Below are 57,507 nucleotides of genomic sequence, written 5' to 3' on the forward strand. Positions count from 1 at the left end.
GCGGATGTCCTCTCTCGCCGGCAGGGTGCTGAACTCGGAACGCTACGCGAGCCGTGCCGCCGAACCGGCCACGGCGCGCTCTCGGCCGGGTTCTGGGCGGGTCCTGGGCAGGTCCTGGGCAGGGCGGGAGTGCCGGTAGCCTGCCGGGGTGAGTCAGGACGTGCGGGCCGAGGGCCCGCTGGGAGGGAGGGCGGCCATGGCCGTTCGTTACGACTGTTCGATGGCGTCGGGCCGGGCCGACGGGTTGCACGCGGCCGCTCTGGCGGTGGGCCGGGGCGAGTTGGTGGTGCTGCCGACGGACACCGTCTACGGGATCGGCGCGGACGCCTTCGACCGCGATGCGGTGGAACGGCTGCTGGAGGCCAAGGGCCGGGGCCGGGCCATGCCGTCACCGGTGCTGGTCGCCTCCGCGGACGCCCTCCACCAGCTGGTCACCGACTTCTCCGAGCAGGGCTGGGCCCTGGTGGAGGCGTTCTGGCCGGGCGGACTGACCCTGGTGGCCCGCCACCAGCCGTCGCTGACCTGGGACCTCGGGGAGACCCACGGCACCGTCGCGGTGCGGATGCCGTCCGATCCGGTGGCCCTCGAGCTGCTCACCGCGACCGGTCCGATGGCGGTCTCCAGCGCCAACCTGACCGGGCACCCCTCCCCGCAGGACTGCGATGCCGCCCAGGGCATGCTCGGCGACTCGGTCGCCGTCTACCTCGACGGCGGGCCCACCGAAGCCGCCGTCGCCTCCTCCATCGTGGACCTCACGGGCCCGGTACCGGTGCTCAAGCGTGCGGGCGCGATCAGCGCCGATCGGCTGCGCAAGGTCGTACCCGACCTCCTCGTGCCCTGACCCTGAGCTGACCCGGGGGCAGCGCCCGGGCCGTCACCACCCGTCGTACGGGGAGGGCGACCGCGCCCGGGGGGAGGGGCAGGCAGGCCGTTGCCGAGGAAGACCGCCCGGCCGAGGACGGCTGCGGTGCTCCGGCCCCACGCCGTGCCGCCGTGGTGAACAGCTCCGGAACCGCGGACCACGCCGGCCCCCGGTCCTCACCCGATCGGGCGAAACCTGCCGCCGTCGGCACCGTCACCCGCAGTGCCCTCAGTGCCCGCTCCGACCGGGAGAAACGCCGATTCGAGGATGGACCAATCCGCCGGACGGCTGACGCCGAATGGAGGGTGTGGGCACCTTTCGCACGTCTTGCATCCTCGCCGCCGGTCGGCGGCCCGTACATCGGCCACGCCCGCCGGCTCGGCGTACGCCTGGACGACCTGCCGCTGGGCTCGCCCGTCGAGGACCTCATGGATGGACGCGACGCGATGCCCGCCGTGGCCATGAACGGTGAGCCGCTGGCTTTCGAGCTTCGCCCGGCGACCGTCACGATCGCCGGCGTCGCCCGGGCGCAGCACCGTGAAATCCGGCGCGAGGAACGCACCCGGACCATCCCCGGCGGTGCCAGGGACCGGCACAGCCGCTTCGCCACCGCGGGTTGACCCGCGCCCGTACCGGGACCGGCACCCGTCCGGACCGGCCGAGAAGTCGGCTGCCCAGATCTTTCTCCCTGTTCAACCCTTCGAAATTCTTTAGGAGTTACCTCATGTCCAGCACGCTGCGTTTCCGTCGTACCGCTCTCGCCGTGGCCGCTGCGGCCGTCCTGCCCTTCGCGCTGTCCGCCTGCTCCGACTCGGGCAGTGACTCGGCGTCCGGGTCCTCCGCGGACAAGAGCAGCGAGGCTCCCGCGGCCTCGCAGGCCGCGACGCCGGACGCGTCGGCGGCCATGGACAAGCCGTTCGGCCCGGCCTGTGCCGGTGTTCCCGCCGACGGCGCCGGTTCCTTCGACGGGATGGCCAAGGACCCGGTCGCGACCGCCGCCTCCAACAACCCGGCGCTGTCCACCCTGGTGACGGCGGTCAAGAAGGCCGGTCTGGTCGACACCCTCAACAACGCCCAGGGCATCACGGTGTTCGCGCCGACCAACGACGCCTTCGCCAAGATCCCGAAGGCCGACCTCGACAAGGTCCTCGCCGACAAGGCCACCCTGACCAAGATCCTCACCTACCACGTCGTCGGGCAGTCCCTGACCCCCAAGCAGCTGGAGTCGGGCTCCTTCGACACCCTGGAGAAGACCAAGCTCACCACCAGCGGCTCGGGCGAGACCTACAAGGTCAACGACACCTCCAACGTGGTCTGCGGCAACGTCAAGACCGCCAACGCCAACGTCTACATCGTCGACACCGTCCTCATGCCCAAGTAACACCCCGGTGGTGCCGTGGCAGTCACGGGTCGGACCCCTCTTCAAGGGGTCCGGCCCGCGGTCATTCCGGCGGGCCAATCCTGCGGCGGTCCTGCTACGAATCACCTGCGTAGAGAGTTCTGCGAGGTGGACCCCATGACCGACGAAGAGTTCGAAACCCTTTTGGTGCTGGCACGGGCCGAGGCCCGCCAGATCGCCTTCCCGGCTCCGCCGTCGGAAGACGAGGCGGTGTACGGCTTCCACCCGCAGCACGCGGAGTTCGGAGCTTCCGCGCACTGACGTGGACACCGTACCGAGCCCCGGTCGGGCGAACCGCACTGACATCAAAGGTGAGTTCGGGTGCCGGGGCGCGGCGGCGCTGCCGTCGTGGTGTCCCAGTCGATGTGGTGGGCGTAGGTCTGCCGGCTCTGTTCGCCGTTGGCCAGCCTGGGGAGTACCAGCGGCATCAGCAGGTCGCGGATGATCCGCCCGGCCGGGCCCGCGGCCTTGTTGTTGTTGATCCGGGCGGCCTGCTTGACGATCCGTTCGACGCGCGGGCGGCGCAGGGCCTCGTAGGCCGCGAAGGCGCTCTCGATCGTGGGCCGGTCGCGCAGCGCCTTGGCCAGCTCGACGGCGTCCTCGACGGACAGCGAAGCGCCCTGGCCGGAAGTCGGTGAGGGGGCGTGGGCGGCGTCCCCGATGGCGATCATCCGGCCGCGGTGCCAGACGGGGAGGGTCGGCAGGGCGTGCATGGGGCCCGCCGGGGTGATCGCCCGGGCGGCGCGGATCAGTGCGGCGGCGGGGCCCGTGTCCTCGGCGAAGAGCTCGGTGAGTTCGCGGCGCCACTGCTCGGGGCCGATGTTCTCCAGTTCGCCGCGGGCGGGCTCCGCGGGGCGGGGCAGGTTGGCGAACCACCAGACCTCGCCGTCGGGTGCGGGGACGTAGCCGAAGAAGGCGCGCTTGCCGAACATCATCCGGTAGCTGCCCGTCTGCGCGTCCACGGGCACCCCGCGGGTGTAGCCGCCGAGCCCGATGAGCCCGGAATACGAGGGTGCGGGGGCCGCGGGATCGATGATGCCCCGGACCGTGGAGTGGATTCCGTCGCAGCCGATGAGCAGGTCGCCGTACTCCTCGCTGCCGTCGGCGAAGACCGCGCGGACACCGTCTGCGGTGTCCTGCGCCCAGACCAGGCGCTTGCCGTGTGCGATACGGATGCCCCGGTGCGCCGCCTCGCCGCGGATCGCGCGGTAGAGGTCGGCGCGCTTGAGGGTCCTGCTGGTGATGTCTCCGTCCGGGCGGCTCGTGCGGACCCGACCGAGCGACTTGCCGGTGGTGGAGACCATGTCGATCGCCGGGGTCGGGAAGCCGGCCGCGAGGGCAGGGGCGTCGGCGTCGATGGTGCGCAGGGCGTCGATGCCGTTCGAGCCCAGGGTGAGGAAGACGCCGATGGTGTCGGCGCCGCCGGGGTGGGACTCGTAGACGACCGAGTCGATCCCGGCCTTCCGGAGCGCGATGGCGGTGGCGGGGCCGGCTATTCCGCCGCCGATGATCAGTGCCTTCATGGTGAGTGTCCCTCTCGGTGCAGGCATGCATGCGTGTCGGGGTGCGGGAACGGGCGCGGGGCGCCGTTCAGACGGCGTCGTGGTGGGTGGCTCGCCCGGGCATCAGGAAGGTGGCGGCGAGTGCTGCGGCGAAGGCGGCGACGGGCAGCCACAGGGTGTGCTGGAGCGCGGGGTCGTAGGTGGCGGGGCCGGGGACGTGGTGGCCGGTGCGGCTGAAGAAGAAGGCGCCGAGCCCGGCGATGCCGATGGCGCTGCCGACCTGCTGGATCGTGTTGTAGAGGCCGGAGGCGGAGCCCGCGTGGGCCACGGGGACGTCCGCGAGGGTGAAGTCGAGGAGCGGGGCGACCACCAGGCCCATGCCGATGCCGCCGATGAGCAGGGCGGGGACGAGCCTGAGGGTGGTCACCTCCCCGGAACCGACCGTCCACATCAGGATGAGCATCGCGACGATGTCCAGGACCAGGCCGATCTGGAGGACCGGCCGGCCGAGCTTGGGCGCGAGCACGGCGGCGGAGACGCCGGCGAAGACGGGGACCATGAACCCCCAGGGCAGGTTCGTCAGACCCGAGCGCATGACGGAGAAGCCGAGTCCGGTCTGCAGGTAGACGGTGAAGACCAGGAAGTAGCCGACCACGCCGCCCATGAAGAGCAGGTTGACCAGCAGGCCGCCGGAGAAGGACTTGTAGCGGAACAGGCCGAGCTCGATCAGCGGAGAGCCGGTCGTGCGGGTACGGCGCTTCTGGTGGGCGGCGAAGGCCGCGAGCACGAGCAGGGAGCCGGCCATGGAGACGAAGGTCCAGGCGGGCCACCCCAGGTCCTGGCCCTTGATCAGCGGGTAGATCAGCAGGAGCAGCGCGAGGGAGGACAGGAGGACGCCGGGGACGTCGAGGCGGGTTCCGTGCGGGGCCCTGGACTCGGGGAGGTAGAGGGCGGCGAGCACGAGGGCGGCGATGCCGACGGGCACGTTGACCAGGAAGATCGAGCGCCAGCCCAGGCCGGCGATGTCGCCGCTCGTGAGCACCGTGCCGAGGACGGGGCCGCCGACGGTGGCCATGCCGGCGAGTGCGCCGAACATGCCGATCGCCTTGCCGCGGTCCGCGGGCGCGTACATGGTCTGGATGATCGCCAGGACCTGCGGGATCATCAGCGCGGCCATCACGCCCTGTACGACGCGGGCGGCGACCAGCTGCCAGGGCTCCTGGGAGATCCCGCACAGGGCGGAGGCGATCGTGAAGCCGGCTGCTCCGGTGAGGAAGAGGCGCCGCCTGCCGAAGATGTCGCCGAGACGGCTGCCGGTGATCAGCGCGAGGGCGAAGGCAAGGGTGTAGCCGGCGGCCATCCACTGGACGGCGGCGTAGGTGCCGCCCAGATCCTGGTGGATGGAGGGCAGCGCGACGTTGATGATCGTGTTGTCGAGCAGGTCCATGAACATCGCCAGCAGGACGACGAACAGGGCTATCGAGCGGCGGCGGCCGGTGGTGGCCGGTACGAACCCGGACTCGGCATCAGGTGGGGCGGTGGTGACCATGCAGATCTCCGGTGGCGGGGCTCGCGGCCGTGGCGGCGGAGCGGGTGTGGGGCGGGTGCCGTGCGGCTGGGCCCCGGGGGTGTGGCCACGCCGGGTGTGGTCACACCGGGCGCGGGCCGGGCGGAGGGCGGACCCGAACGGTCCGCCACGCCCGGCGGTTGCTGCGTCGGGTGCGAGCCCGGGGTCGGTCCCGCACCGGGGGTGCCGGGTGTCAGGCGGCCGAGTCGAGGGCCGCGGTGATCTTGCGGATCATGGAGGCTTCGGCGGGACCGGCCTCGCCCCGATGGGCGCGGGAGGCGGCGTCCATCACGACGGCGATCGTGTCGCGGAAGGTGTCCACCTCCTGCGGGGCCTTGGCCCTGAGCAGCGCCATCGACGCGGTCAGGGCGGCGAAGACCTGGTCGGCGAGGTCCGCGGTGGACCTGCCGCCCAGCTCCATGCCCTTCGGGCTCTTCGCCAGGACCCGGCCGACGGCCCCGGTCGCGGAGGACAGGGCCTTGCCGCCGGCCATGCCGGAACGGGTGGAGGAGATGACGCCGGGGTCCGCGGCGGCCATCAGACCGACGACGCCGTGGGCGGCGGTCTGCAGGACGAGCTGCTCGTCGGCGGTGAAGGTGATCTCGGGCATGGCGGAGCTCTTCTCTGTTCGATGAGGTGGAATGGGGTGGGACGCCGGGCTGGAGCGGGCGGCTGGAGCGGGCGGACGGAGTCGCCCGGTACGTGGTCCGGCCCCTGCGCTGGCTCGAATCTCGGGTATCTTGAATGTCGAGCAACTGATGTCCACCATGAACGGAGATAGCTTGAATGTCAAGCGAAGAAGAGGGGATCGGCGCGAGGCTCGGTAAAGCCGTCCAGGCCTACCAGTCGGCCGTCGACGACTATGACCGCGAGACGGCCCGCCTCCTGGGCGTCAACGAGACGGATCTGCGGTGTCTGGAGATCCTCATGTCCACGGAGGAGGTCGCACCCAGCGCACTCAGTGCGCGGCTCGGGCTGACCACGGGCAGCGTCACCACCATGCTCGACCGCCTGGAGAAGGCCGGCTACCTCACCCGCAGCCCGCACCCCACCGACCGCCGCCGCACCCTGGTGCGCGTGACCCCCGAAGCCTCGCAGCGGTCCTACGCCCTGATCGCCCCCTTCCTCGAGGACTCCACACGGCAGGTCATAGGGCGCTACACCGCCGAACAGCTCGAACTCGTCGCGGACTTCCTCACCTTCAGCCAGGGCATCCAGCAGGAACACGTTCAGCGACTGCGTGAGACACCGGCCCCCGGCCCCGCCCGCACCGGCGGCCGGCAGAGCTCGGGCCCGCGCCGCAACGGAGCCACCGGGAGCCGGTGACCCGCCGTCCCCGGGTTTGACCTTGGCGCGACGTCAGGGTTTGTACTGAGTGGTATCCGGCCCGGAGCGAACCGAGCTCACGGGACGGCCACCCGAGAGGACGTCCGGATGACCGCGACCACTGCCGTCGAGAAGAACATGGCCCTGCTGCGCACCGCGTACCGGTTGGTGGAGAGCGGTGACCTCGACGCCGCCGGGCAGCTGCTGAGCGAGGACTTCGTCGCCAACGTCCGAAGCCACCGGGCGGCAGGTCGGCTACCGCAGTGTCGAGGTCTACCGCTTCGAGGGTGACCGGATCGCCGAGGAATGGGTCGCCCCGGACCTGATCGGCCTCTTCCGGCAGATCGCCCCCGCCCCCGCCGTCCACTGACGCCGCCCCGCACACCCCGCCACATGCCAGGGATCGGGATGCTGCGGGCGCGGCTTCTGCCGTGTCCGTTCCATCCGCTCCATCCGCTGCTCAGGCGGGGCGGACCGCGCCCGGACCCGGCCGGACGCTGACGTCCTGCGGGGTCAGGGCGGTGCGCTCGGCGGTGCACTGAACGGTGACGCGGACCGGGGCGCCGCAGTCGGTGTGGGTCACGTCCAGGATCGGGCGGGGCACCTCGGGGCCGACGGCGTACGTCTCGCCCCACTGGCCGAGCGCCATCAGGACGGGCCACAGGTCCCAGCCCTTGCGGGTCAGGCGGTACTCGTTGCGGGAGCGCCGTCCCGGCTCCTGGTAGCTGACGGTCTTCAGTACTCCGGCCGCCGTCAGCTTCCGCAGGCGGTCGCTGAGGACGGCCTCCGAGAGGCCGATGTGACGCTGGAAGCCGTCGAAGCGGCGTACCCCGTTGACGGCGTCGCGCAGTATCAGCAGCGTCCACTTCTCCCCGACCACGTCGAGCGCGCGCTGGACGGGGCAGTTCTCCGTGCTGACCTCAAGCCACTCCATTCGGTCATCGTAAGGCCCCCGGCCTCCCTGGCTTCGTCATTGACAGTCAGCCGGTGGCAGGGCTAGCTTCAGCCCGAGAAGCCAGATGATCGACAGGAAGGCACCCGGCCGTGGGGCGAACGCGTACGTACAGCTGGGACGACCCCGCGATCCCGGCACAGGCCGCGCGCGGCATGGCGGGCCTGGACTTCCTGCGCGAGGTGCAGGCGGGGCGGGTCGCGGCTCCGCCGATCGGCCGGACCCTCGACTTCGCCCTGGACGAGGTGGAGCACGGCCGGGCGGTGTTCTCCCTGCTGCCGGGCGAAGAGCACTACAACCCGATCGGCAGTGTGCACGGGGGCGTGTTCGCCACGCTCCTCGACTCGGCGGCGGGCTGCGCCGTGCAGTCCACGCTCCCGCAGGGGATGGCGTACACCTCGCTCGACCTGACCGTGAAGTTCCTGCGTCCCATCAGTGTGGACACGGGCCGGGTGTGGGCCATCGGCACGGTGCTCAACTCCGGCCGCCGCATCGCCCTCGCCCAGGCCGAACTGGTCGACGCCCAGGACCGCCTGCTCGCCCACGCCACGAGCAGTTGCATGCTCTTCCCGGTGCCTGCCTGAAGGCTCTCCGGTCCGCTGCTGCGGCCCGCCGGCGAGCCGTGGCCCCACTGCGACGGCCCGCACGGCCCGCACGTCACGGACGGATGGAACCCGGCGCTGGCCCCCGGCGGGTGTGCGGCTGGAACGACGGATCCAGGCCGCCGGCCGGGCCCGGAGCCTGACCCCGCAGGAACGGGGGACTCTTGAGCGGATCCGCCCTCCTCGGCAGTACCCGCTGAAATGCGCGGCAGCCCAGCCGTAGTGACGGTTCCATGGCGGATGCTGCCGGTCGCGCAGCTGTACGCGCGGGACGTGCCCGATCTGCACACGCCTGCGGACATGGAGCCGCAGACGTACTGCGACTGTGTGCTGTCCGCCGCACCCGGCGGGAACGTCGGCTCGGCCCTCCTGGGGGCCCACCGACCCTGGGCCGCGCCCCTCCCCCGCCTGCGGCAGCGAGATGGATCCCCCTGCTGACCACCGCCACGTTCGAAGAAGGGGCGACGACGCGCGCAGCTGGTTCCCGTACGGGGATTCAGCAGCTGAAGCGGCCCTCGGCTTCGACCCCGGGCGCCCCATCGCAGTCCAGATCGGCCGCGGCGACGGCCGGCAGCTCTGCATCTGCCCGGCAGTGCCGGAGCACCCCCACACCGAGCTGATGCAATAGCCCGCCTGACGGCACTTGGGGCGGCGCCGCTGGGATCCCGGACCTCGTGGCGCGACGGGTCCGTCCGCCAGGATGAGCGCCCCGGGTGTGGACCCGGTGCCGCGCTCCACGGCCGGACCGGACGACGGACTTGGTGACCACGCCGCATCGGCCGTGGACGGCTGACGTCAATTCTCGGACCGTCGTACGGAGTTGTCGGTGGGGTCTTCTAGGCTTCCTTCCATGTCGGTCAACATTGATCTCGCCTTCACCGTTACCGGTGTCACGGATGAGCCGCAGGCCCTGGAGATCGTCCGCGCTCTCGAGGAGCTGCTGCGTGAGGAGTCCCTCATCCTCCAGGTGTCGTTGGGGGTGGCGGTGGACGACGACGGCGCGTTCTTCGTGTCCGGCGAATCCGACTTTCCGCTGGGGATCAGCCGCTTCTACCTGTGGCGGCCGCATTTCGAAGGGCTCTTCGCGGCGACCGTCGCAGAGGTGGCTGTCGGTGCGAGCGGGAAGATCCAGTGGGGCTATCCCGACGAGGAGTACTGATGTCCGGCCGGCACCGGGGGCTCTGCAGCCCTGGTGGAGCTCGGTGAAGCGACCGACGCGTCGGCTGGGGTAGGTCAGACCTGCTCGCCGCGGTCGTTGTGGGGCCGGCGGTCCGTCCCTGCGCACCTGCACCTTTGGCGAGACCTCCACCATCCTCCATACGTCTGACGTGCGCCCGGGCCGGCCCTGTTCAGTCGGTTCGGGTCAGGGCGGTGTGGGCCGAGGTGAGGATTTCCTCGGAGAGCGGCGAGCCCTTGGTGGCCCGGGACAGGAGCAGTGCGCCCAGCAGGGTGCACAGCCGGGCGGTGCCGTCCTGGTCGTCGGTGGCGAGGAAGTCCGCGAACCGGGCGGTTCCTTCCGTGTAGGCGCGCCGGGCCTCGGGCCCCCCGTCCTCCCGCGCCATGTCGGTGGCGAGCGCGGCGACCGGGCAGCCGTCCGCCGGGGCGTCGCGGTGCTCGACCGAGAGATAGGCGTCGATGAGCGCCAGCTGGGCGGCGTCCCGCTGCCCGTCGTGCTCCGCCAGCCCGGCGGTGTGCCGCAGGGCGAGCTCGGCGAAGGCCTGGGCCGTGGCCTCGGCCACGAGCGCCTCCTTCGAGGCGAACTGCTTGTAGAAGGCGCCGTGGGTCAGACCGGCGGCCTTCATCAGGTCGGCGACGCTGACCTGCGTCCCCCGCTCCCTGAGGAGCCGGGAGGCGGTGTCCACCACCCGCCTGCGATTTTCCTGCGCCTGTGCCTGCGACACGCGGCCCATGGCCACCTCCCGTTTGGATGTCGACTGGCATCTATCGTAGAGCAGTGTTTAGATGTCATCCATAATCTAATGACGCGGGCCGCCGGACGGCGCCCGCCAGGGCGAGGAGCAGGCATGGAACTGAAGAACGCGGTCGCGGTCGTCACCGGCGCCAACCGGGGCCTCGGGCGGCACCTGGCCGCCCAGCTCGTGGAGCGCGGCGCGAAGGTCTACGCGGCGGCACGCCGTCCGGAGTCCGTCGACCTTCCCGGGGTCGTCCCGCTGACTCTGGACGTCACGGACCCGGAGTCGGTGCGGGAGGCCGCGCGCATCGCGTCCGACGCGACCCTGCTGATCAACAATGCGGGGATCTCCACCGGTGCGACGCTGATCGGAGGCGATCCGGACGAGGTGCGCCGCGAGATGGAGACCAACTTCTTCGGCCCGCTGACCGTGACCCGGGCCTTCGCCCCCGTCATCGAGGGCAATGGCGGCGGAACCGTGCTGAACGTCCTGTCGGTGCTGTCCTGGCTGCACCCGGCCCACCTCGGCTCCTACGCCGCCACCAAGGCCGCCGCCTGGGCCCTGACCGGGGCGACGCGCGAGGAACTGGCTCCCCGGGGCATCGCGGTATCGGCCCTGCACGTGGGCTACATGGACACCGACATGGCCGCCGCCGTCCCCGCCGACCGGAAGGTCTCCGCCGCCGACGTCGCCACCCTGACCCTGGACGGCATCGAGGCGGGCCTCGCGGAGATCGTCGCCGACGAGCTCAGTCGGCAGGTCAAGCAGGGCCTCGCCGCCGCACCGGAGCCGATCTCGGTCTGAGGCACTTCGGCCGGCCGTCCCCGCACCCCCCCCGCAGCCCCACGTTGCCCCCGTCGTCGCCGGAGCCGTCAGGGGGCGGCGCGTGTCCCTCCGCGCCCTCCGGACCGGCGTGCGCCTATGACGGGGACGGTCGCAGCACGCCCGCACGGGTGGCCGATGCGCGCACCCGGCGCAGCAGGTACCGCAATTGGGCGCGCTCGCCCTTCGTCAGGGAGGCCAGGAGCGTGCTGTGCAGGGACTCCAGGTCGTGCTGCATGGCGGTGAGGGCCGTGGTTCCCGCGGGAGTGAGGGCCACCACTTCGTGCCGGCCGCCCATGGTGACGACCATGGACTGCATGAGGCCCTGCGCGAGGAGGTCGTCGATCGCCTGCGTGACGACGCTCGGCGTCGCCTGCAGGTACTCGGCGAGATCGAGCCGGGCGTGCGGTCCCAGTTCGGCCAGCGTCCTGAGGACCGTCTGGTGGACGGGGTCCAGGAGGCGCAGGCCCGGCCGCTCGGCCATCAGCGCGTCCACGGCCCTGCCGGCCTCTGCCAGCAGGTACGCGATCTCCTCCGGGGGGCTCGAGGATCCGCTACCCCTGTCGTACACGTCGCATCCAATCGCCGGGTCGTGGACGATCCTCCTGCCCGGGACGCGCAGAAGGGCGTCGTCCGGGACGTACGCCGTGCGGGGGAGCCGGGTGCACTAGGCTCGGGGCGAAGGAACGAAGGAGGCCCGTCGGCTCCGGCATGGCGAGGTGAACCTGGGATCACCCTACGTGACCTGGGGCGATAGGTCTACGTCGATGTCGTCGGTCGTGGAGTTCAGCCGGCGAGCAGGGCCCTGGCGGTGAGCTCGACGTATTCGTGCAGTCCGTACGCCAGGGCCAGACCCGACAGGGCCGACGCCGACACCGCCGCGGCTAGTGCCGCGACGGCCGCCCGGGTCCCGTGGCCTCGCGGCCGTACGGGAGCCGGCCGCAGCAGTGCTTCCACCCGCTGCGGAACGGGCCCCGTGCCGACGGCCAGCAGGGGCCCGCCGTTCCTGGACCGCTTCCCGGCGGTCGAGGTGGTCGAGGCAGTCGAGGCGGCCAGGGCCGCGCGGGCGATCGCGGTGGCCGCGAGGCGCCGGTCGCCCACCGAGGCGGCGGCGGACTCGTCCGCCCACCGCTCCAGGTGGAAGTCCAGCGCCGGGCGCAGGGACCGCAGGGCGGGATGGACCGCAGCCGCCAGGTCGGCGGTCAGGGACAGCAGGTGGTGGCGGCCCTTCAGGTGGGCGCGCTCGTGCCCGAGGAGCACGTCGCGCTCGGGCCGGCCGAGGGTGCGGAGCATGCCCGTCGTCACGACGACCCGGCCGGCGCGCCCCCGCCATGCGGGCAGTGCGAAGGCGTGCGGGTCGGTGTCCGCCAGAACCAGCAGGTCGCCGTCGGACACGGCCTCACCGGTGGACGCCCAGGCCCGCGCGAGCACCGAGCGGTGCTCGTACCAGCTGCGGCCCGCCCGTACCGCCTGGAGCGCCAGGACCGCACCGGCCGCCGCGGCGACCGGCACGGTGGCGGGCCACTCGGCGGCCGCCCGCGCCAAGGGGATCTGCTCCAGGGACGTCAGGAACGGTACGTGGAACAGGCCGATCAGCGCCGCCAGCGTGCCGCCGGCCAGGAGCGCGGCCGCCGCGGTCAGGGCCGCGCACGCTTCGCGCGGCGGCAGGAGCGAGGCGAGCCTGCGGGTCGCCGCCGCCGCGCCCCAGGGAAGGACCAGAGCCAGCCCGACCAGGGCGAGGACCAGGGTCATGCGCCTTCCTCTGCCTCCAGGAGCAGGCGCCTGAGCGCCTCCTCGTCGTCTCCCGACAAGGAGGAGACGAAGCGCTTCAGGACGAGGTCGCGCTGCGGCCCCCGTTCGAGTTCGCGGTGCATGCGGCCGGCCGCCAGCCCGGCGGCGTCGTCCGCAGCCGCGTAGGCGAAGCCCCGGCCCTCGCGGGTCCGCACGACCGTGCCCTTCTCGTACAGGCGGCCCAGGATCGTCGTCACCGTCGTCCTGGCCAGGTCCCGGCCGAGCGCGGCGTTGATCTGCTGCGGGGTCATCGGCCCGTCGGCCGCCCACAGGATCGCCAGTACGTCCGCGACGAGCTCGCCGTGCGGACGCCTCGCGTCCTGGCCTTCCTCCACCATCCTGCTACCGCCCCGCTACTGCCGGGCCGTCGCGCCCGGCGTCCATATAGGTTTGCCTTACCTACTGTACGGGGGTGAGCGGCGGGCTCCCGGAGCCGGGCCGCGGGGCCGGGGCCCAGCCGCGGTCCGCAGCCGCGTACGACGCCAACCCGTGGGCTCATCGGGTGCGTTCGGCATTGAACTGGGCCCCGGTGAGCATGGCCAGGTTCGCGAGCCAGAGCCAGACGACGAAGACCACGATGCCGGCCAGCGAACCGTAGAGCCGGCCGTACGTGTTCAGCTCCGTGTACAGGGTGAAGAGCCCCGTGGCCGCGAGCCAGAGCAGGGCCGCCAGGATGCCGCCGGGCAGCCCGCGGCGGGTGCCCCGGCTCTGAGCCGGTCCGCTTCGGAAGAGCATCAGCACCAGCAGGGTGACGACCGCCAGCAGCACGGGCCAGCGCAGGAGGGCGATGCCTTCGGCGCCGGGTACGTCCGCGGTGTGCGCCACCCACCGGGCGGTCGGCCCGGACACCACCAGCACCGCGGCGGCGGCGATCAGCAGGAGGAGCAGCAGCACGGCGTTGACGAGCAGCATGTGGGCGGCGCGCAGCGGAGGCCGGGTGTCCGGCACCTGGTGCATCGCGTGCAGGGCGCGGCGGAACACCGCCAGGTAACTGCACGCCGACCACAGGGCGCTCAGCAGAGCGCTGATCAGCAGGGCCCACATCGAGGAGTGTTCCGTGGCGAGGCCGTCCAGCGCATCGCGCAGCACCTGGGCCGACTGGGGCGGTGCGTACGAGGTGAGCCGGGTGGTCAGCCGGTCCCTCGTCGCCCCGCCCAGGAGCCCCAGGAGGGACACCGCGATGACGAGCGCGGGCAGGAGGGCCAGTACGGCGTAGTAGGTGAGGGCGGCGGCATGGTCGGCCAGGTTGCCCGTCCAGGCGCTGACCGCCGTACGCCGCAGGTCGGCTCCCGTGCGTGCCACGAGGGCGGTGCTCGACCGGCGGCTTCGGCCCGATGCGCTGAGAGGGGTGTCGGTCATCCTCGTGGAAGTCAGCGCCTGCGGCCCCGCCGGCGGGATGCCCACCCGCTCGTGCCGATGCCGGCGACGTGCAGGGCGAGCACGGCGAGGCCGAGGAGCATGAAGTTGGTGGAGCTCAGCACGTGGTTGGTGGCGATGTCGGCCGCGTTGATCAGGAACGCGATGAAGAAAAGCACTGCGGCGGTGATGCCGAGCATGTCCATGCCCCTTTCGGTAGGTGACGGCCGTGTGCCCCGTACCGGCCGGATCATGAGCGGCTGCGTGATATCGCCGAGCCGGGTGTGAGATCCGGGTCTCGGGGCAGCCGACCGGCCGAGGCATCCGCTCCTCCGCCGGACAACGGGGCGCGGGTGCGCAGAGCCGGAGTAGCCGGACCGGAGTACCGGAGAAGAGGAGACATCCGTGAACGTGAACGTGTGGAGTTACCGCGAGACTTCGGGCCGTCTGGAGGCGATCGACCTGAGCGGATTCAAGGTCGAGGCGGCCGACGGGAGCATCGGAAAGGTGAGCAAGCATTCGGACGAGGTCGGCTCCTCGTACATCGTGGTGGACACCGGGCCCTGGATCTTCGGCCGGGAGGTGCTCCTGCCGGCGGGCACGGTCACCCACGTCGACGTGGAGGGCGAGAAGATCCACGTCGACCGCACCAAGGACCAGATCAAGGCCGCTCCCGAGTTCTTCAGCGAGAAGCACATCGGGGACACGGACTACTACAGCCGGATCGGCGGCTACTACGGCGGCTTCATGGGCTGAGGCCTCGCCCGAGGCAGGACGTCGTGCTCCGGTGTGTGTTAAACATGCACTAATCAAAGGGGCATTTTGCAGCAGCTCAAGCTCGGAATCATGTCGCAGTCCCGTAAAGAGAACGAGCACCGCCTGCCGATCCACCCAGCGCACTTCGAAAACATCGATGCCGACCTTCGGTCCACCATTTATTTGCAGACCGGTTATGGCGAGCACTTCGGTGTTTCGGACGGGCAGCTCGCCCCGTGGGTCGCCGGCTTCCGGTCACGCGAAGAGCTGATCGGCGAGTGCGACGTCATCCTCCTGGCCAAACCCCTGCACGAAGACCTGGCCGACCTTCGGGACGGGCAGGTGCTGTGGGGGTGGCCGCACTGCGTCCAGGACGAGAGGGTCACGCAGGCCGCCATCGACCGAAGGCTCACGGTGATCGCTTTCGAGGCGATGAACCACTGGACCCGGGACGGCGGATTTAGTCTGCACGTTTTCCACAAGAACAACGAGCTGGCCGGCTACTCGTCGGTGCTGCACGCCATGCAGCTGACCGGGGCGACCGGAGACTACGGACGCCGGCGGCGTGCGGTGGTCATCGGCTTCGGTGCCACCGCCCGCGGCGCGGTGACCGCGCTCAGTGCGCTGGGCGTTCACGACGTGGACGTGCTGACCGCCCGCGGCATCGCCGCGGTCAGCTCGCCGATCCACTCGGCACGGATCGTGCACTTCGATCACGACGAGGCCGACGACACCCTCGACCCGCGGCGCAGCATCGTGGTCACGGACAACGGTCCGGAGCCGCTGGCCGACTTCCTCGCGGGGCACGACATCATCGTCAACTGCGTGCTCCAGGACACCGCGGCGCCGCTGATGTTCCTGATAGAGGAGGACCTGCCGAAGCTGTCGCCCGGCACCCTGGTCATCGACGTGTCCTGCGACGAGGGCATGGGCTTCGCGTGGGCCCGTCCCACCACCTTCGACGCCCCTATGTTCACCGTCGGCGACCAGGTCCGCTACTACGCGGTGGACCACAGCCCCTCCTACCTGTGGGATGCGGCTACCTGGGAGAACAGCGAGGCGCTGATCCCGTTCCTGCGGCCGGTCCTGGAAGGCCCGGCCGGGTGGGACGGCAACGGCACGATCCAACGAGCGATCGAGATCCGCGGCGGCACCATCCAGAACCCCGCGGTCGTGGCCTTCCAGCACCGCGCGGAACAGTTCCCGCACGCGCTGCTCTGATGCGACCGGGCGGGGAGCTGCTCCCCTGACCGCGGCGTCCCGCCGCGGTCACCGCCGCAGGCGCAGGCGCCGCCGCCGCCGGCCCGTCCGGCGTGCGGGGGAGGCTTCGCCCGGTGTCCGCGGGAGGCTTCGCCCGGTCGGGTCAACGCCCGGCGGGCGGGTGCCGCGAATGGCCCAGGAACGGGACACCGGGCAGGCCGTGCGTCGGATGAGATGCCTAATGTCGCTGCCAGGCACATCGGTGTGCGCGGCTCGTGGAGGTGTCATGTCCCGTCGAGGCAGCTTGCTGGCGGGTGTCTGCGTGACGGTGGTCGCCGTCGGCCTGCTCCTGACCGGGGGCGCCACCCGGGGCGCCCCGACCACGCCGCCGCGGCAGGACTCCGGCAGGCGCGGCGGGAGCGAGATCGCGGTCGGTGCCTACCTGCACTACGGGACGCCCGGCGTCGAGCGGATGCAGGAGCTCTCGCGCTGGCTCGGTGGTACCGAGCTGCGCGCCGGGCACACCTATCTGCCGGGCGACACCTGGGCGAACATCGAGGGCGCGCCCGATTCCCTGCGCAGCTGGGCGCGGTGGCGGGCCGGGAAGCCCGACCGGCTGTTCGTCCTGAACGTGCCCATGCAGGAGCACAACGAGGCCCGCTTGCCCGACGCCCGGGTCGCCGAGCTGATCCGCACCGGCGCGCGGGGCACGTACGACCACCACTTCCGGCGGCTGGCCGAGCGGCTCGTCGGCCTCGGCGTGCCGGACGCGGTGCTCGTGCTCGGCTGGGAGATGAACGGCTTCGACTACACCCACCGCTGCCGGCCCGACCCCGAGAACTGGAAGAAGTACTGGCGGCGCATCGTGGCCGCCATGCGCTCCGTGCCGGGGCAGGACTTCCGTTTCGACTTCGCCCCCAACCGTGGGGGTGACGCGATCGCCTGGACCCGGTGCTACCCGGGTGACGACGTGGTCGACGTCATCGGGATGGACTCCTACGACCAGGAACCGGGCCGGACCTTCGACGAGCAGGTCGCGCAACCCTACGGACTGCAGCACCAGGTCGATTTCGCCCGGGCCCACGGCAAGGACACCTCGTACCCCGAGTGGGGGCTGTTCCGGCACGGCGACAACCCCGAGTACGTGCGGCGCATGCTGCAGTGGTTCGAGCAGCACGGGCCGCTCTACCAGAGCATCACGGACTTCTGTCCGCACGGAGTCTGGCAGTGCGGGCAGAATCCGCGCTCCTCGCGGGTGTTCCGGGACCTCCTCTCCGGTGGGCCCGACCGCCGCTCCTGGAATGCGCCATCGCGCCTGCTCAGGGGAGGGGACGCGGCGCCCTGAGCGGGTGCGAGGCGGCTCCCGCGCCATGTGACTCGTGAGTACTGCACATCCGCCGGTGACAGCGATGACTGTCGGCGCCCCCGCCGGACATGACACGGTCGGTTCAGCAACCGACCGAGGGAGCAGGTGTGAACAAGGGGTACGCCGCCTTCTGCGACGCAGACCGCTGGTTCTACGACGCGCCGTACCGGCGCGCCGGCGAGAGCTACCGGGCCGCCCTCGCCCCCGTCCCGCCGGGATGGCGCTCCCACCGGAGCGGCGACTGGCTGGCGTTCCGCCCCGTCGACGCCGAACTGCCCTCCCAGGGCTGGAAGATCCACGTCTCGGCCACCCTCGGCAACGCCGAGTCGCTCCTGGAGACGGTGTATGCCTACTGCACCGCCCGGCACATCGCCTTCAAGTTCGTCCCCAGCCCGTACCTGCTGCACCTGCGCAACGCCAAGTACGCCGACCGTGCGGCGAGCGGGAAGTTCATCACCGTGTACCCGGCCGACCAGGAACAGTGCCGCCGGATCGCACAGGACCTCGACGCCGCCCTCGACGGCGCGGCCGGCCCGTACATCCTGAGCGACCTGCGCTGGGGCGCCGGACCGGTCCACCTCCGCTACGGCAGCTTCACGCTGCGGCACTGCTACGACGAGCATGGCGAGCTGGTCCCGGCGATCGAGACCCCCGACGGGCGGCTCGTCCCGGACGTCCGGGGCCCGGCCTTCCAGCCGCCCGAGTGGCTCGAACTCCCCGACTTCCTGGAGCCGCACCTCGCGGCACGCTCCGCGACCACCCTGACCGGGATCCCGTTCACGGTGGAGCGGGCGCTCCACTTCTCCAACGGCGGCGGAGTCTATGTCGGCAAGGACACCCGGACCGGCGAGTCCGTGGTCCTCAAGGAGGCCCGGCCCCACGCGGGCCTCGCCGCCGACGGGGCCGACGCCGTGACCCGACTGCACCGCGAACAGGCCGCGCTGGAGCGGCTGTCGGGCCTGGACTGCGTCCCCGCCGTCCGTGGCACCTTCACCCTCGGCGACCACCACTTCCTGGTGCTGGAACACCTCGCGGGCCATCCGCTCAACACCTACTTCGCCCGCCGCCACCCGCTGATCGAGGCCGACCCCGGCGCCGCCGAGCTCGCCGCCTACACCGAGTGGGCCCTCGCGATCCACCGGCGCGTGACGGAGGCCGTCGACGCCGTGCACGCCCGCGGCGTGGTCTTCAACGACCTCCACCTCTTCAACATCATGGTCGCGGAGGACGAGAACGGCGAACCCGCCGTCTCGCTCCTGGACTTCGAAGCCGCCGCGCACATCGACGAGGGGCTGCGCCAGACCGTGGCGAACCCCGCCTTCGTCGCCCCGGCCGAACGGCGCGGATTCTCCGTCGACCGCTACGCCCTCGCCTGCCTGCGGCTCGCCCTGTTCCTCCCGCTGACCAGCCTCCTCGTGCTCGACCGGGCCAAGGCCGCCCACCTGGCCGATGTCATCGCCGAACAGTTCCCCGTGCCACGGCAGTTCCTCGACGAGGCCGTCGAGGAGATCCTGGCCGGAGCCCCGCAGGCCGAACCGCACGGAGCCCCGCAGGCCGAACCGCACGCCGCACCGGCCGGACGTCTCCCCGCGCCGCGCGGACCGTACCCGACCGAGCCGCCGCGGCCGTACCTGCCTGTCGAGCCGGGCCAATGGCCCGCCGCCCGTACGTCGATGGCCGCGGCGGTGCGTGCCAGCGCCACCCCCGGCCGCGAGGACCGCCTCGTCCCCGGTGACATCGCGCAGTTCGCGGCCGCCGGCGGAGGCATAGGCTTCGGCAACGGCATCGCGGGAGTCCTCCACGCCCTCGCCGAGACCGGGGCCGAGCCCTGGCCCGAGGCCGAGGAATGGCTGCTCGACCGGACCGCGAAGACCGCGTCGGGCACTCCGCTCGGCTTCTACGACGGCCTCGCCGGCACCGCCTGGACCCTGCACCGGCTCGGACACCCGGGCCGCGCCCTCGACCTCGTCGGCCAACTGCTGTGCCAGCCCTGGCAGAGCGCGGGACCCGACCTGCACGGCGGACTCGCCGGCATCGGCCTGGCCCTGGACGCGCTCGCCACCGCCACCGGCGAGGGAGACCTGCACACCGCCGCCCTGCGCTGCGCCGAGCTGCTCGCCCGGCCCGAGCACCGCCCCACCCGCGCGGGCCTGCTGTACGGCAACTCCGGCCCCGCTCTGCTCCTCATACGGCTGTACGAGCGCACCGGGGACAAGGAGCTGCTGCTCCAGGCCTCCCAGGCGCTCCACCGCGACCTCGACCGCTGCGTCACCAGCGCCTTCGGCACCCTCCAGGTGAACGAGGGCTGGCGCACGATGCCGTACCTCGGCGAAGGCAGCGTGGGCATCGGCATGGTGCTCGACGACTGGCTGGAACACGGCCCGGACGAGCGCTTCGAGCAGGCCCGGCCGGAGATCGTACGGGCCGCCCAGGCGACCTTCTACGCCCAGCCCGGGCTGATGCGCGGCGCCGCCGGAATGATCCTCCACCTGGCCAGGACCACCACCCCGGGACCCGGTACCGACCGCGCGGCCATCGCCCGTCAGATCGAGGCACTGGCCCGGCACGCGGTCCCGTACCAGGGCCACCTGGCCTTCCCCGGCGAGCAGATGATGCGCCTGTCCATGGACCTCTCCACGGGCACGGCCGGCGCACTCCTCGCCCTCGGCAGCGCCGCGCCCGGCGGGCGCGCCCACCTGCCGTTCCTCCCGCCGCTGCGCGCACGCGCGGCGGCCCCAGAGCCGGCCCCGTCCGGGGCCGTGACCCATCGCACCACTCGACCGAAGAAGAGGAATCTGACATGACGCTTCTTGACCTGCAGTCGATGGAGACCCCCAAGGAAGAGATCACGGAGCTGCACGGCGGTGGCGGTGGCGGCGGCAGCCGGGCCAGCCTCCTGCTCTGCGGTGACAGCAGCCTGAGCATCACGACCTGTAACTGATCAGGTCACTTCGGGCCCGGGCGGTTCACCGCCCGGGCCCGCACCACATCCCTGGAGGCATCCGCCGATGAAAGCCCCCGGCCCGGAGGCCGACACCGCGCAGGCGCAGGCCGTCTCCCGCGCCGCCGACGGGGCGCTCGTGGCGGCGGCCCGGCACAGCGGTGGGCGCACCGCCGCCGTGCTGGTGTGCACCCTGGCCGCCGCCGCGGCGGCGCTCGCCGAGCCGGCGGTCCTCGGCCACACCCTCGACCTGCTCCTCCGCCGGGATCCCGCCGGCCCGGCCTGGACCCTGCTGTGCGCCGCGGTCATCACGGCCGAAGTGGTACTGGACGCCGCAGCGGCCCGGCTGTCCGGAGACGTGGACGGCCGCTCCACCGCCCGGCTGCGCAGGCTCGGGCTCGCCCGGCTGCTGCGGACGGCCCCGCACCACGCGGCCCGCCACGCACCCGGCGAGACCGCCGCACGGCTGACCGCGAGCGCGGCCGAGGCCGGGAAGGTGCCCACCGCCGTCGCCCACGCCGCCGCCGCCCTGCTGCCACCGCTCGGCGCGCTGGCCGCGCTCCTGCTCATCGACCTGTGGACCGCCCTCGCGTTCCTGGCGGGCGTCCCCCTGCTGGTGCTCCTGCTCCGGGCCTTCGCCCGCGACACCCGCACCAGCGTCGCCCGCTACCAACAGGTGCAGCTCGCGACCGCGGGCCGGCTCGTCGAGGCGCTCGCCGGAGCCCGCACGATCGCCGCCGCCGGTACCGCGGACCGCGAACGCGCCCGCATCCTGGCCCAGTTGCCCGAACTCGGCATCGAGGGCCGGCGCATGTGGCAGGTCTACGGCGGCACCACGGCCCGCTCGGCGGCCCTCATGCCGATGCTCCTCTACGCGGTCCTCGCCGTCGGCGGCATCCGCCTGTCGGCCGGAGCCCTGGGCGTCGGCGAGCTCCTCGCCGCGGCGCGGTACGCGGGCCTCGCCGCCGGAGTCGGAGCCGTGACCGGAGGGCTCGCGGCCGTGGTCCGCGGCCGGGCCGGCGCCCGGCGCACCGCCGTGCTCTTCACCCTGCCCGAACTCGCTTACGGCCGGACCGAATTGCCGGACGGCGGACCCGGAACCCTGGAACTGCGCGGGGTCCGGGTCGTGCGCGGCGGAACCACGGTCCTGCACGACATCGACCTCGTCGTCCCCGGCGGAGCCACGGTGGCCGTGGTGGGCCGCTCGGGAGCCGGCAAGACCCTGTTCGCCGCCGTGGCCGGCCGGCTCGCCGACCCCGACGCGGGCCAGGTCCTGCTGGACGGCGTACCCCTGCGGGAGGTGACGGCCGAGGGGCTGCGCCGCGAGGTCGGGTACGCCTTCGACCGGCCGGTGCTGCCCGGTGGCACGGTCGGCGGGGCCATCGGGTTCGGCCCGGGTCCGGAACCCGGCCGCGAAGCGGTCCGCGCCGCGGCCCGCGCGGCGGGCGCCGAGACCTTCGTGACCCATCTGCCCCAGGGGTACGACACGCGACTCACCGACGCCCCGATGTCCGGCGGCGAGGTCCAACGCCTCGGACTGGCACGGGCCTTCTGTCATGCGGGCCGGCTCCTCGTGCTGGACGACGCCACGTCGAGCCTGGACACCGTCACCGCCCGCGAGGTCGAGCGGGCCCTGGCCCACGAGGTGCGGCCGGGCACCCGCATCGTGATCGCGCACCGCCTCTCGTCCGCGGCCCGCGCCGACCTCGTCGTCTGGCTCGATGACGGGAGGGTACGGGCGATGGGCAGCCACGAGGAGCTGTGGAGGCAGGACCCCGCCTACCGTGCGGTGTTCGCCGAAGGGGCGGCGGAAGCCGAAGAACGGCAAGCACCCCCGGAAGCCGGCGAGCGGCAGGCGCCCCCGGAGAAGGAAGGGGCGGCGCGATGACCGAGGGCGAGACCTGGCGGCGGGTGGCCCCCGAGGGCCGCCGCTTCCTGCGGGGCCGCAAGGGCACCGCGGGCCGACTGGCGGCGTGGTCGCTCCTGGAGTCCGTGCACACCTTCCTCGGCGGCTACGGAGTGGCCCGCGCCCTCGACGACGGCTTCCTCGCCGGCCACGTCGCCGTCGGCCTCGCCTGGCTGGCCGCCGCCGGAGCCGGAGCGCTGCTCGGCGGGTTCGCGCTGCGCGGAGTCTTCGCCGAACTGGCCGAACTCGTCGAGCCGTTGCGGGACGGCCTGGTCAGGCGGGCGGTGCGGCAGGCGCTCGACCGCGCCGTGGGCGACCCGGCGCGGGCACCCGACACCGGATCCGTGTCCCGGTTGACCCAGCAGACCGAGATGGCCCGGGACTCCTTCGCCGGACTGGTCCTCACCGCACGCTCCTTCGTGTTCACCGCCGTCGGCGCCTTCGCGGGCATGGCGGCCCTGGCCCCCGTCCTGCTGCTGATCGTGGTGCCCCCGCTGCTGCTGGGGGCGGTCGCCTTCATCGCCACGCTCCGCCCCATGGCCTCCGTACAACGCCGGTCACTGGACACCGACGAGGCGCTGTCGGACCGGGTGGGGGCGGTGGCCGAAGGGCTGCGCGACATCGTCGCCTGCGGCGGGCAGACGGCGGCCGAAGCCGGGGTGGAGCCCCTCATCACGGCCCAGGAACGGCTGGCGCGCCGCCTCGCGCACTGGTCGGCCCTGCGCACGCTGGCCCTGGGTGCGGCGGGCCGGCTGCCCGTGGTCGCCCTGCTCTTCGCGACGCCCTGGCTCCTCGCGCGCGGGATCACCGCCGGCACGCTGGCCGGAGCCCTGACCTACCTGGTGCAGGCCCTGCTGCCCGCCCTCAACACGCTCATGGCGGCCCTGGGTACGGCGGGCACCCGCCTGCTGGTGGTCCTCGAACGCTTCTGCGATCCGCTGCCGGTGCCTGTGCCGGCGTCTGCACCGGCACCGACCGACGTCGACACCGGATCGGCCCCACCGTCGGCCGAGTACGGCGCCGGCACGGCCCCGCCACGGGAACTCGGGTACACCGCCCCGCGGGACACCGCCGTATCCGCGTCCGCGGCCGAACTCCGCGGCGTCACCTTCGCCTACGGGCCGGGCGCCGCCCCCGTGCTCGACTCCCTCGACCTGGTGGTGCACCCGGGCGAGCACCTCGCCGTCGTCGGCCCGAGCGGCATCGGGAAGTCCACGCTCACCGCCCTGCTCGCCGGGATGCTGCCGCCCGGGGCGGGCACGGTCCTCGTCGCGGGCGAGCCCGCCCGCCGGGGGCCGGGAGCCGGGGGACCGGACCCGCGGCGCACCCTGCTGCCGCAGCAGGCGTACGTGTTCACCGGCACCGTGCGCGAGAACCTCACCCACCTCGCCGGATCCCCGGACGGCCGACCGCCCGGGGACGCAGAGGTACGCGTCGCCGTCGCCCGCCTGGGGCTTGACGTACTGGTGGATCGGCTGGGCGGCCTGGACGGCGAGGTGTCCCCCCGGCTGCTGTCGCGCGGCGAGAGCCAGCACCTGGCGCTCGCCGCCGCCTACCTCTCACCGGCGCCCCTGCTCCTCCTCGACGAGGCTACCTGCCACCTGGACCCGGGTACGGAGGCGCGCGCCGAACGGGTCCTCGCGGACCGCCCCGGCACCCTCGTCGTCGTGGCCCACCGCATCTCCTCCGCGGTCCGCGCCGACCGGGTCCTGGTCCTCGACGGAACGCGCGCCGTCTGCGGCACGCACGCGGAACTCCCCTCGCGATCCCCGCTGTACCGCGATCTGGTGGGGATGTGGGGCCGTGCGGCGGAGGTGTGACCGGGCCGCGCTCCCCGCCGCGGCCGCCGGGGGCCGGGTCAGACCCAGCCCTCCCGCCGGGATATCCGGATCGCGTCGATGAGGTTGCGCGCGCCCGTCTTGCGGGTCGCCGCGGCCATGTAGTTGCGCACCGTGCCCGTGGCCAGGTGCAGCGTGCCGGCTATCTCGGCTATGGAATCGCCTTCCGCGGCCCGCGCCAGCACGCTGAGTTCCCGCAGGCTCAGCGGCGCGGGATCGGCCTCCATGAAGGCGGAGGCCAGCGAGGCGTCGATGAACTTCTCTCCCGCGGCGACCTGCAGCACGGCCCTGACCAGGCGCCCGGGCGAACCGCCCTTGTCGACGTATCCGCGGGCACCGGCCTGGAAGGCCCGTTGCAACGCGCCGGGCGTCCCCGCCGAGGCGAGCATCAGCACCCGGGAGGGGGAGGTGAGGACCTGGTGGCCGGCGTTCCCGCCGGAGGCCAGTGCGGTCGCGGTACCCGGACAGTCGACGTCGATGACGGTCACGTCTGGTCGTAAGGACTCGGCGCGGCGTACGGCGGTCCTCCACCCCGCGGACGTGACGTCGAAGGGGCCTTCGGATCTCAGCAGGGCGGCGAGTGCGGACCTGACCAGGCTGACGCTGTGCAGGACGAGGACCGTCGTCATCGTGTGCTCTCCTCGGTAGACGAACCAACGACACCACGCGGGTGCCCCTCTACGGGGACGATGGAACGTCACTGCGGGGGCGCGCAGGGGCGTACGGAGAACCTTGGCCGAGATGCCCATGGAACAGCGCTTCCGTTCGGCGGGTTATCCCCTTGAATATGGCGAATATGGGCAGAGCCCTCCGGCGGGCGGCCCCCGGCGCGTACTTTTTTACGGCTCGATCAGGCCCACTCGAATGGCGTAGCGGGTCAGCTCCAGACGGTCCCGCATCCCCAGCTTCTGGAGCAGGTTCGCCCGGTGCCGCTCCACCGTCTTCGCGCTGATCACCAGCAACTCCCCGATCTCCTTGGAGGAGTGGCCCTCGGCCACGAGCTTGAGGATCTCCTCCTCCCGCTCGGTGATCGCCCGGGCCGGCAGCGGATCCTGCCTGCGGGCCCGGTCCAGATAATTGCGGATCAAGGTGGTCTCGGCGCCCGGGTAGATGAACGGCTCGTCCCGGATCGCCGCACGGCAGGCCTCGACGAGGTCCCGGTCGGCGACGGACTTGGGCACGTAACCGGCGGCTCCGGCCTTCAGGGCCTCGAAGAAGTACTGCTCGTTGTCGTACATCGTCAGGATGAGGATGCGCAGCTCCGGCCGCAGCCGGGAGAGTTCCCGGGCGGCCTGGAGGCCGGTCATGCGGGGCATCGAGACGTCCAGCACGGCGAGGTCGACGTCCTGGGTACGGGCCAGGGCGACGGCCTCGGCTCCGTCCCCGGCCTCCGCGACCACCGTCAAGTCCGGTTCGGCGTCGAGGATGAGCCGTACGCCCCGGCGGACGAGGGCGTGGTCGTCGGCGAGCAGGACGCGGGTCGGGGCGGCCGGTTCCGGCGGGGTCATCGCGGGCCCTCCCCGGTCCTGCTCGTGGGGACGTCCAGCAGCACCTCGGTTCCGCCGTGCGGGCCGGCTCCGAGGGTGAGACCGGCGCCGATCAGCAGGGCGCGTTCGCGCATGCCCTGGATCCCGGCGCCCTCGGCGGCCCGGCCGATGCCCGCGCCGTCGTCCCGTACGAGGAGCCGCACGGCTCCCGCGGGACCGTCGCAGAGATGTATCCCGACCTCGTGCGCGTCCGCGTGGCGGGCCGCGTTCGTCAGGGCCTCCTGGGCGACCCGGTAGACGACGAGCTCGGTGGCCTCGTCCAGCGCGGGCAGCCCCGGCGCGATGACGTGCCGCACGCGGAGCGACGAGGTGGTGAACTCCGTCGTGAGCGCCCGCAGTGCGCTGTGCAGGCCCAGTTCCTCCAGCACGCCCGGGCGCAGGCGCCGGGCGATGCGCCGGATCTCGTCCAGGCCGGTACGGGTGGCCTCCTGCGCCTGCCGGAGCTCCTCGCGCAGCGGCTCCGGGCTCCGGTCGGCGGTGTGCTTGAGCTGGAGCAGGACGGCCGTGAGGGTCTGACCCACCTCGTCGTGGAGTTCCCGGGCGATGCGGCGGCGTTCGGCCTCCTGCGCCGAGAGGGCCCGGGAGCTGCTGGTCGCGCGCTCGGCCTCCAGCCGGGCCAGCATCGCGTTGAACGACGTGGTCAGCTCGGCCACTTCGCCGGGACCCTCCACGCGGGTCCGGCTGCCGGGGCGGAGCAGGTCGACCGCGGTCATGGCCCGGGTCAGCCGGTCGAGGGGCGCCAGGCCGACCCGTAGCAGGGCGGCGTTCGCGACGAGCATGGCCGCCAGCCCCCCGAGCACCACCACGGCCTCGCCGAACAGGACGGGGGTGGAGACGGTGACCGGGCCGAGGAGCAGCAGTACGGCCGCGACGAGAACGGCGGCGTTCAGCACGAAGATCCGCCAGTACAGCGACACGTCCGCTTCCCCTCCCGTTGTCCACCCGCCCGATCGGGGCGCTCACCTCCACCGTCCCCGACCGTACCCACCCGCACCCGCGGTGACCTGCGACGGGGCCGGTGACCCCTGCAGCCTGCTGTGTTGTCGGGGCGCTGTCCATCCGTGCCGGCACCCATATTCCGGCGGCCCGGAAAATGGCACCATGGGGCCGCCGGCCGGCCGTCTCCTGCCCGAGAACCGGCCACACCGCCGACGGCATCACGTACGGAAACGAACACGAGGGGGGACAGCTGTGCCTGCTCCGCGGATGAGCACCACACCACTGCCCGGCATCGGGGTCCAGTACGACCTCACCACCCGCGAGCGCCGCCACCTGTCCGTGGTCGCGCACCGCGACGGCACCCGGACCGTGAACCTCTACCGGGCCGACGACCCCGACGCCTGCGCCCACTCGCTGCACCTGACCGGACCGGAAGCGGCTTCCCTGATCGACGCGCTGATGCCCGCTCACCACAGCCCGAATGTGCTGCACACCACCGACCTGGGCCTGGTGGCCGAGCGGATCGAACTGTCCGCCCACTCCCACTGGAACGGCCGGGTGCTGGGCGAGACCCGGATGCGGACCGAGACGGGCGTCTCGATCGTGGCCGTACTGCGCCGCGCGGAGGCCCGCCCCTCGCCCGCCCCGGACTTCCGCCTCGCGGGCGGGGACACCCTCATCGTGATCGGCACCCGCGAGGGCGTCGACGCGGCCGCCGCGATACTCGGCCGGGAGTGATGCCCGTGCACTCCGCCGTGTTCCTCATCGAGTTCGGCGCGATCATCCTCGGCCTGGGCCTGCTGGGCCGGGTCGCCGGACGCCTGAAGTTCTCCCCCATCCCCCTCTACCTCCTGGCCGGCCTGGCCTTCGGCACCGGCGGACTGCTCCCGATGGGAGCCAGCGAGGAGTTCGTCGCTATCGGCGCCGAGATCGGCGTGATCCTCCTCCTGCTCATGCTCGGCCTGGAGTACACCGCTTCGGATCTGGTCTCCAACCTGAAGACCCAGTACCCGGCCGGCCTCGTCGACTTCGCCCTCAACGCGGTCCCCGGCGCGGTCGCCGCGCTCCTCATGGGCTGGGGCCCCGTCGCCGCCGTCGTCCTGGCCGGAGTCACCTGGATCTCCTCCTCTGGAGTCATCGCCAAGGTCATGGGAGACCTCGGCCGGGTCGGCAACCGGGAGACGCCGGTCATCCTGTCGATCCTGGTCCTCGAAGACCTCGCGATGGCGGTCTACCTGCCGATCATCACCGCCCTGCTCGCGGGCGTGAGCCTCGCCGCGGGCAGCGCGACCCTTGCCATCGCCCTGGGCGTCGCCGGTGCGGTCCTGTTCGTCGCGGTCCGCTACGGACGCCACATCTCCCGCTTCGTCTCCAGCGACGACCCCGAGAAGCTCCTCCTCGTGGTCCTCGGCCTGACCCTGCTCGTCGCGGGCATCGCCCAGCAGCTCCAGGTCTCCGCCGCGGTGGGCGCGTTCCTCGTCGGCATCGCCCTGTCCGGCGAGGTCGCCGAAGGCACCCACACCCTGCTCAGCCCGCTCCGGGACCTCTTCGCCGCCGTCTTCTTCGTCTTCTTCGGCCTGCACACCGATCCGGCCAGCATCCCGCCGGTGCTGCTGCCCGCGCTGGCGCTGGCACTGGTCACCGCCGGTACGAAGATCACGACCGGGTACTGGGCGGCGAAGCGGGCCGGGATCGGGGTCAAGGGGCGCTGGCGGGCCGGGGGGACGCTCGTGGCCCGCGGGGAGTTCTCCATCGTCATCGCCGGGCTCGCCGTCACCGCCGGGATCGAGCCCGCGATGGGCCCGCTCGCCACCGCCTACGTCCTGATCCTCGTGGTGATCGGCCCGCTGACCGCCCGCTACACCGAGCCGGTGGCCGTCTGGGCCGCAAGCAGGCGCACCCTGCCGGGGGAGGGGGCCCTGGGCTCGGTACCGTCCCGGCCGGGATCCCCGGAGTCCCCGGAGTCCCCGGGATCCCCGGAATCCCCGGAGGACCTGGTCTCCTCGAAGTGAGCCGAGTGAGCCCTGCCGGGGCCCCGACGGCTACTGGAGCCGGGATACGTCGACCGAGTCGGCGGCCGCGGGGGGTTTGGCCGCGACGGGCTCGTCGAAGGCGGAGAAGGTTGCCTCGATCCGCTTGCCGGGCGTTTCGGTGCCCTGGATCCGCAGCAGGTACGGCTCGCCCTCGGTCGAGACCTGGTAGGTACCTTGCTGGTCCTCGTGCCGGCTCGTGACCGTGATGGCCGGACGGCCGTCGACGTCGGTCCGCGCACCCTTGGTCAGCTGTGCGTCCGCCGGTTTCGAGGAGAACTCCTTCTTGAAGAAGTCCAGATCGCAGACCTCGGCGAAGTCCCGCAACAGGGAACTGTCCGTAGTGCCGTGCAGGTAACGGCCGTTGACGAGTGCGATGGCACCCTCGCCCGCGAAGCCCGGTACCTGTGCCCGCAGAAGGGCATCGTCGAGCTTCATCCACACGTCGTCGCCGCGTTTGATGATGTCCGCCTCGCCCTCACCGCCGGGGGGAGTGACGGTGCCGACGCAGTCGCCCTGCTCGTCGAATCGGAGGTCCAGAGCGGTGGTGCCCGCCTTGTCGGTCACCTCGGCCACCATGCGCATGGACGTGACGCCGGACATGGCATCGCGGGAGGCATCGGCGATGGCCCGGGGGCTCTTGTCGGCGACGCCGTTGTTATCGGCCGCGGCGGTTCCCGCACCCACGAGGATCAAGGAGCACACGGCTCCGGCGGCCACGCAGCGGGCCGCAGCCGCCCGGGGTACGGCGGACCGGCGGGGTACGGCCGGCCGGGAGCGGGGTAGTGCGACCGGCCGGGATACGACGGACCGGGGTACGGACATCCGGCCTCACCTCCCTCGGGCCGCCTCCGGACGGCATCCGCGTTCGCCGTGGCCTGCGGTACGGCCCGCACCTGATCAGCGTAGGTTCGCGCCGCGGCGGCCGCAGTCCGGGCGCCCACCCCGCCCGGGAGCCCCGGGCCGCGGCTGGTCACGGGGCTCCGGGAGGCCCCGGCAGCTCCGGCGGGGCAGTCTGTTCCCATGAGGTCACAGCCTCGACCGCCCGGTCGGCCGGGCGCGCACGGTCACGGTGAGGTGCGGTTCGTACTGGCCCGGTGCGCGCCCTTCGCGATCGCGCTGGGCGTGCTGGGGATCGAGCTCTCGCCCGCACACGACCTGGTCACCGGGCCCGTCCTCAGCACGACGCCGGCGCTGGCCGCGCTGACGATGGGCCCGGCCGGCACACTGGCCGCGGCGGCCGTGGCCGTGGCCGTGAACGTGACCTCCGCGACCTACAACCAGTCGTGGGGGACCCAGACCCAGCTGATCATCGGCAATTTCCTGGGCCTGATCGTGGTGACCGTGGCCAGCGTCATCCTGAGCAATGCGGTGCGCACCCGCCGGCAGAACGAGCTCGACCAGGTCCGCCGGATCGCGGTGGCCGCTCAGGAGGTCGTGCTACGGCCCGTCCCCGAGCTGCTGGGGCCGCTGCGGGCGGCCAGTCTGTCCCTCGCGGCGGGGAGCGGAGCGCTGGTGGGCGGCGACCTGTACGAGGCGGTGCGGACGCGCTACGGCGTCCGCCTGATCGTGGGCGACGTCCGGGGAAAGGGGCTGTCGGCCATCCGCGCGGTGGCGGTGGCACTGGGCGCGTTCAGGGAGGCCGTCCACTACGAGGAGGAGGTGCAGGAGGTCATGAACCACTGCGCGGCCGCGCTGCGGCGGGAAGCCGCCGTGCGCGGCACGTACTCCCAGGCGGAACCTCCCGAAGTCCTCCTGGAGGGATTCACGACCGCGCTCATCGCCCAGGTGCCGGACGAGCCGGTGGTGCACCTGGTCAACCGCGGCCATCCGCCCCCGCTGGTGCTGCACGAGGGGAGGGTGCGGGCCCTGATGCCCGCCTCGCCCATGCCGCCGCTCGGGCTCGAAGACCTCGTCGACGGGCCTCCCGCCATGCCCGAGAGCCATCCCTTCCTGCCCGGCGACCGGCTGCTGCTCTACACCGACGGCGTCATCGAAGCCCGCAACCGTGCCGACGAGTTCCTCCCCCTGCCGGAGATCATGGAGGAGATATCCGCCGGTACCTCCCCGCGGGAGTTCCTCGACGCGGTGCACCGGGCGCTCGTGCGCCACACCGGGGGCCGCCTGACGGACGACGTGGCGATGATCCTCATCGACCGGCTCGGGTGAGGCGGGCTCCGGCACGCCCCCGCGCGGCCCTTCCCTTGTCTGCCGGGCCTGCGTAGCTTCGGCGCAGCCGGGCGGCACTGCCCGGCGGTGCCGACACGGGGGACAGCGATGAGAGGCATACGCAGCACACGCAGCACACGCGTCACACGCGCCACAGGCAGGACACGCACCGCACGCACCGCACGCACCACGCGCACCACACGGGCCCGCCTCGCGCTGGCCGCCGCGACCTTCCTGGTCGCGGCCATGGGACTGCCGTCCACGCCGGCCGCCGCGCACGACAGCCACGAACCGCTGCTCGCCGCCCTGCGCGCCGAGGCGGGGACCGCCGTCGGCGGCGACGGGATCCCCGGGGTGATCGCCCGTACCTACAAGGACGGCGTCTCCTGGACCGGTACCGGAGCCACGGACGCGGGCACGCCGGTACGCAACCCGGACAGCCCCTTCCGGGCCGCCTCGATCACCAAGACCTTCACCGCGACGACCGTGCTCCAGCTCGTCGACGAGGGCCGGGTCGGCCTCGACGACGACGTGTTCGGCCTGCTGGGCCCGGTCCTGAAGACCAACCCCGTCGCGGGCTGCAACCCGAGCACCGGGCAGTGCTTCAACCCGCCGCCCGGCAGCCCGCCCATCACCGTGCGGAACCTGCTCCAGCACTCCAGCGGCGTGTTCAACTACCTCGGCGACCTGGGCGTGCTGGCGAGCGCCGGCAGCAGCTTCCCCAACCTGCCCGACTACTCCGCCCAGCAGCTCGTCGACGAAGGCGCCTCCCACGGACCGCAGTTCGCGCCGGGCACCGGCATGCACTACAGCAACACCAACTACGTCCTGCTCGGCATGGTCATCGAGCGGGTGACCGGACACCCGTGGGCCGAGGAGATCACGCGCCGGATCATCCAGCCGCTCGGCCTCACGCACACCGTGCTCCCCGGATCCACGGCCACCCTGCCGACACCGCACGACCAGTTCTTCACGAACTACCTCCGTCCGCGCGGCCTGTTCGGCCACCTTTCCCGTCCGGCCGCCGACTGGAACCCGTCCATCGGCGGCGCGGCCGGAGCCGTTGTGTCCACCAGCGGCGACCTGATGACCTTCATCCGCGCCCTGCTCGGCGGCGGGCTCCTGCCCCCGGCCCAGCTCGCCCGGATGATGACCGACCTGAACCCCACCGGCAGCGGAGCGCCCGGTACCCAACTCCCCGGCATCCCCTGCGATCCGGCCCGCGCCTGGCCCGAGTGCATCGTGAACCCGGCGATCAGCACGATCAGTTCCGGTGACAAGGCCACGCCCGGATACTGGTACGCGAGCAGGCCCTGGAAGGCCGTCCAGGCCGACTACGGGCTCGGCCTCACCCGGCGCACGATCACCTGTGCGGACGCCTCCACCGTCACCCTCTACGGGCACAACGGCGGCGGATTCGGATCGCTGAGCTACCTCTACTCCACGGCGGACGGCAGCCACGCCATCGTGCTCAACATGAACGGCGACTGGCCGCTCTGGGAGCTGTACAGCCTGAACGGCATGCTGGCCGCCGAATTCTGCACCGGCTGACAGCCGGATCGCAGCACGTGACCGCCGGGTGCCGTGAAGTGATGTCGCGCGCCCGGGGGCCACGGAGGCCGAGAGGTGCTACAACTGGGTGCGTGACCCTCCTTCCTTGCCATCCGTGCCGGGCGTGTCGGTGCGGTCACTCCTAGGCAACAGACTCCGCAGCGTCGCCGGCCAGGTGTTCGTCCTCCAGGTGGCGATCGTGGTGTTGCTCGCGGCCGGCGCCCTGCTGTCCCTGCTGCTCCAGTCGCGGCACGACAGCGACCGGGAGGCGCGCAACCGGTCGGTCTCCGTCGCGGAGACCTTCGCCCACTCCCTGGGCCTGCAGGACGCGCTGAAGACGTCCGACCCGTCGGCAATCCTGCAGCCCCTGGCCGAGACCACGCGCAAGGCCGCCGGAGTGGACTTCATCGTGGTGATGGACACCCACGGCATCCGCTACAGCCATCCCCAGCCGGACCGCATCGGAAAAAGGTTCGTCGGCACGATCGAGCCCTCGCTCGCCGGCCGGGTCCACACCGAGAGCGTGCAGGGGCCGCTCGGCAAGGAGATCCAGGCGGTCGTGCCGGTCACCGCGCCCGACGGCCGGGTCGTCGGCCTGGTCTCGGCGGGCCTGACGGTGAAGAACGTGTCCGGCGTCGTCGACCGCCAGCTCCCGGTCATCCTCCTGGCCATAGCGACCGGCCTGGCCCTGGCCACCTGCGGCACGGCCCTGATCAGCCGGCGCCTGCGCCGCCAGACCCACGGGCTCGGCACGCAGGAGATGACCCGCATGTACGAGCACCACGACGCGGTGCTCCACGCCGTCCGCGAAGGAGTGCTGATCACGGACGGCGACGGGCGGCTACGGCTGGCCAACGACGAGGCCAGACGGCTGCTCGGCCTGCCGGAGGACGCCGAGGGACGCAGCGTCGGGGACGTGCCCGGCCTGGACCGCCGGATGGCGGACCTGCTGCTGTCGGGCCGCGTGGCCACCGACGAGGTGATCGAATCGGGCGACCGGCTGCTCGTGGTCAACCAGCGGCCCACCCACCCCGGGGGCCGCCGCGAGGGCGCCGTCGTCACCATCCGGGACTCCACCGAGATGCAGGTCCTGACGAGCCGGGCGGACACGGCCCGCCGACGGCTCAAGCTGCTCTACGACGCGGGAGGCGATGTCGGAACCAGCCTCGACGTGGTGCGGACGGCCGAGGAGCTCGCCGCCGTCGCCGTGCCCCGGTTCGCGGACTACGTCACGGTCGACCTGGCCGACTCGGTCCTCGACGGCGACGAACCGGCCGCCGGAGCCGACATGCGGCGCACGGCGGTCAGCGGCATCCGCGCCGACCACCCCCTCTACCCGTGCGGCCGGCTGATCGACTTCCTGCCGTCCACCCCGCAGGCGCGCGGCTACGGCACCGGCGAAGCGGAACTGGTGCCCCACCTGGCCGACGCGGCGGGCTGGCACGCCCAGGACCCGCCGCGGGCCCGCGCCATCGTCGACTACGGGATCCACTCGCTCATCGTGGCCCCGCTCAGGGCCCGTGGCGTCGTACTCGGCGTGGTCAACTTCTGGCGGTCGCAGAAACCGGAGCCCTTCGACGAGGACGAGCTGTCCCTGGCCGAGGAACTCGTCGCCCGCGCGGCGGTCAGCATGGACAACGCCCGCCGCTACACCCGTGAACACGCCCTCGCCGAGACCCTCCAGCGCAGCCTCCTGCCGCGCGCCCTGCCCGAGCAGAGCGCCGTGGACGTGGCGCACTTCTACCTGCCCGCCCAGTCCGGAGTGGGCGGCGACTGGTTCGACGTGATCCCGCTGCCGGGCGCCCGGGTCGCGCTCGTCGTCGGAGACGTCGTCGGACACGGACTGCACGCCGCGGCCACCATGGGGCGGCTGCGCACGGCCGTGCACAACTTCTCCACCCTCGACCTGCCGCCCGACGAGATCCTCGCCCGCCTGGACGACCTCGTCCAGCGCATCGACCGCGACGGGGCGGCCGACGACCTGGACGGCGGCGTCCTGGGCGCGACCTGCCTGTACGCCGTCTACGACCCGGTGTCCCAGCTCTGCACGATGGCACGGGCCGGGCACCTGCCGCCCCTCGTGGTGGCTCCCGACGGCACGACGGCCATCGTGGACCTGCCGGCCGGGCCCCCGCTCGGGCTCGGCGGCATCCCCTTCGAGACCGCGGAGCTGCACCTGGCGGAAGGCAGCCAGCTCGTCCTGTACACGGACGGACTGGTCGAGGAGCGGACCCGGGACATCGGCGAGGGGCTGGAGCTGCTCCGCTCGGCGCTGAGCCATCCCGACCGGGATCCGGCGGAGAGCTGCCGGGCCGTACTCGATCTCCTGCTGCCCACCCGTCCGACCGACGACGTGGCGCTGCTCATCGCACGCACGCGGACCCTGGGCCCGGACCGGGTCACCGAATGGGAGGTGCCCTTCGAGCCGAGCGCGGTGGCCGCCGTGCGCAGCCTCGCCGTGAAACAGCTCGACGCATGGGGCCTGTCGGAGCTCGGCTTCGCCACCGAACTGATCCTCAGCGAACTGGTCACCAACGCCCTGCGGCACGGCAGCGCGCCGGTCCGGGTACGGCTCCTGCACGCCCGCACCCTGACCTGCGAGGTGTGGGACGGCAGCAGCACCGCCCCGCACCCGCGGTACGCCGCCGCGACGGACGAGGGAGGGCGCGGCCTGTTCCTGGTGGCGCAGCTCAGCGACCAGTGGGGCACCCGCTACACGCCCGACGGCAAGGTCATCTGGTCGGAACACGCACTCCCGGACGCCCCGGGCCCGGCCTAGGCCGTCCCGGTGTCCTGGGGCCAGAGGGTGCGGTCGCGGAGGTGGTGGAACTCCGTCAACTCGCGGGCGAGGACGTCGAAATGGGGGAGCGGGGCCCACAGGCCGCGCTCGCCGATGACGTAGAGGCGCCGTTTGGTGCGGCTCGCGGCGACGTTGAGCAGGTGCGGGGTGCGGGCCGCCCACGCGCGGGCGCCGGGCCGGCCGCCGCCGAGCACGAGGACGACGACGTCGGCCTCCTTGCCCTGGGCCCGGTGGACGGTGGCGCAGCGCTGCTCGATCAGTTCGGAGGTCCAGCCCTCCCGGCCGCGGCAGACCTTCTGGCACTCGGCGACCAGGGCCCGGAAGGGGGCGATGACGCGCACCCGCTCGACGCCGACGCCGTGGCGGTGCAGGGAGTCCAGGACGAACTCGAAGGCCCGGCGGTCGCGTTCGCCCCACGGGGCGTCGGACGGGCGCCCCGGATCGTCGGTGTTGAGCCAGCGGCTGGGCAGCAGGCCGTCCCGCTCCGCCCCGGGGAACGCCTCGTGCTTGGTGCCGTGGACCATCAGGTTGCCGTACGCGACCTCGTTGCTCACCGTGAACATCGGATCCTCGCAGCGGCGGTGCACGCGCAGCGGCGAGCCCACCCAGACGTGCTCGTCGTCGGTGCCGGGGGCCGGCAGGTAGGTGCCGTAGCGGTTCGTCCGGTCGGCCACGGCCTGGGCCGAGGTGGCCGAGGGCAGCCAGTGCTCGGCGACTCCGTAGGCGCGGAGCAGCCGGAGCTGCAGGGCCGCGGGCATGGTGACGACGGGTTCGAGCTGGAGCGGATCGCCGACCAGAACGGCACGCCGGGCACGCCACAGTGCCCCGGCGGCGGCCTGCGGGGTGGCCTGCCCGGCCTCGTCGACGAGGACCCAGCCGATCGACTCCCGGCCGAGGCGGGCGAACATGCTGCCCACGGAGGAGAACGTGGTGGAGACGACGGGCACCAGGAGGAAGAGGGTCTGCCAGGCACGCTCCACCTCCTCGTCGGGGACGGCCCCGTTGGTACCGGCCATCAGCTCCATCAGGACCTGGAGGTTGCCGCGGACCTTCTTCGCGGCCCCGGCGGCGAAGGCCCGGTGCAGATCGAGGGCGCGCAGGAACAGATCGCTGCGCGCCGTGGACCACGCCTCGTCGGACCAGGGCGAGCCCAGTTCCTGGTCCGCTTCGACCAGGTGCGGCCAGCCGAGCGGGAGGGACGGCAGCGTCCGGGCGGCCTCCCGCAACTCACGGTGGCGGCCGTCGAGTTCGGCCACGGCTCCCCGCAGGTTGCGCCCGGCGGTGTCCGCGTCCTGCCGGGCGCGGCGCAGGGCGGCGCCCGCCGCGGTCTCCCGCGCGCCCGCGGCCCGTTCGCGGTCGAGGGCTGCGTTGAGGACGGCGGTGACCTCCTCGACGACGGCGGCGGACCGGGTGTGCCGGCCGGCGGCCAGGGACTCGGCGCGCACGGCTGCCGCGACCTGTTCCAGGGACTCGTCGAGCGCGGCGCGCTGCCGGACGAGCAGGTGCGTGATCTCGGCCTGGGTGTGCTCCTGGTGCCGTTCGGCGGCCTGCCGGTCGGCGGAGCTCTGCAGCAGGCGGCGCAGGCCGCCGCCCAGGCCCCGTTCGACGGTCGGGGGCGCGTCGTGCCGGGCGATCAGCGCGGTCACGTACTCGCGGTGGTGCGCGGCCAGTTCACGGGCGGCCGACAGGTCGGCGCGGGCGCCGGCCAGCTCCTGCCGGGCCTGCGGTACGCCCTCGCGGGCGGCCCCGCACCTGGCCTCGGCCGCCACCGTGGCCGAACGCGCGGCGGCAGTGGCGGAGGCGGCCCGGTCCAAGGCGGCCGCGGCCGCGGCGACCTGCTGGCCGGCCCGGGACACGGCGGCTTCCAGATCCGCGATCCGCTGCCCGCCCGACGGGGACTCCAGGGCCGCAAGGGCCGCGGCCGGCCGGGCCCGCCCGGCGCGCAGCCGCTCCACCTCGGCCTGGGCGGCGCGGAACGCCGCGACGGCGCCGGTCCACGACGGTACGGGGCGTGCGGGCCCGGCCGCCGGGTCCGCGGGCCGGTCCGCGGGCCGCTCCGCGGGGGCGCCGGGCCGCCGGGACCCGGGCGCGGGCTGGGGCGGGATCCAGTCGCTCAGGACCTCCCGCATGCCGCGCAGCGGTGGCAGGCCGGCGGCGGAGCGGGCCTCGGTCTCCTTCTCGGGCAGCCGTCCCCACCAGAACCGGTCCCCGAACTCCTTGCGGTTGCCCTTGTTGCCGAGCACCGCCGCGACCAGCCCCCAGGCAGGGCCGCTGAGCAGCGCGGAGGCGAGGTCGGAGAAGTGGTCGGGTCCGCCGTGCCAGTGCTCGCCGAGCGCGCCGATGCCGGGCAGTTCGGCGGTGATGTTCTCCACGGCGCCGTTGTTGGAGGAGGCGACCACGATCTCGAAGCCGGTCAGCCGCGGGTCGAGCCGCGACACGAAGCGGGGATGCTGCCCCTGGCGGTCCCGGCCCCGCCACGGCGGACCGGTGAACGCCTGCCCGGGCCGGTCGAAGGCGGCCAGTACCGCCGCCCGCTCGACGACCAGCGCGGCGACCAGGTCGCGCAGCATCGTGGTCTTGCCCGTACCCGGCGGGCCGTTCACGGAGAACATCCCGCCGTCCGTCCCCGCCCGGTCGGCGAGCATGCGGTCGACCGCGAACTGCTGGCTCAGCGCGAGCGGGAACTTCGCCGGCGCGGGCCAGCGGCCGGCCGGAACGAGGGCTGGAGCCACCCCGTCCAGGACGGCCCCGCGCTCCCGGCGCACATCCGTCCGCGCCCCCACGGAGACGGAGCCGGGCTCGGTCAGGTACGCCTCCAGCGCAGGGCCGATGCCCTTGCCGACCGCCGCGGACACCCGGGCCAGATCGGGCGGCAGGAGACTGTTCAGGAACGGGGCCGTGGCGGCGGCCTTCTTGCGCGGGTCCGCCGGCCGGCGGACCAGCCTGCTGCGCACCCGTACCACCTGGGGCCGCAGGTGGTCCCGTACCCCGCACAGGTCGGCGATCTGCGCGGTCAGGGCGACCAGATCGGCGAAACCGAGCGCCCGGGGACCGGCGTCCTCGCCCGCCGCGGACTCCGCCGACGCGGCCGGGCCGTCGCCCGGCGCCTCGGGCACGCCCCCGGCGCCGTCCGGCTGTCCTGCCCCCACCGGCTCCTCGGCGGGGCGGCGGGCCGCGGCCCAGTCCGCGGCGCGGCGCACCAGGGGTTCCGCCGCCCCCTGCAGGGCGACGCCGGCAACCTCGCCGAACAGGGCCCCGACGGCGCCGACGGCGGCTCCGCCCAGGATCTCGGCGAGCAGGCCCTGCCAGCTCCCGCCGCCGGCGCCGGGCCGGGCCCCGTACGCGGTGCCCGCGGCCGGGGCGGCCGGGCCGTAGGGGACGGCGGTGGCCGTGAGCTCGTCGATCGCCGAGCCGAACGCCTCGTCGAGCTCCTCGAAGCCGTCCAGCCACCCTGCCGCGGACGGCCCCGGATCGAACAGGCGGCCCGTGGCCCAGCCGCACGCGGAGATCACGGACGTGTCGTCGAGCGGCCGGCCCTCCTCGTCCAGGACCAGCGCGCACATCGCGCTCTGGCCCGACAGCACCAGCTCGGCCTGCGGTACGCCGGGGTCGGGATCCGTCCCCGCGGGCAGGGCGGCGATCATCGCCTGGCGGAGCAGCTCCAGGTCGAAGACCCCGCAGTAGACATCGTGCCGCCACATCCAGCCCTGCCGGGCCCGCCGGGCCCCCGTCTCGGGATGATCGGCAGCCCACGGCATGAGCGACGGCACCCGGCCCGGCTCCGGGGTGAGGTCGACGACGTACTCGTCCCTCGCTCCGGACCGCGCGCCGGGGCGCCGGCGGGGCAGCGCCGGAATCGTCGGCGGACTGAACAGCTCGATCGCACGCCAGCACTCCAGCACGGCCTCCCGCCGCCGGTCCCGCACGCGTCCGCTCCGCACCCACTGCCCCCGTGTCCCCGCGCGGCCCCCGCCGCTCCCCTGAAGATCAGCTGCACCACCGAATCTACCGGACCGTCAGCAGAACCGGTCCCGGGTCACGGTGTGTGCAGGGCGAGGGCCGCGCAGTGGCCGGCCGGGACCAGGACGTCGGTCAGGGTCCACCCCGGCAGGCGGGCCGGCACGGAACCCGAACCGACGTAGTCTGCGGCCGGGTTCTCCGACAGCCCGACCCCCAGGCCCTTGAGGTAGGCCTCCTTGCGGGTCCAGACCCGGGTGAAGGCCGCCGAGCGCTCCCCGGGGGAGAGGGCCGCCAGTTCGGCGGCCTCCCGCGGGTGGAGCACATCGGCCAGCTCCGGGATGGTGCGCGGCGCCACCAGCTCCTCCACGTCCACCCCGACCGGTGCGGTCGCGAACGCGAGCAGGCTGATGCCGGTGCAGTGCGAGAGCGAGAAGTGCAGTGCCCCGCCCGGGAGTACGGGGCGGCCGTGCGGCTCGTCGCAGTGCGCGCACGGGGCCCGCTCGACCGTGACCTCGCGCGGGACGATGCCCAGGTACGCGCCGAGCAGCCGCCGCAGCGCGACGTGCGCGCAGACGTACGCGTCGCGGTCCGCGGCCTGGACGAACTCGGCCGCGCGGGCCAGTTCCTGGGCGTCCAGGGTGCCGGGGGCGTGCCGGGCGGCGTGCACCCGGTACTCGGTGGTGTCCACGAGCCACAGCTGAGGGCTCGCGGCCACCAGGACGGCCTGCGCCGGACCGGGATCCGACAGCCTTTCCGGGAGCAGGAGTTGCTGCGTGAGCACGGACATGGGGGACCTCCTCAGGCGGCCGCGGGGACGGGGATCTGCTCCACCGGTGCCGGCTCCTCGGCCCGCGCGGGGTGGCGCAGGGCGAGTACCGCCGCCACCGGGGAGACGAAGGCGATCGCGCCGCACAGCAGCCACGTGGTCTGGATGCCGAGGACGAGCGAGAGCGAGCTGAAGACGGCGATGGAGATGGGTGCGGTGCCGATCCCGGCCAGGGCGAGGGTGGACATCGCCGCGCCCATCCGGTCCTCGGGGGCCGACTGCTGGTAGAGGGTGACGATCGCGGGGCCGTTGAGGCCGGACAGCAGTCCCACCCCGGCGGCGACGGCGGTGAGCGAGACGACGGACGGCATCAGGGCCATGACGAGGATCCCGGCGGCGAGGCCGGCACCGGTGACGACGAGGCGCACGAACATCGGGATGCGGTGCGCCATCGCGGCGCCCACCGCGCTGGAGCCGAGGGCGCCCACGCTGAAGGCGGCCAGCACCACGCCCACGGCGCTCACGCCCCAGCCGCGTTCGGAGACCAGCAGGGGCAGCGCCACCTCGGCGGGCCAGCTGAAGGCCAGGTCGAGGCAGAGGGCGGCGACGAACATCCAGCGCAGCCGGGGATGGGCGGCCAGCAGCCGGAAACCGTCGCCGGAGCGCTTGACCAGGGAGACGCCGGGCTCGGGCTTCGGGCGGACGAAGCCGTGGGTGACGTGCAGCAGGCAGCCGAGCCAGATCGCTCCGGTGACGGCGCCGACCAGCATCGCCAGCCACAGCTCCCCGACGGTGATCAGGAACGCCCCGGCCGGTGCGCCGAGGATCGGGGCCACGCGCAGCACCATCGCGTACAGGGAGTTCGCGCGGGCCAGCTGGTCGCCGCGGGCGAACATCGGCAGCAGGACGCCGGACGCCGGTCCGGCGAGGCCCAGGAGGACCCCCTCGACCAGCGCGATCACCACCAGGGGCCACAGCTGGTGCGCGGTGGCGGTGACGGCGGCCCCCGCGGCGAGCAGGACCACGCGGGCGGCCGTGGTGCGCAGCAGGATGAAGCGCGGGCCGAGGGTGTCGGCCACCGCCCCGCCGAAGATCAGCATGAGGGCGCGGGGCACGGTGGCGGCGAGCATCAGCAGGGTGACCGCACGGGTCCCGCCCAGCTCCACGGCGGTCCAGTTCATGGCGATGAGCAGGGCGAAGCTGCCGAGCTGCACGGAGGCCTGGCCGCCGACTAGGGAGCCGACCCGGCCCCATTGGACCGGTTGTGAGGGCGCGGGCTGCGGAGCGTGCTGTGCGGGGGTGTCCATGGTGCACCTGTTCTCTGTGGGGACTGCGGGAGGGGAGGGGTGGTTCATCGCTGTGTGCTGTGCGTGCTGTGCGTGCTGTGCGTGCTGTGTGTGCTGTGTGTGCTGTGCGTTCCGTGCGTTCCGTGCGTGTCGCGGTTCACCGCTGCGTGCTGTGCCGCCCGGCGAGGGCGGCGGCCACGGCCCGGCGTGCGGCGCGCGTCAGGTCGGAGCTGCGGGGGGCGCTGCCGTACGTACGGAGTTCCAGGCGGCCCCCGAGGTGGCCGAGGCCCGCCGCGCCGAGGGCCCGGTGCGCGGCCGCGGCCGCCGCGGCGGTGGCGGCCGGACCCGCCGGGGGCACGGCGGCGGCACTGACCCCCGGGAGCTCCGAGAGCCGGAACCGCCCCCGGACGCAGGCCGCCCGGCGACGGCGCCCGGGCGGCCCCGGGAGCCGGCCGCCCGGCACGGGGCGCGGGGCGGCCCGCCCGGGTGCCGGTCCGGCGAGGGCGGGCCCGCCCGGCCCGGCTTGCCCGGGCGTCCTCATGACGGGCTCCCGAGCGGGACGGCCGGCACGGCCCCCGGCACCGGGGCGTCCGGGGACCAAAGGTCCGCCGGGTCCAGATCGGCGACGCGGTACTTGCCGAGGGCGCTGACCAGCAGCCGCACCTCCAGCGCCAGGGCCTCCACGAGCCGGACCAGGCCGGCCTGCGGGTCCTCGTCCACCGCCAGCAGGGCCGCCCGGCCCAGGCCCACCGCGGTGGCGCCCAGGGCCAGGGCCCGGACGGTCCGGCCGCCTTCCCAGATCCGGCCCGTGGCGAGCAGGTCCCCGCCCGGCCGGCCGATCCGGCGCAGGCACTCCCCGAGCGGCAGCCCCACCTGGTCCAGGAACACCCGCGGTGCCCAGCCGGTGCCGCCCTCGGCGCCGTCCACCGTGACCGCGTCGGCGCCCGCCGCCCACGCGGTGGCGGTGGCCGCCGCGATGTCCCGGCCCGGGTGGAACTTCACCCACGTACGGGCCAGCGGGAAGTTGTTCCGCATGAAGCGCAGCTGCTGGCGGACGATCTCCTCGGTGAAGGTGCCGGGTGTCGCGCACCGCAGCCGCCTGCCGTCGGCCTCGCCCAGGAGGTCCCGCACGGCGAACCGGCCCGCCAGCCGCCCGGCCTCGGCCGCGCCCACCACCGTCATGCCGCCGAGTCCGGGCTTGGCGCCCTGTCCCACCTTGAGCTCGAAGCCGAGCCGGCCGGAGTCGCGCAGCGGCCGGGTCCCCGGGTCGCTGTAGAGCAGGTTCCAGACCTCGGAGTCGGCGTCCTCGGTGGACTGCTGGACGACGACGCCGCCGATCCCGTCCGGGACGGACTCCGCGTAGGCGGCGACCCGTTCGAGCAGCGCCGAGCGGGTGGCCCCGCCGTCGCCGCCGCGTGCGTAGCCGTGCACCGGCACCATGTTCTCGCCGATCACCATCGGGATCCCGAGCCGCGCCGCCTGCCGGCCGGCGGCCACCCCGAGGTCGCCGCTGCCCGCCCGCGTGGAGCCGAACGCCGAGAGGTACAGCGGCAGTCGGGCCGTGAAACCACCGATCGAGGTGTCCAGGTCCACGTCCTCGTACGAGGGCTCGCGGCCCAGGTCGATCAGCTTCTCCAGCCGCCGCGGCATGAACACCGGCGGCACGATCCGCAGCCTGTCCAGGGCGTCCGGCGCGTCGCCTGCGCCTTCCGGGTACCCGTGGCCGTCGGCCGCGGACCCGAAGAGCTCGGTCCCGTAGGCATCCGCCGCCGGGAACACCTCGGCCGTACCCGCCCGGGCCCTGGCCCGTACCGCCCGCTCCGGGAAGCCCGGCGCACCGAGTGTGCTCACGGCGCGATCACCCCCGGCAGCTTCGGGTAGGCGCTGACCTGCCAGAGGGCGTCGAGCCCGGTCAGGTAGCGCACCAGGCGCTGCAACCCCATGCCGAACCCGGCGCTGGGCTCGATGCCCTCGCGGGCCAGCTCCAGGTACCACGCGTACTTCGCCGGGTTCTCGCCGCTCTCCCGCATCCGGGTCACGATCGCCGCGTAGCCCGACTCCCGCTCGCTGCCGCTGACCAGCTCGCCGAAGCCGCCGTGCGCGATCAGGTCGAAGTTCCGCAGTACACCGGGGCGTTCGGGGTCCTCGCGATCGTAGAAGCCGCGCGATCCCTTCGGGTAGTCCTCGATGAAGAACGGCCGGTCGGCCTCCAGGGAGAGCACCTTCTCGCCCTCCCAGTCGATCTCCGCGTCCGGACTCTGCGCGTGGCCCTGCCCGATCAGCCGGGCCACCGCCTCCTCGTGCGTGCAGGAGTCGAACTTCCCGGACCGCAGCTCGGCGAAGTCCAGCTCCTCCCGGCCCAGTTCACGGAGCAGCTCCGGGACGGCCGTCCACACGTGGTCGACGACCGTGGTCAGCAGCCCGGCCGCGATCTCCTGCGCGTCGGCCCGGCTGCCGCCCGCCATCTCCACGTCGATCTGGTGGAACTCCACCAGGTGGCGGCCCGTCCCCGCGGTCTCCGGGGGCTCCACCCGGACGTTCGGGGCGATGTAGAAGAGGCGCGGAAAGCCCTTCAGGGAGGCCTGCTTGTAGAGGATCGCGCTCGTCATCAGCTTGTACGGCTGCCCGTAGTAGTCGACGTCCAGCGCCTTCGCGCCGCGCCCGCCCGGGTCGGTGACCGGGCCCACCAGCGGCGGCAGCAGCTCCACGAAGCCCTCGCCGCGCAGGAACTGCCGCGCCGCGTGGAGGACTTCCTGCTGGACGAGCATCGCGGACCGCAGCTGCGGCGACCGCAGGTGCTCGCCCAGCGGGGGAGGGGTCGAGAGGTCCATGTCGCTTCCTGTTCGTGGTGGTGGTTGGTTTGGTGGTGGGAGCGGGTCAGGCAGGGGTCCGGGCCGGGCGGGAGCCCGCCCGGGCCCCGCTCCCGGACCCGGGCGCGGGCGGTCCGTCGTACTGCGCGGCCACCCGGCCCAGCGCCGCCAGCAGCCCGTCCGAGCTCATGGCACGGGCGGACGCGGGCGCCCGACCGCCCGGCGCCCGATGGGGGGAGACCGGCATGGCGCCGGTCTCGGACCACCGCAGCCGTCCGCCCGCGTCCACGAAACTGCGCGAACGGCCGGCGTTGTCGGGGTGCAGGCAGTACGGGACGTCCAGGACTCCCCGCGCGAAAGCCGTACGCAGGGCCTTCCCCAGGTCGTCGCCGAGTTCGAGCACGGCCTCCACGAAGGCCCGGGCCTCCCGGTACACCTCGCTGTCCGCCGGATGCGCCGCCTCGCGGGCCGGCCCGGTCAGCGCCGCCGTCGCCGCGGCCGTCTCCAGGGCGCGGACGTTCTCCAGCACGGTGGGGATCCGGTGCGCCTCGGCGGCCGTCTTGACGATCAGCCGCTGCGCCCCGGAGGTCACCGCCAGCCGGGCCGACGCTTCCAGCAGCCGGGTGGCCCCGCGCTCGGTGTGCGGGAAGACGCCCATGTACGTGTAGAGGACGACGTGCCGGTCGACCTCCGGGGGAAGGAACTCGGCGGCCAGCCGGCGCAGTGCCCGTACCGCCTCCGCGTCCTGGGCGGGGTCGGTCTGCTGCGCGTAGCTCAGGGACACGCTGCGGATGCCGTGCCGGACGAAGAACAGGCCCTCCAGCACGCTGATGGCGACCAGAAGTCCGGGAGGGCAGAGCTGGCCGAGCATGCAGCCGCCGAAGCTCTCCACGTGGGCCACCCGCGGGGCCTGGACCAGCGAGGCGAGCAGTTCGCAGCAACGGGCCCAGTTCTCCACGGACTCGGCGAGCGGGGTGCGCCCGTAGGGCAGGCAGTACGAGACCGGTCCGCCCTCCGTGGCGTCGAGCCCGGCGGCGGCGAGGGCCCGGACGATCGCCTCCGGCCGCGAGGAGCCGTGCCGTACCTGGACGGGGAATCCGGCGTCGAACACGCCCGAGAGGAGTCCCCGGGTGAGCTCGGCGGAGTGGGTGGCGATCGGGTAGCCGTTGAGCGGGGTGCCCTCGGCGAGGGCGTCGCGCGCCGCGGCGTGGTCGCCGACCCGGGTGTAGCTGTCGATGGTGAGGGTGCCGACGGTGGTGGCCACGGCGGCCTTGGTCCGCTCCAGGCCGGCCCGCATCCGGCGCGGATCGCCGAAGCCCATCCGCGGCTGGACGACGAGCTGTCCGGAGGCGGCGGCGTCCGCGACGAACGAGCCGAAGGAAGCCGTGGAGGCCGATGGCCCCGATGAACCTGATGAGGCCGGAGGTGCCGGAGCGGAAGGTGCGGCGGCCACGTTCGGTGCGGCGAGCGTGGCGGCGGTCATGCGACGGCCCGCCGGGCGGCCGGCTGCCCGGCAGCGGTGCGCGGGACCGTCCGCGGCACGATGTGCCGGCCGGTCCGCGCACCCTGCCCGAGGGCGGCGATGAAGGACTTCAGGGCGCTGACGTCACCGTCGTCGAAGACGGCGTCGCAGCCCGCGTCGAGGAGCCGCGTGCGCTGCTCCGGGTCGGCCGTGCCGGCCACGCCGAGCTTGCCGCCGATGACGACGGGAACGGTCAGGCCGGCCCGGCGGACGGCGCGCACGGCGCTCAGCCCGTCCCGGTAGCCGTGCCCGTTGACACTGCTGATGACCACGAGACCGGGCTCCTGGGCCTCGCAGGCCGCCGTGAGCAGCTCGTCCGTCACACAAGGACCCAGATTGGTGACCGGGTGCCCGAGCTCCTCCAGGAGCAGCTGCATATAGACCAGGTTCCACGTGTGGGAATCCGAAGCCGTACCCGTGAGAAGGATGTTCACATTCCGTCGTCGCATACGGATGAATATAGGAAGCGGCAGCCCCGCCGAGGGGAAGTTGGAGCGGCAGTATGAGGGAAATGGAAATGCCGGAAGGGCGGTCGTCGGGGAAAGCGGAAAACCGCGCCCCGCAGTGCGGGACACGGTTTTCCGGAAATTCCTCGCAAGGACCGCAAGGGCTCAGACGTACTGGGCGACCAGGCTCTTGGGGCGGATGTCGGTCCAGTTGCCCTCCACGTAGGCGAGGGCGTCCGCCCGCGGGCCGGCACCCCAGACCACGTCCCAGCCTGCGGGAACCTCGGCGAAGGCGGGCCACAGGGCGTGCTGTCCCTCGGCGTTGACCACGACGTGGAACGTGCCCTCGGTGTCGTCGAAAGGATTGGTCATGACAGGCTCCTCAATTTCTCGGAAAGAATACGGCCGATCAGGGCAAGCGGTTCGGGTTCACCCATTCTGGTGTGCGGGACCCCGATGATGTGATTCTCGACGCTGCCTTCCACGTAGGGAATCCAGTGCTGCGCCAGATTGTTTTCCGTTTCCCCGTCCTCTATGGCCGCCAGGAACACCATGTCGGTGGCCACCGGGCGCGGGGCGTACAGGTTCATGATTTCGGCGTGGTCGATGGAGGCCCCGATCACGGAGCGGATCTCCCCGTCCGAGAAGGCCCCGAGCACCGGGTCCTTCAGCCGTACCAGGCCGATCAGCGCGTCCACGTCGAACGGTGCGTCGGCCGGCTCGTCCGTGGCGTCGCCGACCAGCATGTCCCGCTTCTGCGCCGGGGTCATGTGCCGCCGTACCGGCTCGGTGGGCAGCAGGTGGACGTCCATCATCGCCAGCAGCTCGGTGCGCTCCCCGAGCTCGGCCAGCCGCGCGGCGAGGGCGTGGGCGACCGTACCGCCGAAGGACCAGCCCAGGAAGCGGTACGGGCCCTGCGGCTGGACCTCCCGGATCAGCGGGAGGTAGTCCGCCACCATCTCCTCCACCGAGGCGGGGGAGTGGCCCAGCTCGCTCAGCGCCCGGGCCTGGATCGCGTACAGCGGCTGATCCGGCCCCAGGTGCTGGGCCAGGCCCGCGTACGGCCAGCCGACCCCGGTGCCGGGGTGGATGCAGAACAGCGGGTTCCGCGCCCCGCGGGTGCTCAGCGGCAGCACCACGCCCATCGGGTCGAAACCGCTGGGCTCGTCGCCCAGCAGGCCCGCGACCGTCGGGGTGCGGAACAGGTCGCGCACCCCGCGCTCCAGCCCGAGCACGGTCCGCATCCGGCTCACCAGGCGCACGCCGAGCAGCGAATGCCCGCCCAGGCCGAAGAAGTTGTCGTCGATGCCGACCCCCTCCACGCCCAGGACCTCGGCGAACAGGGCGCACAGGATCTCCTCGCGCGGGTTGCGCGGGGGCCGCCCCGAAGGGCGTGCGGCGAGGGCCGGCGCGGGCAGCGCCTTGCGGTCCGGCTTGCCGTTGACAGTGAGCGGGATCGAGTCGAGCAGCACGGCCGCCGACGGGACCATGTGCTCGGGGAGTTCCTCCGCCGCCCACCGCAACAGCCCCTCGGCCGTGAGGCCGTGGCCGGCGCGCGGGACGGCGTACGCCACGAGCCGCTTGCCGCCCGGTCCGTCCTCGAAGACGACCACCGCGACCTGTCCGACGCCGGGGTGGCGGGCCAGGGTCGATTCGATCTCCCCGGGCTCGATCCGGAAGCCGCGCAGTTTGATCTGGCCGTCGGCCCGCCCCACGAAGCGCAGTTCGCCCTCGGGGGTCCAGTGCACGAGGTCGCCCGTGCGGTACATCCGGCCGCCGTCCGCGCCGAACGGGTCGGCGACGAACCGCTCGGCCGTCAGCCCCGGCCGGCCCAGGTACCCGCGGGCCACCTGGGTGCCCGCGATGTACATCTCGCCGGCCACCCCGATCGGGACCGGACGCAGCCGCTCGTCGAGGACGTGGATCCGGGTGTTGTCCAGGGCCGCTCCCAGGAACACCCCGGGGAGCGTGCCCCGTCCCGCCGGGATCCGCTGCTGGTGCGAGGCGAAGGTGGTCTCGGTCGGGCCGTAGGAGTGCACGAGCACGGTGTCGGGGCAGTGGTCCAGGACCCGCTGGAGGGCGCTCGGGGACGCCACGTCACCGCCGGTCCAGACCTCGTCGAGGAGCTTGAGGGTGTCCAGGCCCTCGTCGGCCATGATGTGGAAGAGGCCCATGGTGAAGTAGGCCGCGGTGACGCCGTAGGTGCGGACCGTGTGGTCGAGCTCGGCCACGTCGGTGCCGTCGCCGGGGGCGATGACCAGCTGCCCGCCGTTCAGCAGCGGCACCCACAGCTCGTAGGTCGAGGCGTCGAAGCCGATCGCCGAATGGACCAGCATCCGGCGGTGGTTGGCCAGGTTCCAGCAGCGGTCGGTGACCAGCTCCACCACGTTGCGGTGGGTGACCCCGACGCCCTTGGGGCGGCCGGTGGAGCCGGAGGTGAACATCACGTACATCAGGGCGTCCTCGCCGACGGCGATCCCGGGATCGCCCGGATTCCCGCCGTCCGCGGCCCCCGTACCGGACGCGCCGGTGCCCCCGTCGGCCCCGTCCCGTGCGGGGTCAGCGGTCAGCACCCGGACCCCGGCCGCCGCCTCCTGGAGCACGGCGGGCCGCTCGCGGTGCGACTCCTGCGTCAGGAGCACCCGCGCCGCCACGTCCTCCATGACCATGCGCACCCGTACGTCGGGCAGCCGGGGGTCCAGCGGTACGTAGGCCGCCCCGCACTTGAGCACGGCGAGCGCCGCCACCAGCAGCTCCGGCGTGCGGTCCATCAGGACGCCGACCGCCCCGTCCCGGGTCACGCCCGCCGCCAGCAGCCGGTGCGCGAGGGCGTTGGCGCGGGCGTCGAGGGCCGCGTAGGTCAGCGTCTCCTCCTCGTACGAGACGGCGATCCGGTCGGGGGTGCGCCGGGCCTGGGCGGCGAACCGCTCGTGGACCAGCCCGCAGGCCGCCCGCGGGGTCGCCGTGTCGTTGTACTCGGTGACCAGGCGGAACTCCTCCTCGGCGGAGAGCAGGGCGATGTCCCCGATGCGCTGCCCCGGGTCCTCGGCGACCGCCCGCAGCGTGCGGGCCAGGTGCGCGGCCAGCTGGGCCGCGGTCCCCTCGTCGTAGAGGTCCGTCGCGTACTCCAGTACGCCCTCCAGCCCGCCCGGGGCCCCGTCCGCCGTGCGCGTCTCGCGCAGCGACACGGTCAGGTCGAACTTCGTGAACCCGGAGGCCGTCCCCAGCGGGGTCCCGGCCAGCACCGCGTCCGCCGGAGCCGCCGGCTCCGCGGGATGGACCTGCACCACGACCTGCACCAGCGGGTGGTGGGCGGTGGTACGGGCCGGGTTCAGCTGCTCCACCACCAGGTCGAAGGGGAGGTCCTGATGGGCGTACGCGGAGAGGTCGGTCTCCTTGACCCGCTCCAGGAGCTCCGCGAACCGGGGGTCGCCGGAGGTGTCGCAGCGCAGCACCAGGGTGTTGACGAAGAAGCCGACCAGGTCGTTCAGCGCCTCGTCGTCGCGCCCCGCGACGACCGTGCCCAGGGGCAGGTCGGTGCCGGCTCCGTGCCGGGTCAGCGTGGCCGCCAGGGCCGCCTGGACCACCATGAACACGGTGGCCCCGTGCTCCAGGGCGAGCCGCTCCAGCCGGGCGTGCGTCCCGGCGTCCAGGGCGAGCGGGGTCGCCGCGCCCCGGTGGGTGGCCTCCGCGGGCCGGGTGCGGGCCGCCGTCAGCTCCAGCACCGGGGGCGCGCCGGCCAGGGCCTTCTTCCAGTGGGCGACGTGCCCGGCGGCGGCCTCGCCGTCGAGGGCCGTCCGCTCCCACAGCGTGTAGTCCGTGTACTGCACGGGCAGCGGCCGCCAGCCCGGGGCCCGCCCGTCCTGCCGGGCCGCGTACGCCGTGGCCAGATCGGCCAGCAGCGGGCCGGTCGACCAGCCGTCGGCGGCGATGTGGTGCACGAGCAGGACGAGCACCTGCCCGCCGACGCTCCCGCTCCCGGCCCCCTTCTCCTGCTCGCCCGCCGATTCGATGAGCGCGGCCCGGAAGGGGAGTTCGGCCGCCAGGTCGAAGACGTGCCCGGCCGCCGCGTCGACGGCCGCGTCCAGTGCGCCGGGCGCGGCCACGACCTGCTCCAGCACCGGCCGCGCCGACTCCAGCACGCGCTGGTACGGCTGCCCGTCCACCGCCGGGTACACGGTCCGCAGCACCTCGTGCCGTCCGGCCACGTCGGCGAGGGCCTCGGCCAGCACCGCCGGGTCCAGCGGCCGGTCCAGACGCAGGGCGAAGGGGATGGTGTAGGAGCGGCTCGGGCCCTCCAACTGGTCGACGAACCACAGCCGGCGCTGCGCGTACGACAGCGGGACCAGCTCGGGCCGGTCGGCGGCCGCCACCGGGAGCAGCGGCGCCCGTCCGGTGGCCGCGCCGTCCCGGGTGAGGCGCAAGGCCAGCCCGGCCGGGGTCGGGGCGAGGAACAGGTCGCGGATCCGGGCCTCCAGGCCGAGCACCGCGCGGATCCGGTTGACCAGCCGGACGCCCATCATGGAATGGCCGCCGACCGAGAAGAAGTTGTCGTCCGGGGCCACCCGGTCGATGCCGATGACCTCGGCGAACAGCGAGCAGAGCACGCCTTCGGCGGCCGAGCCGCCCGCGGCCGGGGCCCGCGCCGCGCGCACCGCCTCGGCCTCGGCCTGCTCCGCGAGGGCGAGCGCCACGCGGGCCCGGCGTTCGGCGAGGCCCCGCAGCTCCGCCCCGTCGAGCAGCGGGCGGGCGGAGGGCGGCCCGTCGGGGTCGGCGGCCGCCCGGGCCAGGGCCCGTACGAACACGTCCAGCAGCAGCCGCGCGGTCTCCTCGTCGAAGAGGTCCTCCGCGTACTGCCACCACACCTCCAGCCCGCCGTCCGCCGAGGCCACACAGGCGGCGCTCAGGTCGAACTTGGCCGCCTCCAGGCCCGTTTCCACGAACCGGCCGGTGAGCGGGCCGGACGGCTCCGGGCCCTGCGCGCCCTCGGCCGGGGCGTCCGCCTCCTGGGCGGTCAGCATCACCTGGAAGAACGGGTTGACGGCGAGCGAGCGGTCCGGGGCGAGGTGTTCCACCAACAGGTCGAAGGGCAGCTCCTGGTGGGCGTAGGCGGCCAGGTCGGCGTCCCGGGCCCGGTCCACGAGCTCCGCGTAGGGGACGTCGCCCGATACGTCGGTGCGCAGCACCAGGGTGTTCACGAAGAAGCCCACGAGACCGTCGAGCGCCTCGTCGCCGCGGCCCGCGACCGGGGTGCCGATCGCGATGTCCGTCCCCGCGCCGACGGCGGCCAACGCCTGCGCCAGGGCGGGCTGGAGGACCATCAGGAGGCTGGCGCCCCGCTCCGCGCCCAGCGCGGTGAGCCGCCCGAACGCCTCCGCGTCCAGCCGGGCGGTGAGACTGGCGCCCCGCCCGGTCGGCTCGGCCGGGCGCGGGCGGTCGGCGGGCAGGTCCAGGACGGTCGGCATCCCGTTCAGGGCGGCCCGCCAGTGGTCCAGGAGCCCGGCCGGGTCCTCCAGCAGCTCGTGCTGCCACAGGGTGTAGTCGGCGTACTGCACCGGCAGCGGCTCCCGTTCGGGCGCGGCGCCGGCCAGCCGCGCCGCGTAGGCCTCGCCCAGGTCGTGCAGCAGCGGGCGCACCGACCAGCCGTCGGTGGCGATGTGATGGGTCAGCAGGACGAGGGTGGCTCCGCCGTCGCCCGTGGTGAACAGCTCTGCGCGGATGGGGAGTTGGCAGGACAGATCGAAGGTGCCGGCGGTGAACCGCGCCACCAGGGAATCGAGTTCGCCCGGCGCGCACTCCCGTACCCCGAGCGGGACCGCGAGCGGCTCCAGGACGTGCTGGTACGGCTCGGAGTCGACGGCCGGGTACACCGTGCGCAGCACCTCGTGGCGCTCCACGACATCGCCGAGGGCCGCCGCCAGCGCCTCCCGGTCGGGGACGGTTTCCAGGCGCAGGACCAAAGGGAGGTTGTAGGTCGTCGAGGGACCCTCCAGCCCGGCCAGGAACCACAGCCGGCGCTGCGCGAAGGACAGCGGGATCCGGTCCTCGGCGGGCAGCACCGCCCCGTCGAACACCGATTCGGCGCCGGAGCCGGTGCCCGGGCCCCCGGGGGGCGCGGTGCGGAGCAGCTTGCGGTCGATCTTCCCGGAGGAGGTACGGGGCAGGGCCTCCACCAGCGTGATGACCGACGGCACCGCGGCGGCGGGCAGGTGGGCCCGCACCCGCGCCCGCAGCGCGTCGGCGTCCACCTCCGGATCCGCGACGACGAAGGCGGCCAGCCGCTTCACGCCGTCCGCGGTCTCCTGCGGCACCACGGCGGCCTCCCGGACCCCCGGGTGGGCGGTGAGCACCGACTCGACGGACGCCGGGTCCACCCGGTGACCGTTGATCTTGACCTCGTCGTCGGCCCGCCCCCGGAACCCGAGCTGCCCGTCCTCCCGTACGAACACCACGTCACCGGTGCGGTACGCGCGCTCGCCGCCCAGGGCCGCGAAGCGCCGCCCGGTCAGCTCCGGCCGGCCCAGGTAGCCGTGGGCGAGACCTCCGCCGAGCAGCCACAGCTCGCCGTCCACGACGGCCGCGCGGACCCCCGGAAGCGGCTCGCCGATCGGCACCGGGCCGCCCGGATGCCGGGAGAGGTCGGCGACGGTGGCGACGACCGTGGCCTCGGTCGGGCCATACGTGTTCAGCAGCCGCACCCGGTCCGGGTCCACGGCCCGGCACCACTGCGCCACCCGCTCGGGCAGCGCGGCCTCGCCGCCGATGACCACCGTGCGGACGGTGGAGGGGAGTTCGGCGATCCCCGCGTCGAGGGCGTGGGCCAGCTCGTGCCAGTAGGCCGTGGGCAGGTCCAGTACGGTCACGCCGTGCGCGGCGCACCCCGCCAGCAGCCCGGGCACGTCGAGCATCTCCTCGTCGCGCAGGACGAGGGTGGCGCCGGCGCCCAGCGTCAGGAACACCTCCTCGACGCTCGCGTCGAAGTGCAGCGGCGCGAACTGCAGGACCCGGTCCTCGGCGGTGATGCCGTAGCGGACGGTGGCCCCGGCCGTGAAGTGGGCCAGGGCGTCCTGCCCGACCACCACCCCGTTGGGGGTACCCGTCGAACCCGAGGTGTAGATCACGTACGCGGTGTCCCCGGGGACGCCGGGGCCGGGGAGGGCGAACTCGCCCTCCAGCGGGCGGACGTCCTGCCCGGCGCAGTCCGCCAGGATGGCGGCCGTACGGGCGGCCGGGGCGCCGGGATCCAGCGGCAGATAGGCGGCGCCGGTCCGCAGGGCGGCCAGCAGCCCCACGACCGCGTCGATCCCGCGCGGCCGGTGCACGGCCACCAGCCGGCCGGGCCCGGCGCCCTCGGCGGCCAGCTCCTCGGCGCGGAAGGCCACGGCGAGGGCCAGCTGCCCGTACGTCATCCGGCGCTCGCCGTGCACCAGGGCGAGCCGCTCGGCGCCGTCGGCGACCCGGGCGTCGATCCGGTCGAGCACGCGGGGCGCCGGGGTGATCGCCAGGCCGCCGTCCAGGACGGCGGAGGCGGTGGGGGCGGTCGAGGGCATCGCGGAGCCTCCAGGCGGGGGATGTGGATGCGGAGCGGAGTCCGTGCCCCCACGCTAGGCACCGCACCCCACCCCGCCGGGCAGTCCCCGCGGCAGCTCCCCGGGCCCGCATCTGCCGCTTCGAACTGCCGGTGGCCGGCGGGTGCGCCGCCGGCGGCTTCGGGACCGGGATCGCGGGCGGGGCCCGGCGGCCCGGCCTGGCAGGCCTGGACGGGCGGGGCTGGGCGGATGGCGCCGGTCGGTATCGGGGCGGGCGGATGCGCGGTGGCCGCGGCCGAGTGCTCGCGGGGGCCCGGGGACGAGGCCGCAGACGCCGGGGGAGGGCTCTGTGGGCCGGCTGCGTGGTCGCGGCCGGTGCTGTCCGGTGGCGCGGGCGGGCTGTTGTGGGCGGGCGGATTTCGCGCCGGCCCGCCACGGGGGGCCGCTGGCCGGGGCGCCGAGGCGTGGGTGAGGTGTGGGTGGTTCGGCTGGGTGGTGGTGGGTGGTTTGCGGTGGTCCTGGCGCGCGCTCGCGGGAGGCCGCCGGCCGTGGCGCGGGCGAGGTCCTGGCGGTCCCGCCGGGCTGTCGTGGGAGGTCACCGGGCCGGGGGTGGGGACGGGCCGGGTGCGGGCCGCTGTCAGCTCCAGCACCGGGGGCGCGTCGGCCAGGGCCTGTTCCAGTGGGCGACGTGCCCGGCGGCGGCCTCGGCGTCGAGGCCCGTCCGCTCCCACAGCGTGTAGTCCGTGCACCGGCGAGGCCCTCCCCGGCGGTTGCCGGGGAGGGCCTCGTGTGCGGTTCCTGGAGGGGTGGCCTACGGCTGGCGGACCCGCGAGCCCGCGCGGGTGCGGCGGCGCAGGGCCGGCGGCGGGGTCGGCGGGACCGGGGGCGCGGACGCCAGCAGCGCCGCCAGCCGGGCCGGGGTCGGGTGCCGGAACACCTCGCGGAGGGTCAGCTCCCGGCCCAGCTCCGCCTTGATCCGGTTGACCAGCCGGACCGCCAGCAGGGAATGGCCGCCGGACTTGAAGAAGTTGTCGTCCGGGCCGAGCTGTCCCCGTTCCAGCACCTCCGCGAACAGCCGCAGCAGCGCCGGCGCCAGCCGGTCGTCACCGCGCCCGTCGTGTCCGGGGCGGTCGTCTCCGCCCGGTGCGGGCGCCCCGTTCGCGGCCCCTGCCGGTTCCTGGGGGCGGCTCGTGGCATCGGCGGAGCTATGGGCCCCGCCCGAAGCCCGCGCCGCGGACCCGGCCGACGCGCTCGCCGCGGGCCTCGCCGCCGGCCGGGCCGCTCCCTGGTCCGGCGCCGCCCCGCCGAGGAGGCGTACCGCCGAGGGGACCGCGTACTCCGGAAGCCGCTCCGCCGCCCACTCCTGCAGGGCCGGCTCCGACAGCGGGCCGGCCGGGCCCTCGCGGTCCAGCACCTCCGCGACCAGCCGGTCCTCCACCACGCGGACCCGCGCCCCGGCCGCCGCCGGGTGCTCCGCGAGCACCGCGGCGACGTGCTCCACGTCGATCCGGTAGCCGCCAACCGGCGGCCGCGTACCCCGCCGGTCGGCCGGCGCCGGGAGGTCGCCGACCCTCAGGTCCGGGTCGGCGCCGAAGAGTTCCAGCGCCGCCACGAGCAGCCCGGCCAGGCGCTCGGCGCCGGCTTCCCCGTACAGGTCGGTGGCGTACTCCAGCACCCCCGAGAGCCCGCCTTCGGCGTGTTCCGTCAGGGCGAATGTCAGGTCGGCCTTCGCCGTCGCCGACCCGTACGGCAGCTCCTCGCCCGCCAGCGGGCCCCCGGCGGCGAGGGCGCTCGCGGCCGTGTCCGCCCGGTTGACCTGGAGCATCACCTGCACCAGCGGATGGTGGGCCGCGGACCGGAGCGGGTTCACGTGCTCCACGAGCAGGTCGAAGGGGAGGTCCTGGTGTGCGTACGCGGCCAGCCCCGCCTCCCGGACCCGCCCGAGCAGCTCCCCGAAGGTCGGGTCGCCGCCCGTGTCGGTGCGCAGGACCAGGGTGTTGACGAAGAAGCCGACCAGCCCCGACAGGGCGTCGTCGCCGCGCCCGGCCACCGTCGTGCCGAGCGCGAGGTCCGTGCCCGCTCCGAGCCGGGTGAAGGCCGCGGCGAGAGCCGCCTGCACCACCATGAAGAGCGTGGCGCCCCGGGCGTGGGCGAGGCGCAGGAGACGGCCGTGGGTGTCCGGGGACACCGCGAAACCGGTGAGGGCCCCGCGCCCGGAGGGCTCGGCGGGCCGGTGCCGGTCCGTCGGCAGGTCGATCAGCGGGGGCAGTCCGGCCAGGGCCCGCTGCCAGAAGTCCAGTTCGGGCCGGGCGCCGGCGAGCAGCTCCCGCTGCCACAGCGTGTAGTCGGCGTACTGCACCGCGAGCGGCGGCGCACCGGGGGCCCGGCCGGCGAGCCGCGCCTCGTAGGCGGCGGCCAGATCGGCCAGCAGGGGGCCCGTGGACCAGCCGTCGGCCGCGATGTGGTGCAGCAGCAGGACCAGCGTCTGCGGGCCCTCCCCGTCCGGCAGGAACAGCCAGGCCCGCAGCGGCAGATCGCGGGTCAGGTCGAAGACGTGTGCCGCAGCCTCGTCCACGGCGGCGCCGACGTCCTGCGGCCGGGCCAGCTCCAGCTGCGGCCGGGCCCGCTCCAGCACCCGCTGGTACGGCTCGCCGCCCTCGGCCCCGTACACGGTGCGCAGCACCTCGTGCCGGGACACCAGGTCGGCCAGGGCGTCGGCGAGCGCCGCCGGGTCCAGCGGCCGGTCCAGACGCCGCACCAGGGCGATGTTGTAGGCGGGGGACGGGCCCTCCAGCTGGTCGGTGAACCACAGCCGGCGCTGCGCGTACGACAGCGGAAGCCGCTCGGGCCGCCGCTCCACGGGCTCCAGTGCCGGCCGGGAGCCGGCCGCGCCCGCCGCGGCCAGCCGCCGGTGCAGGGCCGTGGCCGTGGGGGCGAGGAACAGGTCCCGGATCCCCGCCTCCACTCCGAGCACCGCCCGGATCCGGTTGACGAGCTTGCTGGCGAGCAGCGAATGCCCGCCCGATTTGAAGAAGTTGGCGTCGGCGGCGATCCGTTCGCGCCCCAGGACCTCGGCGAAGAGCCCGCAGAGGATCTCCTCCCGGGGCGAGAGCGCCGCGGGTGCGGCCGCCGCTGCCGGTGTCCGCGCCGCCAGAGCGGCGGCGGCGAGGCGCTCGCGGCGCCGGGCGAGGCCCGCGCCCTCCTCGGCCGTCACCAGCTCCAGCGAGCCCAGCCGGGTCCGCGCGGTCGTCGCGGACGTCGCGGACGTCGAAGACGTCGCGGTCGTCGCGAACGCGCGCAGCGCCCGTACGTACACCGCCAGCAGCAGCCGCGCCGTCTCCTCGTCGAAGAGGTCCTCGGCGTACTGCACGTGCACGTCGAGTCCGCCGGCAGCGCCGTCCGCGCCGCGCCGTGCCGCGCAGTGGAAGGACAGGTCGAACTTCGCGGCGCCGAGGTCCGTGCTCGTCGCCCGCCCCCGGACGCCGCCCAGCCGCACGGTGTCGTCGGCGGCCTCCTGCACCGTCAGCATCACCTGGAAGAAGGGGTGTTCGCCCAGCGCCCGGCCCGGCTCGGCCAGCTGCTCCACCAGCACGTCGAAGGGCAGGTCCTGGTGGTCGAAGGCGGCCAGGTCCGCGTCCCGCACCCGCTCGACGAACGCGCCGACCTCCGGGTCGCCGGACAGATCGGTGCGCAGCACCAGGGAGTTGACGAAGCAGCCCACCAGATCGTGCAGATCCTGGTCGGGCCGGCCCGCCACCGGGGTGCCGATCGCCAGGTCCTCCCCGGCCCCGGCCGCCGACAGGGCCGCGGCCAGGGCGGAGCGGGCCACCATGAACAGGCTGGCCCGGTGTTCCCGGGCCAGGGACACCAGCGCGCGGTGCGCCCCGGCGTCCAGCTCGGCCGATACCGTCACCGCCCGCCCCGAGGGCTCGGCCGGCCGGAGCCGGTCCGCCGGCAGGGCGGTCCGGGCCGGCATGCCGGCGAGCGCCGTCTTCCAGAAGCCGAGCAGCCCCGCCGGATCCGCCAGCAGCTCGCGCTGCCACAGGGCGTAGT

The 57,507-nt window shown here is 73.8% G+C and carries 46 protein-coding genes and 1 pseudogene (1 of these 47 cut by a window edge); 22 read left to right on the plus strand and 25 right to left on the minus strand.

The genetic code is table 11. The features are described 5' to 3' along the window. The first annotated feature begins 196 nt into the window (after positions 1-196). The 4 genes from ACIA8F_RS12025 to ACIA8F_RS12040 all read left to right on the plus strand — a co-directional run bounded on the left by ACIA8F_RS12025 (position 197) and on the right by ACIA8F_RS12040 (position 2,522). Positions 197-841 carry an L-threonylcarbamoyladenylate synthase gene (locus ACIA8F_RS12025; RefSeq protein WP_399378175.1) on the plus strand — a complete coding sequence of 215 codons (645 nt, stop codon included), beginning with the start codon at positions 197-199 and terminating at the stop codon, positions 839-841. Positions 842-1,167: 326 nt separating this feature from the next. Then, positions 1,168-1,482 (plus strand): hypothetical protein, encoded by a 315-nt coding sequence (locus ACIA8F_RS12030; RefSeq protein ID WP_399378176.1) that lies wholly within the window; start codon positions 1,168-1,170, stop codon positions 1,480-1,482. A gap of 104 nt (positions 1,483-1,586) precedes the next feature. After that, positions 1,587-2,243: a fasciclin domain-containing protein gene (locus tag ACIA8F_RS12035; RefSeq protein ID WP_399378177.1), complete on the plus strand. Its 657-nt coding sequence runs from the start codon at positions 1,587-1,589 to the stop codon at positions 2,241-2,243. Positions 2,244-2,378: 135 nt separating this feature from the next. Next, positions 2,379-2,522 (plus strand): hypothetical protein, encoded by a 144-nt coding sequence (locus ACIA8F_RS12040; RefSeq protein WP_399378178.1) that lies wholly within the window; start codon positions 2,379-2,381, stop codon positions 2,520-2,522. Positions 2,523-2,566: 44 nt separating this feature from the next. On the opposite strand, the gene ACIA8F_RS12045 is transcribed toward ACIA8F_RS12040, so the two are convergent. The 3 genes from ACIA8F_RS12045 to ACIA8F_RS12055 form a co-directional block, all read right to left on the minus strand. Beyond that, positions 2,567-3,784 (minus strand): FAD-dependent monooxygenase, encoded by a 1,218-nt coding sequence (locus tag ACIA8F_RS12045; RefSeq protein ID WP_399378179.1) that lies wholly within the window; start codon positions 3,782-3,784, stop codon positions 2,567-2,569. 67 nt (positions 3,785-3,851) lie between these two features. Then, entirely contained in the window at positions 3,852-5,312 is a 1,461-nt protein-coding gene (locus ACIA8F_RS12050) for an MFS transporter (RefSeq protein WP_399378180.1), read from the minus strand. Between the two features lie 211 nt (positions 5,313-5,523). Beyond that, positions 5,524-5,940 carry a hypothetical protein gene (locus tag ACIA8F_RS12055; protein WP_399378181.1) on the minus strand — a complete coding sequence of 139 codons (417 nt, stop codon included), beginning with the start codon at positions 5,938-5,940 and terminating at the stop codon, positions 5,524-5,526. Positions 5,941-6,116: 176 nt separating this feature from the next. Here ACIA8F_RS12055 and ACIA8F_RS12060 point away from each other — a divergent pair, with 176 nt between their 5' ends. The 3 genes and pseudogenes from ACIA8F_RS12060 to ACIA8F_RS12070 form a co-directional block, all read left to right on the plus strand. Then, positions 6,117-6,656, plus strand: coding sequence for a MarR family winged helix-turn-helix transcriptional regulator (locus ACIA8F_RS12060; protein ID WP_399378182.1), 540 nt, complete (start codon positions 6,117-6,119; stop codon positions 6,654-6,656). A 108-nt stretch (positions 6,657-6,764) separates the two neighbouring features. Further along, positions 6,765-6,947 carry a hypothetical protein gene (locus ACIA8F_RS12065; protein WP_399378183.1) on the plus strand — a complete coding sequence of 61 codons (183 nt, stop codon included), beginning with the start codon at positions 6,765-6,767 and terminating at the stop codon, positions 6,945-6,947. After that, a pseudogene (locus tag ACIA8F_RS12070) lies at positions 6,943-7,026 on the plus strand (ester cyclase); the annotation flags it as partial. The gene ACIA8F_RS12065 and the pseudogene ACIA8F_RS12070, both read left to right, overlap by 5 nt. A gap of 90 nt (positions 7,027-7,116) precedes the next feature. Here the strand turns inward: ACIA8F_RS12070 and ACIA8F_RS12075 are convergent. Continuing rightward, positions 7,117-7,590 (minus strand): winged helix-turn-helix transcriptional regulator, encoded by a 474-nt coding sequence (locus ACIA8F_RS12075; RefSeq protein ID WP_399378184.1) that lies wholly within the window; start codon positions 7,588-7,590, stop codon positions 7,117-7,119. A gap of 110 nt (positions 7,591-7,700) precedes the next feature. Here ACIA8F_RS12075 and ACIA8F_RS12080 point away from each other — a divergent pair, with 110 nt between their 5' ends. After that, positions 7,701-8,192 (plus strand): PaaI family thioesterase, encoded by a 492-nt coding sequence (locus tag ACIA8F_RS12080; protein WP_399378185.1) that lies wholly within the window; start codon positions 7,701-7,703, stop codon positions 8,190-8,192. An 868-nt stretch (positions 8,193-9,060) separates the two neighbouring features. Beyond that, positions 9,061-9,369, plus strand: coding sequence for a hypothetical protein (locus tag ACIA8F_RS12085; protein WP_399378186.1), 309 nt, complete (start codon positions 9,061-9,063; stop codon positions 9,367-9,369). A gap of 190 nt (positions 9,370-9,559) precedes the next feature. On the opposite strand, the gene ACIA8F_RS12090 is transcribed toward ACIA8F_RS12085, so the two are convergent. Continuing rightward, complete coding sequence (locus tag ACIA8F_RS12090) at positions 9,560-10,120, minus strand: TetR/AcrR family transcriptional regulator (protein ID WP_399378187.1); 561 nt, start codon at positions 10,118-10,120, stop codon at positions 9,560-9,562. A 114-nt stretch (positions 10,121-10,234) separates the two neighbouring features. Between ACIA8F_RS12090 and ACIA8F_RS12095 the strand changes: the two genes are divergently transcribed. After that, positions 10,235-10,927, plus strand: a complete 693-nt coding sequence (locus tag ACIA8F_RS12095) for an SDR family oxidoreductase (RefSeq protein ID WP_399378188.1) — start codon at positions 10,235-10,237, stop codon at positions 10,925-10,927. A 115-nt stretch (positions 10,928-11,042) separates the two neighbouring features. Here ACIA8F_RS12095 and ACIA8F_RS12100 read toward each other — a convergent pair whose 3' ends face one another. From ACIA8F_RS12100 to ACIA8F_RS12120, 5 genes are all read right to left on the minus strand, one after another. Next, positions 11,043-11,516, minus strand: a complete 474-nt coding sequence (locus ACIA8F_RS12100) for a MarR family winged helix-turn-helix transcriptional regulator (RefSeq protein ID WP_399378189.1) — start codon at positions 11,514-11,516, stop codon at positions 11,043-11,045. 215 nt (positions 11,517-11,731) lie between these two features. Then, a complete protein-coding gene (locus ACIA8F_RS12105; RefSeq protein WP_399378190.1) occupies positions 11,732-12,697 on the minus strand; it encodes a M48 family metalloprotease in 966 nt (321 codons plus the stop codon). Continuing rightward, positions 12,694-13,074, minus strand: a complete 381-nt coding sequence (locus ACIA8F_RS12110) for a BlaI/MecI/CopY family transcriptional regulator (RefSeq protein WP_399378191.1) — start codon at positions 13,072-13,074, stop codon at positions 12,694-12,696. Before ACIA8F_RS12110 ends, ACIA8F_RS12105 begins: the two co-directional genes overlap by 4 nt. 157 nt (positions 13,075-13,231) lie before the next feature. Next, positions 13,232-14,038: a YihY/virulence factor BrkB family protein gene (locus ACIA8F_RS12115; RefSeq protein ID WP_399378192.1), complete on the minus strand. Its 807-nt coding sequence runs from the start codon at positions 14,036-14,038 to the stop codon at positions 13,232-13,234. A 68-nt stretch (positions 14,039-14,106) separates the two neighbouring features. Beyond that, positions 14,107-14,292: a hypothetical protein gene (locus ACIA8F_RS12120; protein WP_399378193.1), complete on the minus strand. Its 186-nt coding sequence runs from the start codon at positions 14,290-14,292 to the stop codon at positions 14,107-14,109. A gap of 205 nt (positions 14,293-14,497) precedes the next feature. Between ACIA8F_RS12120 and ACIA8F_RS12125 the strand changes: the two genes are divergently transcribed. From ACIA8F_RS12125 to ACIA8F_RS12155, 7 genes are all read left to right on the plus strand, one after another. Further along, positions 14,498-14,848: a PRC-barrel domain-containing protein gene (locus tag ACIA8F_RS12125; RefSeq protein WP_383944598.1), complete on the plus strand. Its 351-nt coding sequence runs from the start codon at positions 14,498-14,500 to the stop codon at positions 14,846-14,848. Between the two features lie 66 nt (positions 14,849-14,914). Beyond that, a complete protein-coding gene (locus ACIA8F_RS12130) occupies positions 14,915-16,069 on the plus strand; it encodes a N(5)-(carboxyethyl)ornithine synthase (protein ID WP_399378194.1) in 1,155 nt (384 codons plus the stop codon). Positions 16,070-16,334: 265 nt separating this feature from the next. Further along, on the plus strand, positions 16,335-17,393 hold the full coding sequence (locus tag ACIA8F_RS12135; RefSeq protein WP_399378195.1) for a glycoside hydrolase family 26 protein: 1,059 nt from the start codon (positions 16,335-16,337) through the stop codon (positions 17,391-17,393). 128 nt (positions 17,394-17,521) lie between these two features. Continuing rightward, positions 17,522-20,218 (plus strand): class III lanthionine synthetase LanKC, encoded by a 2,697-nt coding sequence (gene lanKC, locus ACIA8F_RS12140; RefSeq protein ID WP_399378196.1) that lies wholly within the window; start codon positions 17,522-17,524, stop codon positions 20,216-20,218. Then, a complete protein-coding gene (locus ACIA8F_RS12145; protein WP_399378197.1) occupies positions 20,215-20,355 on the plus strand; it encodes a SapB/AmfS family lanthipeptide in 141 nt (46 codons plus the stop codon). The genes lanKC and ACIA8F_RS12145 overlap by 4 nt, the downstream gene beginning before the upstream one ends. Positions 20,356-20,422: 67 nt before the next feature. Beyond that, on the plus strand, positions 20,423-22,243 hold the full coding sequence (locus tag ACIA8F_RS12150) for an ATP-binding cassette domain-containing protein (RefSeq protein ID WP_399378198.1): 1,821 nt from the start codon (positions 20,423-20,425) through the stop codon (positions 22,241-22,243). Continuing rightward, positions 22,240-24,081 (plus strand): ATP-binding cassette domain-containing protein, encoded by a 1,842-nt coding sequence (locus ACIA8F_RS12155; protein WP_399378199.1) that lies wholly within the window; start codon positions 22,240-22,242, stop codon positions 24,079-24,081. The genes ACIA8F_RS12150 and ACIA8F_RS12155 overlap by 4 nt, the downstream gene beginning before the upstream one ends. A gap of 38 nt (positions 24,082-24,119) precedes the next feature. On the opposite strand, the gene ACIA8F_RS12160 is transcribed toward ACIA8F_RS12155, so the two are convergent. From ACIA8F_RS12160 to ACIA8F_RS12170, 3 genes are all read right to left on the minus strand, one after another. Continuing rightward, positions 24,120-24,728 carry a LuxR C-terminal-related transcriptional regulator gene (locus ACIA8F_RS12160; RefSeq protein WP_399378200.1) on the minus strand — a complete coding sequence of 203 codons (609 nt, stop codon included), beginning with the start codon at positions 24,726-24,728 and terminating at the stop codon, positions 24,120-24,122. Positions 24,729-24,938: 210 nt separating this feature from the next. Next, positions 24,939-25,607 carry a response regulator gene (locus ACIA8F_RS12165; RefSeq protein ID WP_399378201.1) on the minus strand — a complete coding sequence of 223 codons (669 nt, stop codon included), beginning with the start codon at positions 25,605-25,607 and terminating at the stop codon, positions 24,939-24,941. Continuing rightward, on the minus strand, positions 25,604-26,563 hold the full coding sequence (locus ACIA8F_RS12170; RefSeq protein ID WP_399378202.1) for a HAMP domain-containing sensor histidine kinase: 960 nt from the start codon (positions 26,561-26,563) through the stop codon (positions 25,604-25,606). The genes ACIA8F_RS12165 and ACIA8F_RS12170 overlap by 4 nt, the downstream gene beginning before the upstream one ends. Positions 26,564-26,852: 289 nt before the next feature. Between ACIA8F_RS12170 and ACIA8F_RS12175 the strand changes: the two genes are divergently transcribed. Both ACIA8F_RS12175 and ACIA8F_RS12180 read left to right on the plus strand, forming a co-directional pair. Then, positions 26,853-27,323: a cation:proton antiporter regulatory subunit gene (locus ACIA8F_RS12175; protein WP_399378203.1), complete on the plus strand. Its 471-nt coding sequence runs from the start codon at positions 26,853-26,855 to the stop codon at positions 27,321-27,323. Between the two features lie 5 nt (positions 27,324-27,328). Then, on the plus strand, positions 27,329-28,597 hold the full coding sequence (locus tag ACIA8F_RS12180) for a cation:proton antiporter (RefSeq protein ID WP_399378292.1): 1,269 nt from the start codon (positions 27,329-27,331) through the stop codon (positions 28,595-28,597). A gap of 30 nt (positions 28,598-28,627) precedes the next feature. Here ACIA8F_RS12180 and ACIA8F_RS12185 read toward each other — a convergent pair whose 3' ends face one another. Continuing rightward, on the minus strand, positions 28,628-29,440 hold the full coding sequence (locus ACIA8F_RS12185) for a hypothetical protein (RefSeq protein ID WP_399378204.1): 813 nt from the start codon (positions 29,438-29,440) through the stop codon (positions 28,628-28,630). Between the two features lie 252 nt (positions 29,441-29,692). Between ACIA8F_RS12185 and ACIA8F_RS12190 the strand changes: the two genes are divergently transcribed. The 3 genes from ACIA8F_RS12190 to ACIA8F_RS12200 all read left to right on the plus strand — a co-directional run bounded on the left by ACIA8F_RS12190 (position 29,693) and on the right by ACIA8F_RS12200 (position 35,114). Then, a complete protein-coding gene (locus ACIA8F_RS12190) occupies positions 29,693-30,784 on the plus strand; it encodes a PP2C family protein-serine/threonine phosphatase (protein ID WP_399378205.1) in 1,092 nt (363 codons plus the stop codon). Positions 30,785-30,892: 108 nt separating this feature from the next. Then, a complete protein-coding gene (locus ACIA8F_RS12195; protein ID WP_399378206.1) occupies positions 30,893-32,335 on the plus strand; it encodes a serine hydrolase domain-containing protein in 1,443 nt (480 codons plus the stop codon). Positions 32,336-32,459: 124 nt separating this feature from the next. After that, a complete protein-coding gene (locus ACIA8F_RS12200; protein ID WP_399378293.1) occupies positions 32,460-35,114 on the plus strand; it encodes a SpoIIE family protein phosphatase in 2,655 nt (884 codons plus the stop codon). On the opposite strand, the gene ACIA8F_RS12205 is transcribed toward ACIA8F_RS12200, so the two are convergent. The 11 genes from ACIA8F_RS12205 to ACIA8F_RS12255 all read right to left on the minus strand — a co-directional run. Further along, positions 35,111-39,061: an AAA domain-containing protein gene (locus ACIA8F_RS12205; protein WP_399378207.1), complete on the minus strand. Its 3,951-nt coding sequence runs from the start codon at positions 39,059-39,061 to the stop codon at positions 35,111-35,113. The genes ACIA8F_RS12200 and ACIA8F_RS12205 overlap by 4 nt on opposite strands. 110 nt (positions 39,062-39,171) lie before the next feature. Beyond that, entirely contained in the window at positions 39,172-39,882 is a 711-nt protein-coding gene (locus tag ACIA8F_RS12210; RefSeq protein WP_399378208.1) for a 4'-phosphopantetheinyl transferase family protein, read from the minus strand. An 11-nt stretch (positions 39,883-39,893) separates the two neighbouring features. Next, complete coding sequence (locus ACIA8F_RS12215; protein ID WP_399378209.1) at positions 39,894-41,168, minus strand: MFS transporter; 1,275 nt, start codon at positions 41,166-41,168, stop codon at positions 39,894-39,896. 136 nt (positions 41,169-41,304) lie between these two features. Then, positions 41,305-41,688 (minus strand): hypothetical protein, encoded by a 384-nt coding sequence (locus ACIA8F_RS12220; protein WP_399378210.1) that lies wholly within the window; start codon positions 41,686-41,688, stop codon positions 41,305-41,307. Further along, positions 41,685-42,998, minus strand: a complete 1,314-nt coding sequence (locus tag ACIA8F_RS12225; RefSeq protein WP_399378211.1) for a glutamate synthase-related protein — start codon at positions 42,996-42,998, stop codon at positions 41,685-41,687. The genes ACIA8F_RS12220 and ACIA8F_RS12225 overlap by 4 nt, the downstream gene beginning before the upstream one ends. Beyond that, on the minus strand, positions 42,995-43,978 hold the full coding sequence (locus ACIA8F_RS12230; protein ID WP_399378212.1) for an asparagine synthetase A: 984 nt from the start codon (positions 43,976-43,978) through the stop codon (positions 42,995-42,997). The genes ACIA8F_RS12225 and ACIA8F_RS12230 overlap by 4 nt, the downstream gene beginning before the upstream one ends. A 46-nt stretch (positions 43,979-44,024) precedes the next feature. After that, complete coding sequence (locus ACIA8F_RS12235; RefSeq protein ID WP_399378213.1) at positions 44,025-45,440, minus strand: methylaspartate mutase; 1,416 nt, start codon at positions 45,438-45,440, stop codon at positions 44,025-44,027. Next, positions 45,437-45,928: a cobalamin B12-binding domain-containing protein gene (locus tag ACIA8F_RS12240; RefSeq protein WP_399378214.1), complete on the minus strand. Its 492-nt coding sequence runs from the start codon at positions 45,926-45,928 to the stop codon at positions 45,437-45,439. The genes ACIA8F_RS12235 and ACIA8F_RS12240 overlap by 4 nt, the downstream gene beginning before the upstream one ends. Before the next feature lie 162 nt (positions 45,929-46,090). Continuing rightward, positions 46,091-46,297, minus strand: a complete 207-nt coding sequence (locus ACIA8F_RS12245; protein ID WP_399378215.1) for an MbtH family protein — start codon at positions 46,295-46,297, stop codon at positions 46,091-46,093. Continuing rightward, on the minus strand, positions 46,294-53,475 hold the full coding sequence (locus ACIA8F_RS12250) for an amino acid adenylation domain-containing protein (protein WP_399378216.1): 7,182 nt from the start codon (positions 53,473-53,475) through the stop codon (positions 46,294-46,296). The genes ACIA8F_RS12245 and ACIA8F_RS12250 overlap by 4 nt, the downstream gene beginning before the upstream one ends. A gap of 790 nt (positions 53,476-54,265) precedes the next feature. Continuing rightward, positions 54,266-57,507, minus strand: the 3' portion of a protein-coding gene (locus ACIA8F_RS12255; RefSeq protein ID WP_399378217.1) for a condensation domain-containing protein. Its footprint extends 2,236 nt past the window's final position; 3,242 of the gene's 5,478 nt are visible here — the last part of the coding sequence; its start codon lies beyond the right edge, outside the window; its stop codon occupies positions 54,266-54,268.

It is taken from the genome of Streptomyces sp. NPDC051563, from assembly GCF_044454225.1.
Taxonomy (GTDB): Bacteria; Actinomycetota; Actinomycetes; order Streptomycetales; family Streptomycetaceae; genus Streptomyces.

Coding starts and splice junctions, on each gene's coding strand:
- ACIA8F_RS12025 (WP_399378175.1), top strand. CDS start 197: ATGGCCGTTCGTTACGACTGTTCGATGGCGTCGGGCCGGGCCGACGGG.
- ACIA8F_RS12035 (WP_399378177.1), top strand. CDS start 1,587: ATGTCCAGCACGCTGCGTTTCCGTCGTACCGCTCTCGCCGTGGCCGCT.
- ACIA8F_RS12040 (WP_399378178.1), top strand. CDS start 2,379: ATGACCGACGAAGAGTTCGAAACCCTTTTGGTGCTGGCACGGGCCGAG.
- ACIA8F_RS12045 (WP_399378179.1), bottom strand. CDS start 3,784: ATGAAGGCACTGATCATCGGCGGCGGAATAGCCGGCCCCGCCACCGCC.
- ACIA8F_RS12050 (WP_399378180.1), bottom strand. CDS start 5,312: ATGGTCACCACCGCCCCACCTGATGCCGAGTCCGGGTTCGTACCGGCC.
- ACIA8F_RS12055 (WP_399378181.1), bottom strand. CDS start 5,940: ATGCCCGAGATCACCTTCACCGCCGACGAGCAGCTCGTCCTGCAGACC.
- ACIA8F_RS12060 (WP_399378182.1), top strand. CDS start 6,117: ATGTCAAGCGAAGAAGAGGGGATCGGCGCGAGGCTCGGTAAAGCCGTC.
- ACIA8F_RS12065 (WP_399378183.1), top strand. CDS start 6,765: ATGACCGCGACCACTGCCGTCGAGAAGAACATGGCCCTGCTGCGCACC.
- ACIA8F_RS12075 (WP_399378184.1), bottom strand. CDS start 7,590: ATGGAGTGGCTTGAGGTCAGCACGGAGAACTGCCCCGTCCAGCGCGCG.
- ACIA8F_RS12085 (WP_399378186.1), top strand. CDS start 9,061: ATGTCGGTCAACATTGATCTCGCCTTCACCGTTACCGGTGTCACGGAT.
- ACIA8F_RS12090 (WP_399378187.1), bottom strand. CDS start 10,120: ATGGGCCGCGTGTCGCAGGCACAGGCGCAGGAAAATCGCAGGCGGGTG.
- ACIA8F_RS12095 (WP_399378188.1), top strand. CDS start 10,235: ATGGAACTGAAGAACGCGGTCGCGGTCGTCACCGGCGCCAACCGGGGC.
- ACIA8F_RS12105 (WP_399378190.1), bottom strand. CDS start 12,697: ATGACCCTGGTCCTCGCCCTGGTCGGGCTGGCTCTGGTCCTTCCCTGG.
- ACIA8F_RS12110 (WP_399378191.1), bottom strand. CDS start 13,074: ATGGTGGAGGAAGGCCAGGACGCGAGGCGTCCGCACGGCGAGCTCGTC.
- ACIA8F_RS12120 (WP_399378193.1), bottom strand. CDS start 14,292: ATGCTCGGCATCACCGCCGCAGTGCTTTTCTTCATCGCGTTCCTGATC.
- ACIA8F_RS12135 (WP_399378195.1), top strand. CDS start 16,335: ATGTCCCGTCGAGGCAGCTTGCTGGCGGGTGTCTGCGTGACGGTGGTC.
- ACIA8F_RS12145 (WP_399378197.1), top strand. CDS start 20,215: ATGACGCTTCTTGACCTGCAGTCGATGGAGACCCCCAAGGAAGAGATC.
- ACIA8F_RS12150 (WP_399378198.1), top strand. CDS start 20,423: ATGAAAGCCCCCGGCCCGGAGGCCGACACCGCGCAGGCGCAGGCCGTC.
- ACIA8F_RS12155 (WP_399378199.1), top strand. CDS start 22,240: ATGACCGAGGGCGAGACCTGGCGGCGGGTGGCCCCCGAGGGCCGCCGC.
- ACIA8F_RS12160 (WP_399378200.1), bottom strand. CDS start 24,728: ATGACGACGGTCCTCGTCCTGCACAGCGTCAGCCTGGTCAGGTCCGCA.
- ACIA8F_RS12165 (WP_399378201.1), bottom strand. CDS start 25,607: ATGACCCCGCCGGAACCGGCCGCCCCGACCCGCGTCCTGCTCGCCGAC.
- ACIA8F_RS12175 (WP_399378203.1), top strand. CDS start 26,853: ATGAGCACCACACCACTGCCCGGCATCGGGGTCCAGTACGACCTCACC.
- ACIA8F_RS12185 (WP_399378204.1), bottom strand. CDS start 29,440: ATGTCCGTACCCCGGTCCGTCGTATCCCGGCCGGTCGCACTACCCCGC.
- ACIA8F_RS12195 (WP_399378206.1), top strand. CDS start 30,893: ATGAGAGGCATACGCAGCACACGCAGCACACGCGTCACACGCGCCACA.
- ACIA8F_RS12210 (WP_399378208.1), bottom strand. CDS start 39,882: ATGTCCGTGCTCACGCAGCAACTCCTGCTCCCGGAAAGGCTGTCGGAT.
- ACIA8F_RS12215 (WP_399378209.1), bottom strand. CDS start 41,168: ATGGACACCCCCGCACAGCACGCTCCGCAGCCCGCGCCCTCACAACCG.
- ACIA8F_RS12220 (WP_399378210.1), bottom strand. CDS start 41,688: ATGAGGACGCCCGGGCAAGCCGGGCCGGGCGGGCCCGCCCTCGCCGGA.
- ACIA8F_RS12230 (WP_399378212.1), bottom strand. CDS start 43,978: ATGGACCTCTCGACCCCTCCCCCGCTGGGCGAGCACCTGCGGTCGCCG.
- ACIA8F_RS12235 (WP_399378213.1), bottom strand. CDS start 45,440: ATGACCGCCGCCACGCTCGCCGCACCGAACGTGGCCGCCGCACCTTCC.
- ACIA8F_RS12240 (WP_399378214.1), bottom strand. CDS start 45,928: ATGCGACGACGGAATGTGAACATCCTTCTCACGGGTACGGCTTCGGAT.
- ACIA8F_RS12245 (WP_399378215.1), bottom strand. CDS start 46,297: ATGACCAATCCTTTCGACGACACCGAGGGCACGTTCCACGTCGTGGTC.
- ACIA8F_RS12250 (WP_399378216.1), bottom strand. CDS start 53,475: ATGCCCTCGACCGCCCCCACCGCCTCCGCCGTCCTGGACGGCGGCCTG.